The sequence below is a fragment of the Devosia aquimaris genome, from assembly GCF_020169335.1.
Lineage (GTDB): Bacteria > Pseudomonadota > Alphaproteobacteria > Rhizobiales > Devosiaceae > Devosia > Devosia aquimaris.
This window is the reverse complement of the sequence record NZ_JAIEZN010000001.1, coordinates 1845476-1901736: the sequence shown is the minus strand read 5'-3', so window position 1 is coordinate 1901736 and position 56261 is coordinate 1845476. Positions and strand designations below refer to the sequence as shown.

54 protein-coding genes and 1 other RNA gene (2 of these 55 running past the window's edge) are annotated in these 56261 nt (G+C 64.1%); 38 read left to right on the top strand and 17 right to left on the bottom strand.

All coding sequences use genetic code 11. The annotated features are described in order from the left end of the window. The 8 genes from ftsZ to K1177_RS09125 all read left to right on the top strand — a co-directional run. On the top strand, positions 1-216 hold the 3' end of the coding sequence (gene ftsZ, locus K1177_RS09160) for a cell division protein FtsZ (protein ID WP_224702996.1). The gene continues 1467 nt to the left of window position 1, outside the view; 216 of the gene's 1683 nt are visible here — the last part of the coding sequence; the start codon falls outside the window, past its left edge; it ends in the stop codon at positions 214-216. A gap of 109 nt (positions 217-325) precedes the next feature. Continuing rightward, positions 326-1282 carry a UDP-3-O-acyl-N-acetylglucosamine deacetylase gene (gene lpxC, locus K1177_RS09155; RefSeq protein ID WP_224702995.1) on the top strand — a complete coding sequence of 319 codons (957 nt, stop codon included), beginning with the start codon at positions 326-328 and terminating at the stop codon, positions 1280-1282. A gap of 94 nt (positions 1283-1376) precedes the next feature. Then, positions 1377-2213, top strand: a complete 837-nt coding sequence (locus K1177_RS09150) for an outer membrane protein assembly factor BamD (protein WP_224702994.1) — start codon at positions 1377-1379, stop codon at positions 2211-2213. A gap of 310 nt (positions 2214-2523) precedes the next feature. Beyond that, positions 2524-4194 carry a DNA repair protein RecN gene (gene recN, locus K1177_RS09145; RefSeq protein WP_224702992.1) on the top strand — a complete coding sequence of 557 codons (1671 nt, stop codon included), beginning with the start codon at positions 2524-2526 and terminating at the stop codon, positions 4192-4194. Between the two features lie 88 nt (positions 4195-4282). Continuing rightward, positions 4283-6493 (top strand): NAD-dependent DNA ligase LigA, encoded by a 2211-nt coding sequence (gene ligA / locus K1177_RS09140; protein WP_263574798.1) that lies wholly within the window; start codon positions 4283-4285, stop codon positions 6491-6493. Between the two features lie 53 nt (positions 6494-6546). Continuing rightward, positions 6547-7833: a hypothetical protein gene (locus K1177_RS09135; RefSeq protein WP_224702991.1), complete on the top strand. Its 1287-nt coding sequence runs from the start codon at positions 6547-6549 to the stop codon at positions 7831-7833. 55 nt (positions 7834-7888) lie between these two features. Next, positions 7889-8353, top strand: a complete 465-nt coding sequence (locus K1177_RS09130) for a DUF3828 domain-containing protein (protein WP_224702989.1) — start codon at positions 7889-7891, stop codon at positions 8351-8353. A 111-nt stretch (positions 8354-8464) separates the two neighbouring features. Then, entirely contained in the window at positions 8465-8959 is a 495-nt protein-coding gene (locus K1177_RS09125) for a hypothetical protein (protein ID WP_224702988.1), read from the top strand. 299 nt (positions 8960-9258) lie between these two features. Here K1177_RS09125 and K1177_RS09120 read toward each other — a convergent pair whose 3' ends face one another. Then, positions 9259-11082 (bottom strand): aminopeptidase P family protein, encoded by a 1824-nt coding sequence (locus tag K1177_RS09120; protein ID WP_224702987.1) that lies wholly within the window; start codon positions 11080-11082, stop codon positions 9259-9261. A gap of 113 nt (positions 11083-11195) precedes the next feature. On the opposite strand from K1177_RS09120, the gene K1177_RS18420 reads away from it, so the two are divergent. Both K1177_RS18420 and K1177_RS18415 read left to right on the top strand, forming a co-directional pair. After that, positions 11196-11330, top strand: a complete 135-nt coding sequence (locus K1177_RS18420; protein ID WP_263574797.1) for a hypothetical protein — start codon at positions 11196-11198, stop codon at positions 11328-11330. 122 nt (positions 11331-11452) lie between these two features. Further along, positions 11453-11584 (top strand): hypothetical protein, encoded by a 132-nt coding sequence (locus K1177_RS18415; RefSeq protein ID WP_263574796.1) that lies wholly within the window; start codon positions 11453-11455, stop codon positions 11582-11584. A 99-nt stretch (positions 11585-11683) separates the two neighbouring features. Here K1177_RS18415 and K1177_RS09115 read toward each other — a convergent pair whose 3' ends face one another. Next, positions 11684-12553, bottom strand: a complete 870-nt coding sequence (locus tag K1177_RS09115; RefSeq protein WP_224702986.1) for a 50S ribosomal protein L11 methyltransferase — start codon at positions 12551-12553, stop codon at positions 11684-11686. 180 nt (positions 12554-12733) lie between these two features. On the opposite strand from K1177_RS09115, the gene K1177_RS09110 reads away from it, so the two are divergent. Continuing rightward, positions 12734-13564: a class I SAM-dependent methyltransferase gene (locus tag K1177_RS09110; RefSeq protein WP_224702984.1), complete on the top strand. Its 831-nt coding sequence runs from the start codon at positions 12734-12736 to the stop codon at positions 13562-13564. A 12-nt stretch (positions 13565-13576) separates the two neighbouring features. Here K1177_RS09110 and K1177_RS09105 read toward each other — a convergent pair whose 3' ends face one another. After that, a complete protein-coding gene (locus tag K1177_RS09105; protein WP_224702983.1) occupies positions 13577-13894 on the bottom strand; it encodes a heavy metal-binding domain-containing protein in 318 nt (105 codons plus the stop codon). Positions 13895-14038: 144 nt separating this feature from the next. On the opposite strand from K1177_RS09105, the gene K1177_RS09100 reads away from it, so the two are divergent. Beyond that, on the top strand, positions 14039-14383 hold the full coding sequence (locus tag K1177_RS09100) for a MerR family transcriptional regulator (RefSeq protein ID WP_224702982.1): 345 nt from the start codon (positions 14039-14041) through the stop codon (positions 14381-14383). A 21-nt stretch (positions 14384-14404) separates the two neighbouring features. Then, complete coding sequence (locus K1177_RS09095; RefSeq protein WP_224702981.1) at positions 14405-14791, top strand: carboxymuconolactone decarboxylase family protein; 387 nt, start codon at positions 14405-14407, stop codon at positions 14789-14791. A gap of 51 nt (positions 14792-14842) precedes the next feature. Here K1177_RS09095 and K1177_RS09090 read toward each other — a convergent pair whose 3' ends face one another. After that, complete coding sequence (locus K1177_RS09090) at positions 14843-17188, bottom strand: ATP-dependent helicase (protein WP_224702980.1); 2346 nt, start codon at positions 17186-17188, stop codon at positions 14843-14845. 199 nt (positions 17189-17387) lie between these two features. On the opposite strand from K1177_RS09090, the gene K1177_RS09085 reads away from it, so the two are divergent. Further along, positions 17388-19562: an esterase-like activity of phytase family protein gene (locus K1177_RS09085; protein WP_224702979.1), complete on the top strand. Its 2175-nt coding sequence runs from the start codon at positions 17388-17390 to the stop codon at positions 19560-19562. A 197-nt stretch (positions 19563-19759) separates the two neighbouring features. Beyond that, positions 19760-23440, top strand: a complete 3681-nt coding sequence (locus K1177_RS09080; protein ID WP_224702978.1) for an AsmA family protein — start codon at positions 19760-19762, stop codon at positions 23438-23440. Here the strand turns inward: K1177_RS09080 and K1177_RS09075 are convergent. The 3 genes from K1177_RS09075 to ssrA all read right to left on the bottom strand — a co-directional run bounded on the left by K1177_RS09075 (position 23433) and on the right by ssrA (position 24652). After that, positions 23433-23666 (bottom strand): ribbon-helix-helix domain-containing protein, encoded by a 234-nt coding sequence (locus tag K1177_RS09075; protein WP_224702976.1) that lies wholly within the window; start codon positions 23664-23666, stop codon positions 23433-23435. The genes K1177_RS09080 and K1177_RS09075 overlap by 8 nt on opposite strands. Positions 23667-23675: 9 nt before the next feature. After that, positions 23676-24158, bottom strand: coding sequence for an SspB family protein (locus K1177_RS09070; RefSeq protein ID WP_224702975.1), 483 nt, complete (start codon positions 24156-24158; stop codon positions 23676-23678). Positions 24159-24294: 136 nt separating this feature from the next. Continuing rightward, positions 24295-24652, bottom strand: a transfer-messenger RNA (tmRNA) gene (gene ssrA / locus K1177_RS09065). Between the two features lie 141 nt (positions 24653-24793). Between ssrA and K1177_RS09060 the strand changes: the two genes are divergently transcribed. Both K1177_RS09060 and K1177_RS09055 read left to right on the top strand, forming a co-directional pair. Continuing rightward, positions 24794-25240: a thermonuclease family protein gene (locus tag K1177_RS09060; RefSeq protein WP_224702974.1), complete on the top strand. Its 447-nt coding sequence runs from the start codon at positions 24794-24796 to the stop codon at positions 25238-25240. Positions 25241-25399: 159 nt separating this feature from the next. Then, positions 25400-25546, top strand: coding sequence for a hypothetical protein (locus K1177_RS09055; RefSeq protein WP_224702973.1), 147 nt, complete (start codon positions 25400-25402; stop codon positions 25544-25546). On the opposite strand, the gene K1177_RS09050 is transcribed toward K1177_RS09055, so the two are convergent. Next, complete coding sequence (locus K1177_RS09050; protein ID WP_224702972.1) at positions 25543-25827, bottom strand: YdeI/OmpD-associated family protein; 285 nt, start codon at positions 25825-25827, stop codon at positions 25543-25545. The genes K1177_RS09055 and K1177_RS09050 overlap by 4 nt on opposite strands. Positions 25828-25989: 162 nt before the next feature. Here K1177_RS09050 and K1177_RS09045 point away from each other — a divergent pair, with 162 nt between their 5' ends. From K1177_RS09045 to K1177_RS09035, 3 genes are read left to right on the top strand one after another with little or no spacing between them, the layout of a single operon-like run. After that, on the top strand, positions 25990-26574 hold the full coding sequence (locus K1177_RS09045) for a DUF1003 domain-containing protein (RefSeq protein WP_224702971.1): 585 nt from the start codon (positions 25990-25992) through the stop codon (positions 26572-26574). 10 nt (positions 26575-26584) lie between these two features. Continuing rightward, complete coding sequence (locus K1177_RS09040; protein WP_224702970.1) at positions 26585-27379, top strand: thymidylate synthase; 795 nt, start codon at positions 26585-26587, stop codon at positions 27377-27379. After that, entirely contained in the window at positions 27376-27699 is a 324-nt protein-coding gene (locus tag K1177_RS09035) for a phosphoribosyl-ATP pyrophosphohydrolase (protein ID WP_396119825.1), read from the top strand. Before K1177_RS09040 ends, K1177_RS09035 begins: the two co-directional genes overlap by 4 nt. Before the next feature lie 5 nt (positions 27700-27704). On the opposite strand, the gene K1177_RS09030 is transcribed toward K1177_RS09035, so the two are convergent. The 3 genes from K1177_RS09030 to K1177_RS09020 all read right to left on the bottom strand — a co-directional run bounded on the left by K1177_RS09030 (position 27705) and on the right by K1177_RS09020 (position 31807). Beyond that, positions 27705-28610 carry an amino acid ABC transporter substrate-binding protein gene (locus K1177_RS09030; protein WP_224702969.1) on the bottom strand — a complete coding sequence of 302 codons (906 nt, stop codon included), beginning with the start codon at positions 28608-28610 and terminating at the stop codon, positions 27705-27707. Then, entirely contained in the window at positions 28607-29506 is a 900-nt protein-coding gene (locus tag K1177_RS09025) for an amino acid ABC transporter substrate-binding protein (protein WP_224702968.1), read from the bottom strand. Before K1177_RS09025 ends, K1177_RS09030 begins: the two co-directional genes overlap by 4 nt. 78 nt (positions 29507-29584) lie before the next feature. Beyond that, positions 29585-31807 carry a putative bifunctional diguanylate cyclase/phosphodiesterase gene (locus K1177_RS09020; RefSeq protein ID WP_224702967.1) on the bottom strand — a complete coding sequence of 741 codons (2223 nt, stop codon included), beginning with the start codon at positions 31805-31807 and terminating at the stop codon, positions 29585-29587. 340 nt (positions 31808-32147) lie between these two features. Between K1177_RS09020 and K1177_RS09015 the strand changes: the two genes are divergently transcribed. The 5 genes from K1177_RS09015 to hflC all read left to right on the top strand — a co-directional run bounded on the left by K1177_RS09015 (position 32148) and on the right by hflC (position 36455). Further along, entirely contained in the window at positions 32148-33161 is a 1014-nt protein-coding gene (locus K1177_RS09015; RefSeq protein ID WP_224702966.1) for a DUF4424 domain-containing protein, read from the top strand. Between the two features lie 14 nt (positions 33162-33175). After that, positions 33176-33658 (top strand): GNAT family N-acetyltransferase, encoded by a 483-nt coding sequence (locus K1177_RS09010; RefSeq protein ID WP_396119822.1) that lies wholly within the window; start codon positions 33176-33178, stop codon positions 33656-33658. After that, positions 33655-34179, top strand: coding sequence for a dihydrofolate reductase (locus tag K1177_RS09005; protein ID WP_224702964.1), 525 nt, complete (start codon positions 33655-33657; stop codon positions 34177-34179). Before K1177_RS09010 ends, K1177_RS09005 begins: the two co-directional genes overlap by 4 nt. A gap of 62 nt (positions 34180-34241) precedes the next feature. Then, positions 34242-35345 carry an FtsH protease activity modulator HflK gene (hflK, locus tag K1177_RS09000; protein ID WP_224702963.1) on the top strand — a complete coding sequence of 368 codons (1104 nt, stop codon included), beginning with the start codon at positions 34242-34244 and terminating at the stop codon, positions 35343-35345. A 3-nt stretch (positions 35346-35348) separates the two neighbouring features. Then, positions 35349-36455 carry a protease modulator HflC gene (gene hflC / locus K1177_RS08995; RefSeq protein WP_224702962.1) on the top strand — a complete coding sequence of 369 codons (1107 nt, stop codon included), beginning with the start codon at positions 35349-35351 and terminating at the stop codon, positions 36453-36455. 73 nt (positions 36456-36528) lie between these two features. Here hflC and serB read toward each other — a convergent pair whose 3' ends face one another. Continuing rightward, positions 36529-37401: a phosphoserine phosphatase SerB gene (gene serB / locus K1177_RS08990; protein WP_224702961.1), complete on the bottom strand. Its 873-nt coding sequence runs from the start codon at positions 37399-37401 to the stop codon at positions 36529-36531. A 24-nt stretch (positions 37402-37425) separates the two neighbouring features. Here serB and miaA point away from each other — a divergent pair, with 24 nt between their 5' ends. Then, positions 37426-38304, top strand: a complete 879-nt coding sequence (miaA, locus tag K1177_RS08985; protein ID WP_224702960.1) for a tRNA (adenosine(37)-N6)-dimethylallyltransferase MiaA — start codon at positions 37426-37428, stop codon at positions 38302-38304. Here the strand turns inward: miaA and K1177_RS08980 are convergent. After that, positions 38301-39716: an MATE family efflux transporter gene (locus tag K1177_RS08980; RefSeq protein WP_224702958.1), complete on the bottom strand. Its 1416-nt coding sequence runs from the start codon at positions 39714-39716 to the stop codon at positions 38301-38303. The genes miaA and K1177_RS08980 overlap by 4 nt on opposite strands. A gap of 128 nt (positions 39717-39844) precedes the next feature. On the opposite strand from K1177_RS08980, the gene K1177_RS08975 reads away from it, so the two are divergent. The 4 genes from K1177_RS08975 (at position 39845) to K1177_RS08960 (ending at position 41654) form a co-directional block, all read left to right on the top strand. After that, a complete protein-coding gene (locus tag K1177_RS08975) occupies positions 39845-40195 on the top strand; it encodes a DUF423 domain-containing protein (protein WP_224702956.1) in 351 nt (116 codons plus the stop codon). A 69-nt stretch (positions 40196-40264) separates the two neighbouring features. Then, positions 40265-40537, top strand: coding sequence for a glycine zipper domain-containing protein (locus tag K1177_RS08970; RefSeq protein ID WP_224702954.1), 273 nt, complete (start codon positions 40265-40267; stop codon positions 40535-40537). A gap of 288 nt (positions 40538-40825) precedes the next feature. Then, positions 40826-41041: a cold-shock protein gene (locus tag K1177_RS08965; RefSeq protein WP_035101027.1), complete on the top strand. Its 216-nt coding sequence runs from the start codon at positions 40826-40828 to the stop codon at positions 41039-41041. Between the two features lie 151 nt (positions 41042-41192). Beyond that, entirely contained in the window at positions 41193-41654 is a 462-nt protein-coding gene (locus K1177_RS08960) for an NUDIX hydrolase (protein WP_224702953.1), read from the top strand. On the opposite strand, the gene K1177_RS08955 is transcribed toward K1177_RS08960, so the two are convergent. Beyond that, a complete protein-coding gene (locus K1177_RS08955) occupies positions 41651-43150 on the bottom strand; it encodes an inorganic phosphate transporter (protein WP_224702952.1) in 1500 nt (499 codons plus the stop codon). The two genes, K1177_RS08960 and K1177_RS08955, sit on opposite strands and share 4 nt — an antisense overlap. A 406-nt stretch (positions 43151-43556) precedes the next feature. Here K1177_RS08955 and K1177_RS08950 point away from each other — a divergent pair, with 406 nt between their 5' ends. From K1177_RS08950 to K1177_RS08930, 5 genes are all read left to right on the top strand, one after another. Then, entirely contained in the window at positions 43557-45326 is a 1770-nt protein-coding gene (locus K1177_RS08950; RefSeq protein ID WP_224702951.1) for an acetolactate synthase 3 large subunit, read from the top strand. Between the two features lie 21 nt (positions 45327-45347). Beyond that, positions 45348-45902 (top strand): acetolactate synthase small subunit, encoded by a 555-nt coding sequence (gene ilvN / locus K1177_RS08945; protein WP_224702950.1) that lies wholly within the window; start codon positions 45348-45350, stop codon positions 45900-45902. Positions 45903-46111: 209 nt separating this feature from the next. Continuing rightward, positions 46112-46852, top strand: a complete 741-nt coding sequence (locus K1177_RS08940) for a pyridoxine 5'-phosphate synthase (RefSeq protein WP_224702948.1) — start codon at positions 46112-46114, stop codon at positions 46850-46852. Between the two features lie 261 nt (positions 46853-47113). Continuing rightward, positions 47114-47710 carry an NADPH-dependent FMN reductase gene (locus tag K1177_RS08935; RefSeq protein WP_224702947.1) on the top strand — a complete coding sequence of 199 codons (597 nt, stop codon included), beginning with the start codon at positions 47114-47116 and terminating at the stop codon, positions 47708-47710. Between the two features lie 150 nt (positions 47711-47860). After that, positions 47861-49792, top strand: coding sequence for a potassium transporter Kup (locus K1177_RS08930; protein WP_224702946.1), 1932 nt, complete (start codon positions 47861-47863; stop codon positions 49790-49792). A 13-nt stretch (positions 49793-49805) separates the two neighbouring features. Here K1177_RS08930 and K1177_RS08925 read toward each other — a convergent pair whose 3' ends face one another. The 3 genes from K1177_RS08925 to K1177_RS08915 all read right to left on the bottom strand — a co-directional run bounded on the left by K1177_RS08925 (position 49806) and on the right by K1177_RS08915 (position 54032). Continuing rightward, positions 49806-50243, bottom strand: a complete 438-nt coding sequence (locus K1177_RS08925; RefSeq protein WP_224702945.1) for a hypothetical protein — start codon at positions 50241-50243, stop codon at positions 49806-49808. A gap of 143 nt (positions 50244-50386) precedes the next feature. Next, a complete protein-coding gene (locus K1177_RS08920) occupies positions 50387-51520 on the bottom strand; it encodes an NADH:flavin oxidoreductase/NADH oxidase (protein ID WP_224702944.1) in 1134 nt (377 codons plus the stop codon). Between the two features lie 205 nt (positions 51521-51725). Further along, the gene (locus tag K1177_RS08915) at positions 51726-54032 is read right to left on the bottom strand and encodes a methyl-accepting chemotaxis protein (RefSeq protein ID WP_224702942.1); all 2307 of its coding nucleotides are present in this window, start codon (positions 54030-54032) and stop codon (positions 51726-51728) included. 319 nt (positions 54033-54351) lie between these two features. Between K1177_RS08915 and K1177_RS08910 the strand changes: the two genes are divergently transcribed. The 3 genes in view from K1177_RS08910 to K1177_RS08900 are tightly spaced (at most 50 nt apart) and all read left to right on the top strand, a layout consistent with a single transcriptional unit that may run on beyond the window. Continuing rightward, entirely contained in the window at positions 54352-55002 is a 651-nt protein-coding gene (locus tag K1177_RS08910) for a TetR/AcrR family transcriptional regulator (RefSeq protein ID WP_224702941.1), read from the top strand. A 22-nt stretch (positions 55003-55024) separates the two neighbouring features. After that, the gene (ilvC, locus tag K1177_RS08905) at positions 55025-56044 is read left to right on the top strand and encodes a ketol-acid reductoisomerase (RefSeq protein ID WP_224702940.1); all 1020 of its coding nucleotides are present in this window, start codon (positions 55025-55027) and stop codon (positions 56042-56044) included. Between the two features lie 50 nt (positions 56045-56094). Beyond that, positions 56095-56261, top strand: partial view of a hypothetical protein gene (locus K1177_RS08900; RefSeq protein ID WP_224702939.1) — the start only. 553 nt of this gene lie beyond the right edge of the window; the window shows 167 of its 720 coding nt (coding positions 1-167); it begins with the start codon at positions 56095-56097; the stop codon falls past the right edge of the window.

The window sequence follows — 56261 nt, the reverse complement described above, 5'->3', positions numbered from 1 at the left end:
CAGCAGCCGGCTCCGGCCAAGGACGAAACAGCCTATTCCTCGGCTGATGATGCCGCTGCCCGCAGCGCAATTGAGGCTGGTCCGGCAAGGACTTCGAGGGTTCCCAGCCCCAGCCAGGGCGCCCATGGCAATCTCGATGCCCAGGGTCGTGCGCCCGCCGCACCGCCCCAGAAGGAGAGCCTGGAGATCCCGGCATTCCTCCGCAAGCACGGCTGATCGCTGTTTACAGTTTTGCTAAAGATTGCTCGGTGCGGCTTCCGCGCCGAGCTTTTTTTGGCTACTAGAGTCGCTGGCCAGACGCTATCGATGCCGGAGTATCTCGAGTATGCACAAACTTTCTACGCGGCAGCGTACCCTGGCCAGCGCAATTGAATTCTCCGGCTATGGTGTTCACAGCGCCCAGCCGGCCAATCTCAAGATTTCTCCCGCGCCAGCCGACAGTGGTTTCATGATCTGCCGCGCCCTGGGCGACGGCAAGACGACGCCGCCGGTCAAGGTGCATTTCTCCCGCGTCAGCCGCACCACCCTGTGCACCACCGTGGACCTGGGCGACAGCGTCAGCGTCGCCACCATCGAGCATGTGACCTCGGCGCTCAGCGGCATGGGCGTGGACAATGCGCTGATCACCATCGATGGCAGCGAGTGCCCGATCCTGGATGGCAGCGCGCGTCCGTTCTGCGAGGCTATCCTGTCTGTGGGGCTGGAAATTCAGCCCGCGCAGCGCAAGTTCCTCAAGATCATGCGTGCGGTCACCGTGCGCAACAATGACGCCTTCGCTGCGCTCGAACCCTACAACGGCCGTTCGCTCGATCTCGAGATCGACTTTGACAGCAAGGTCATCGGGCGCCAGCGCATGATCTTCGACTGGACGCCGCGCCGCTATTTCGACGATGTGTCGCGCGCCCGCACGTTCGGCTTTGCCCGGGACGCCAAGATCTTGCGCCAGGCTGGCTATGCCCTGGGGTCGAGCCTGGACAATTCCATCACCGTGCATGAGAACCGCGTCCTCAACCCCGGTGGCCTGCGCTACGAAGACGAATTCGTGCGCCACAAGCTGCTGGACGCCATTGGCGACCTCTCGCTGGGCGGGCTGCCGATCTGGGGCCGCTTCCGCTCCTACAAGGGCGGCCACGCGCTCAACGCGCATGTGCTGTCCGGACTCTTTTCCAGCGAAGCCAATTATGAAATAGTCAACGCGGAAGATCTGCCGCTTGAGTATCAGGCCTTTGAGGAGCAGCCCGAGGGGCTGGCCGTCAATCCCTATCTGCGCTCGGTGCGCTGAGGCAAAGGGTAGCCGACAGGCGCCACAGTTTTGATCCAATTCGTGAATAGGCCGCTATGACCAGCGCCATGACCTATGAGAGACGGGGCAGTTCGTGACAATTGATAGTTTCGGTGGCGTAACCGGCCGCGCAGCCCGCTTTGTGACCATCGCCATGGTGGCCGTCGTGCTCGCCGGCTGTTCCCTGTTCGGGCCATCCAAGATCAAGGAAGAGCCGATCATCCCGGCGCAGACCCTGTATCAGAAGGCGCTGGACGATATCGATCGCCAGTATTTCCAGTCGGCCGTGAAGTCGCTGGAAAAGCTCGACCGCCAGCATCCCGACAGCGAACTGCTGCAGCAGTCCAAGGTGATGCAGGTTTTCGCCAACTATCGCTCCAACAAGCTCAACGAGGCCATTGCGGCTGCGGATCGCTATCTGGCGCTGTATCCCAATGGCAAGGACGTGCCCTATATCCTTTATCTCAAGGGCAATTCCTATTACGCGCAGATCAAGGACATCACCCGCGACCAGCAGCTGTCCAAGGATGCGATCGACACCTATACGCTGCTGATTTCGAACTATCCCAAGTCCGAATATGCCAAGGATGCGCGCGAAAAGCTGCTCGTGGCCTATGACCAGCTCGCCGGCAAGGAAATGTCGGTCGGCCGCTATTACCTGGGCAATGGCCAGTATGCCGCCGCCATCAACCGCTTCCGCGAAGTGGTGGAGACCTGGCAGACCTCGACCCATATCGAGGAAGCCCTCTACCGCCTGACCGAGGCCTATCTGTCGCTGGGCCTGACCAGCGAGGCCATGTCGGCTGCCGAAGTGCTGGGCCACAACTATCCCTCGAGCACCTGGTACAAGCAGGCCTTCGACCTGCTGGGCAAGCAGGGCCTGGCACCGACCGCAAACAGCGGCAGCTGGCTGGCCGGCATCCGTCGCTAAGCAGCACCAACAGATGACAACGACGCGTCGGTCCGCCGGCGCGTCGTTGCTTTTTGCGGTTCCGCATTGGCATCGGACACCCAGCACAGAGCGCGAGACTTCGCGCGGGGCGGCGCGGCGGGCACGGCCCCGGAACACCGTGCTGGCTGCAAGATTGTGTTGCCATTTTGTTCCGTTTCACTATGATCCGCCAAAGTCCTTTTGTGTGTGCAAAGGGCGATTGCGCCGTTCGCTGAAGCGGCGCCGGGATGCTAGATAGACGTGAGCGCCGGCTGCGGGCCGGTTCACACAAGTTCGGGAATGGTCGCGCATGCTGAACGCGCTCTCGGTTCGAAACATCGTTCTGATTGATCAGCTCGACCTGGCGCTGGATGAGGGCATGACCGTGCTCACTGGCGAGACGGGCGCTGGCAAATCCATCCTGCTCGATGCGCTGACGCTCGCCCTGGGCGGGCGCGGCGACGCCTCGCTGGTGCGCAGCGGGCAGGACAGCGGCCAGGTGGTGGCGGTGCTGCAGCTGGCGGCGGACCATCCGGCGCGCACGGCGCTGCGCGACAATGCTATCCCTGACGACGAAGACATCATCCTGCGCCGGGTGCAGTTCGCTGACGGACGCACCCGCGCCTTCATCAATGACCAGCCGGTGTCGGCGGCGCTGCTGCAGCGCGTGGGCAGCCAGATTATCGAAATCCACGGCCAGCATGACGATCGCGCCCTGGTGGATGTGGCGACGCACCGGGCGGCGCTGGATGCTTTTGGCGAGCTGGACGGCGCTGCAGAGGCGGTCCGCGCGGCACATGGCACGCTGAGCGACGCCCAGGATGCCGTTGCGGCGCAAAAGGCCCTGGTGGCCGAAGCGCTGGCGGCCGAGGACTATGCGCGGCATACGGTGGAGGAATTGTCCAAGCTCGGCCCGGCAACGGGCGAGGAAGAGCAATTGGCCGAACGCAGGCAGCAGCTGCAGCAGGTGGAGCGCTCGGCGTCGGATGTGCGCGAAATCGACGACATGCTCAATGGTCCGGCCGCGCCGGCGCCGGCCCTGGCGAGCCTGATGCGGCGGCTGATGCGCAAGATCGACGGCGGCGCGACCCTGTTCCAGCCCTTTGTCGACACGCTCGATGCCTCGCTGGCCAGTCTTGACCGGACCAGCGATGCGCTTGAGGACCTCAAGCGGGCCATGGCCTATGATCCGTCCGAACTGGAGGACGTGGAGGAGCGCCTGTTTGCGCTGCGCGCTGCAGCCCGCAAGCATCAGACGACCTGTGATGGCCTGGTGGATGTGCTGGCGCGCTATAGTGCCGACCTCGACACGCTGCAGAGCGGGGAGACGCGGCTGGTAGCGCTGGAGGCCGCGCAGGCCAAGGCCATGGAGGCCTATCGCAAGGCGGCCGACAAGCTGAGCGCCGGACGGGCGCGCGCGGCAGCGGCGCTGGGCAAGGCCGTTGGCGCCGAACTGCCCGACCTCAAGCTGGGTTCGGCCAAGTTCATTGTCGACCACCAGATCGACAACGCCCGTGTCGCGGCCTCGGGCTATGACCAGATTGCCTTTCACGTGCAGACCAATCCGGGCACCGCGGCCGGGCCGCTGCTCAAGGTCGCGTCGGGCGGCGAGTTGAGCCGGTTCCTTTTGGCGCTCAAGGTGGTGCTGGCCGATCGCGGCTCGGCACCCGTCTTGATCTTTGACGAAATCGACACCGGCGTCGGCGGGGCGGTTGCCGATGCCATTGGCCGGCGCCTGGCGCGGCTGGCCGGCAAGGTGCAGGTGCTGGCGGTGACGCATGCGCCGCAGGTGGCGGCGCGAGCGCAGCGCCATCTGCTGATCGAAAAGCAGATGGTCAAGGAGGGTGCCTTCATGCGCACCCATGTCAAACCGCTCGATACGGCGGCGCGCCAGGAAGAGGTAGCGCGCATGTTGGCCGGCGCCACGGTCACCGACGAGGCCCGCGCTGCAGCCAGCAAGCTGCTGAGCGAAGTAAGCTAAGGCTGCGGCCTGGACCCAAGGCACGGGGGCGGCCGCAAGGCTGGGGGACCCGCAAGCGTGCCCGACAAAGAGACAATCGAGTAGCGCGATGATCGACCTGACCCAGAAGCCCGTTGATGAGCTGACCGAGGCCGAGGCTGATGCCGAACTGGCGCGCCTGGCTGCGGCCATTGCGGCAGCCGATATTGCCTATCACCAGAATGACGCGCCCGAGATCACCGACGCCGAATATGACGGGATGCGCCGGCGCAACGACGCCATCGAGGCGGCGTTTCCGCACCTGGTGCGCGAGGATAGTCCGTCGATGTCGGTGGGGGCGCCGCCGGCCGAAGGCTTTGCCAAGGTGCGGCACGGCGAGCCGATGCTGAGCCTGGCCAAGGCCTATACCGATGACGACGTGCGCGATTTCATCGAACGCGGCCGCCGGTTCTTCGAGCGGGACAAGGACCTCGACATCGCCTTCACGGCCGAGCCCAAGATCGACGGGTTGTCGGCGTCGCTGCGCTACGAGAAGGGCGTGTTCGTGCAGGGCGCGACTCGTGGCGATGGAACGGTGGGCGAGGATATCACCGCCAATTTGCGGACCATCGCGGATATTCCGGAGCGCCTGGCCGGCTCGGGCTGGCCTGATGTCATCGAAATCCGCGGCGAAGTCTATATGAGCTATGCCGAGTTCCAGGCGCTCAAGGCGCGCTCGGCGGCGGCGGGCGGACAGGACTATGTCAATCCGCGCAATACGGCGGCCGGGTCGCTGCGGCAGAAGGACCCTGCGGTGACAGCCAGCCGCAAGCTCAATTTCTTTGCCTATGCCTGGGGCTATACCACCATCGACCCGGCGCCGACGCAGTTCGAGGCGGTGCAGAAATTTGCCGTGTGGGGCTTTCGCGTCAGCCCGCTGATGGTGCGGGCGCAGTCGGCCGATGAGCTGATCGCGCATTACCGGCTGATCGAGCAGCAACGCTCCTCACTGGGCTATGACATCGACGGCGTGGTCTACAAGGTGGACCAGCTCGAGCTGCAACGCCGCTGGGGCTTTGTCACCGGCGAGCCGCGCTGGGCCGTGGCGCACAAGTTCCCGGCAGAGCAGGCGACCACGGTGGTGCGCGCCATCGACATCCAGGTGGGGCGCACCGGCACGCTGGCACCCGTGGCGCGGCTGGAGCCGGTGACGGTGGGCGGCGTGGTGGTGGAGAACGTCACGCTGCACAATGAGGACTATATCAAGGGCATCGACAGCAAGGGCGAGCCTATCCGCGAGGGCATCGACATCCGCGTCGGCGACACGGTGGTGGTGCAGCGGGCAGGGGATGTGATCCCCCAGATCGTGCGCGTGGTGCTGGAGAAGCGCCCCACTGACGCCGTCCCGTACGAGTTTCCGCATGTCTGCCCGGTGTGCGGCTCGGCGGCGACACGCGAGGTCAATGAGAAGACCGGCAAGGAAGATTCGCGGCGGCGTTGCACCGGCGAGTTGATCTGTCCGGCCCAGGCCATCGAGCGGCTCAGGCATTTCGTGTCGCGTGGCGCCATGGATATCGAGGGGTTGGGGGCGGAGAACATCGATCTGTTCTTCAACGCCGGTCTCGTGCGCACGGCTGCCGATATCTTCACCCTGAAAGATCGGCGACCCGAGGTGCAGCAGGCGCTGGCGGAGCGGCGCGAGGCGCAGGCCCGGCAGCGCGAGGCAGCATCGGGCAAGGTGCGCAAGGCCGTGCGCGCGGTGGAGGATCGCAATTACGAGGGGCTCGACAAGCTGTTTGCGGCGATCGACGCCCGGCGTAATCCGGAGCTGGATCGCTTCATCTTCGCGCTGGGCATCCGCCATATCGGGGAGACCACGGCGGCCGTGCTGGCGCGCACCTTTGGCAGCATGGAAGAGCTGATCCGGGTCGGCAAGGCGACGGCGGCAGCCGAGGATCCGCTGAGCGTATTCCCCTCGGTGGATGGCATCGGCGGCACGGTGGTGGGCGCGCTGGTCGATTTCTTCGGCAATGAGCGCAATGACGATGTGGTGGAGGCGCTGCTGGCCCAGGTGACGCCGCAGCCCTATGTGGTCAATGTGTCGGCCGACAGCCAGGTCGCCGGCAAGACGGTGGTGTTCACCGGCTCGCTCGAAAAAATGACACGATCCGAGGCCAAGGCCATGGCGGAGCGGCTGGGTGCCAAGGTGGCAGGCTCGGTCTCGGCCAAGACCGACATCCTGGTGGCCGGGCCCGGCGCAGGCTCCAAGCTCAAGACGGCGCAGGAGCATGGCGTTGAGGTTTTGACCGAAGACGAATGGTTCGCGCGCATCGGCAAATAGACTAGGCTGGCCAGACGGCCCGCCATGGGGCCAAGACCCCGGAGGAGACGGGAATGAAGACGCTGGTCCTGGCTGCACTTGCCGCGCTTGCTGCCCCGCTTGCCGCGCAGGCCAGCGAGATTGGCGATGCCTTGGCGCGGCACCTCTATGAAGGTTCGGCCCTTGCGGGCCAGTCCGAACTCGCCGAACAGAAAGCTGCCGGGGAGCCGGAAGCCTGCTTTGCCTGGTCCATGCTGGGGCTGGTTGCCGCCTATGAGGGGCTGGCGCAGGATCTTTATCGCTATGGCGCCACCACGCCGGACGTGCCGACGGCCGCGCTGCTGCTCGGTATCGGTCGCATGGATGGCAATCCCCCGATGCCGGCCAATCCTAACCCAGAGACGCTGACCTATGAGGCCTTCCGGACGGTTCTAAGTGATTTCCGTGCCGATCTGGCGGTGGCCCAGGCGGGCTTTGAGTGTGGGGGCGCTGAGGCTGCAGACTATGTGGTGCCGCTCGACGTGCTCAAGGCGCGGGTCGACTTCAACGGCGATGGCAAGATCGCGGATGGCGAGACGCTTGGCGCGCTCTTTGATCCGCTGGTCAATGGGTCGGAAGGGTTCGAGGTCGATCCGGCGCTGGTCGAGAAGTCCAAGAGCAAGGGCGTTGCCACCGATACATCGATTGGCTTTGACGCGGCCGATTCCATCTGGCTGGCCGGCTATAGCCAGGTGATCGGGGTACAGCTCGATCTCGTGCTGGCCCATGATTTTTCGGAGTTCTTCAAGGCCTTCATGCATCGAAGCTTTCCGCTGTCGGGCCTGCCCATGCAAGAGTTTACCCAGGGCGGCACGCTGATCATGGATCCGGCGAGCGACGCTGGCATTGCCGACGTCATTGCGGCGATCCATACGCTGAACTTCCCGGTGGTGGACCGGGCGCTGCTGCAGTCCATCCCGGAGCAGTTGCATCGCATCACGGCGTTGTCGCGCCAGAACTGGGCGCTGATCCTGGCCGAGACCGATGACAATCGCGAGCTTGTGCCCAATCCGGAGCAGACGTCGCTTTTGCCCGACATGACGGTCACCGAGGAGACGGTTGCGGCCTGGCACGAGACGCTCGATGTGCTCGACCAGATCATCGACGGCGAACTGCTGATCCCGCATTGGCGTTTTTCCCAGGGCTTTGACCTCGCGGCCTATTTCGCCGAAGCCGAGCGCACCGACCTGGTGCTGCTGCTGACAGGGCAGGCGGCTGTTCCCTTTCTGCGGGATGGGCCGGTGGCCGACGCCGAGAGCTTTGCCGCGGCCAATTCGGTCTTTGGCGATCGCCTGCTCAACTACAGCTTCTGGTTCAACTGAGTTCAACCCGCCTGCCGCTTTCACCAGCCTGCGCTTTACCCCCTGGAGACGATTGATGCGCCTTGCTGCCCTCGCCACCGGCCTGTTCATGGCCTTCACTGCCGCAGTTGCGGCGCAACCCTATGCTGCGCCCGAGGACCTGATCGCGGCGATCTACGAGCCCTATTTCGGCGGGGCCTTCCCCGAGGACGAGTCCGCGCAGCGCTCCATGGCGCTGCAGGCGCTCTATGATCGCGACCAGGAAATCACCCCTGAAGGGGAGATCGGCGCCATCGACTTCGACCCCTATGTCGACGGGCAGGACTATGAGATCACCGACCTGGTCATTGGAACGCCCGACATTTCCGGCGACAGGGCGATCGTTGATGTCACCTTCAAGAATTTCGGTGAACCGCGCGCGCTGACCTATGACCTTGTTTTCGAGGATGGCGGCTGGAAGGTCGACGATCTGGCGTCCACGCTGGGGGACTACCCCTACCGGCTGACCGAGATCTTTGCGATGGCGGCAGGCGGCCAATAGGCAGACCAGCTTGCCGAACTGTAATGGATCAGCCGCAGTTCGGCCACCAGCCGACCATGTTTGCGCCGTGCGTTCTGGCTAGCCCTTGGGTTAGCAATCAGGAGGTCGCGGATGCGCGCAGTTCAAATTCTGGTGGCGGTGGGCGTTGTGCTCGCCGCCGCCCCGCTGGCTCAAGGCGCCGAGTTCAGCGACCCCAAGGCGCTGGTGACGGCCATCTATGCCGAATACCAGCCCGGCGTCATGGCCAGCGACCCTTCGGTCTATTATTCACAACGCCTCAAGGCCATTTTCGAGCAGGCCAGCGAGAACCGCGTGCTCAGCGATGATGACGCCCGGCCAGACGCTATCCAGCCGGTGCCGCGCTTCAATCCGTTCCTGCCCGATGTTTCCGCCCTGTTGTTCGATGTGAGCATCGGCGAGCCGGTGCTGATCGGCGACCGGGCGCTGGTCAATGTCAGCTACCACAATTTCGACCATCCGCGGCTGCTCAGCATTGCCGCCGTGCGCGAGGACGGCGGCTGGAAGGTCGATGACGTCGCCTCGCTGGGTGACGAGGATCACTGGCTGCTGAGCTGGGCGCTGATCTACGACCCGCTGCGCAACTGAGTGGGCCGACCCATGTCCCCATCAGGGGCAGGGGGATGACCGTCCGTCGCAGCACGGGCAAGGCGGAACCCTGATCATCCGGCCGCGTCATCACCCGGCTTGTCCGGGTGATCCACATGCTGGTGCTGGGTTGCCCGGACGCGCCGGGCAATGACGGAGGGCGTGGAGCAGCTGGGGAAAGTCCGCAGGTGCGCGCGGTGGAGGCAAGGGGATTGTGCCCGTTTGCCCCCACCCTCGTTCCCTCCCCTCAAGGGGGAGGGATGCAAAAGAGCCGCATATCCACTTATGAGAGAAGCAATCTATAGCGCTGCGGTCGCCTGCTTGAGCCAATCGCGGACCTTGCCCTTGACCGCCGGGCTGATCTCGTCCCAGACGCGGGCGTGATAGGCGTCCAGCCAGGCGCGTTCGGCGTCCGTGAGCATGGACTTGCGGATCAGCCGCTTGTCGATGGGCACCAGCGTCAGGGTCTCGAAGTCGAGATAGCCGGGAAAGCCGGCACTGGCGCGCACGGTGATAAGGTTTTCAATGCGAATGCCATAGGCGCCGGCCTTGTAGTAGCCGGGCTCGTTGGACAGCACATTGCCGATCTCTAGCGGCAGGGGATAGCGGGCCGAGAGGCCGATCGGGCCTTCGTGCACGCCCAGATAGGCGCCCACGCCATGGCCGGTGCCATGGTTATATGTGACGCCGTCCTGCCAGAGGAACTGGCGGGCCAGCACGTCGAGCTGGGCGCCGCTGGTGCCACCGGGAAAGCGCGCCATGGAAATGGCGATCATGCCCTTGAGCACGCGGGTGTAGCGGTCGCGCTCCTCGTCGCTGGGCTTGCCGGTGGACAGGGTGCGGGTGATGTCGGTGGTGCCCGAGAGATATTGCGCGCCACTGTCGACCAGCATGATCTCGCCCGGCGCCAGGCGCCGATCAGTCTTGCCGGTGACGCGATAGTGCACGATGGCGCCATTGGGGCCGGCGCCGGAGATGGTGTCAAAGCTCGCGTCGACGCAGCTCTCCTCTTCGCGACGGAAGGCCTCGAGCGCGGTGACGATGCCGATCTCGGTCAGTTCACCCCTGGGCGCAGTGTCGTCGAACCAGGCGAGGAACTTGGCCAGGGCGATGCCGTCCAGCCGATGGGCCTCGCGCATGCCGGCCAGTTCAGCGTCGTTCTTGCGCGACTTGGGCAGCAGCACCGGATCGCGCTTTTCGATCAGCTTGGCGCCGGCGTCGCCCAGCGTGGTCAAAACGGCCTGGGGAGCGGTGGCGGGGTCAACCAGCACGGACTTGCCCGCTGCACCCAGGGCGGCCATGGCCGGGGCAAAGGCGGCGCTTTCGGCAATCTCGGCGACACCTTCGAGACCGGCAGTGAGCTCAGGGGTGATCTTGGCCGGATCGAGATAGAGCGTCGGCTGGCCGGTGGCCGGCACTATGGCAAAGCCCAGCACGAAGGGCGTATTGGGCACGTCGCGGCCGCGGATATTGAGGAGCCAGCAGATCGACTCGGGCAGGGTCAGCACCGCAGCGTCGGCGCCGTCCTGGCCGAGGAGGGCCTGGATATCGGCGACCTTGTCCGCAGCCGCGCGACCCGCGCGATTGTGGCCCAGGATCTCGATGGTACTGACCGGCGCGCCGGGGCGATCGCTCCAGATGGCATCGACCAGATTGGCATGGGGCACGATCTTGGCATGGCCATTGAGCTTGGCCTGGAGGTCGCGCACTTCGCCGGGCGTGTGCAGCCAGGGATCATAGGCCAGGGTGCCGCCCTTGGGCACGTAGCGGGTGAGGTCGGGCGAATAGCCGCCCTGCTGCCATTCGTGCACCGTGACCAGCGATGTGTCGGTCTCGGCCGGAGCCTGGAGCGTATAGCGACTATCGACGAACAGGCCCGCATCCTTTGTGCCGATGACGGCGACGCCGGCCGAGCCGGTGAAGCCGGTGGCCCAGGCCAGGCGCGCGTCGCCGGGCGGCACCGACTCGCCGCGATGGGCGTCAGCGCGTGGAATCAGGAAAGCATCAACACCGGCCGAAGCCATGGCGCCGCGCAAGGCGGCGAGCCGGGGGGGCACCTGGCTGGAATCGGTCTTGGAATCAAAACTCTGAAACACGGCAGGCGGAAAAGTCTTGGTCGTCATGGAAGCTCTATCCTTGGTCCGGAGTGCGCTCCGGTCATGGCTGGGCTGTGTGCAGACACCTGCCCAATCGATTGTGTGGGCCTAACTTAGTGGCAGAGCAATGGAGAGCAAGCATGACAAACGGCAAGTCGGTTTTCAGGCGCGTGATTGATGCCATGATCAGCGGTCGCGAGATGCAGGCGCGGCGCTACATCGCCCGCTATGCGCGGGAACATGAGCCCATGAACCGCGAATTAACGAAGCGGTAAGGGGCCTTGCGAGTCTTGCAGGGCTGGTGTTCAGTTTTGGGACTAACCGAACCCTAAGCATTTGCCTAAATAGGCTTGTGACGCAGGCAATAGACCTCCGTCGGAAGTGCGTGGAGATGATGATGACTGAGAGCAAGAACGATTTTCGCAAGGCGCTGGGTTCGGTGATCGATGCCCGTGGCCGCGAATCGAGCCGCCAGGTCAGCTATCGCATGCAGCACCAGCTGATCGGCGCGTTCACCAAGCGCCCGTAAGGCCGCTGCAGTTTACTGCTGACGATCTGAGTGATCCCCGAAGCCTGCTTCGGGGATTTTGCTTTTCCGGGATGCGGTGTTGCGGCGCTGACTGTGGCGTCAGCGTTTTTCCAGCATCAGCGTGGTCCAGTCCTTGCGCTGCAGCTTCTGGGTCAGCACCATGCCCTGACGACCATAGGCGTTGATGACGCCACGGGCCTGGTGTTCGAGAATCCCGGAGAGAATGACTGTCGCGCCGGGAGCCGCCGCGCGGCCCATGGCGGGCGCCAGCGCCATCAGCGGACCGGCCAGGATATTGGCGACGATCAGGTCATAGGGCGCATTCTGCGCGATGATGGCGTGGTTGAGCCCGGTGGCCTGGAAGGCAATGATTTGCTGGCCGACGCCGTTCTGGGCGGCATTGTCGATGGTGGTGGTCACCGAAATGGGGTCGATGTCGCTGGCCAGCACGGTGCGCCGGGTACGCTTGGCCAGGGCAATGGCGAGCACGCCCGTGCCGGTGCCGACATCGAGCATGTTGCGCGGCTTGCGGCGCTTGAGCACGCGGTCGATGGCTTCCAGACACCCTGTGGTGGTCTGGTGGTGGCCGGTGCCGAAGGCCTGGGCGGCGTCGATCTTCATCGGCGTCAGGCCGCCCGGGATGGGGCCGGTCTCGTGGCTGCCATAGACGTAGAAGCCGCCGGCAATCACCGGGGCCAGGCCTTCGAGCGAGCGCGCTACCCAGTTGATCTCGGGGTCGATGGGGGCCACGGAGAAGCTTACCTCTCCGCCCAGGATCTCCCGCGCCAGCGTCTCAAAGGCGGCCACGTCCGGCGGGCTGTCGCAGGTGGCCTCGAAAAACCACTCACCGGTGTCTTCGTTCTCATGCGCCGAGGCGGTCAGTGCCAGGTCGTCGCGCTCCATCACGGCGTCGACCAGGGCATAGGCCTGTTCCTTGGAGAGCGGCGCAGTGAGCTGATCGACGGACATGACGGGATTCCCTAGGCTTTTCGCCTTGTTGCGCCATCGGCTCCCGATCGTCAATCCGAGACGTCCGCATTGTGCCTCTGCTGTGCTAGTTTTGCTCCATTGCCGCAGAAGTGCATTCATGGTCCGGCGATGCAGAGGGCACTGGGTCGCCAAGATATCTGAGATTTGAGGAGCTAGGCGATGAGCAACGCAACCGTTGGTTCTGGTGTCAATCCATCTGAACTGCTGGATCGGCAGTATCGTGACAGCAAGAAGCTTGAGGCCCGGGCCAATCTGCACCGTCGCTATGGTCGCAGCGACGGGCCCGACTGGTTTGTCTGGATCGCCCAACAGGCCAATCTGCCAGCAGGCGCCAGGGTGCTGGATATCGGCTGTGGCCCAGGCTGGCTATGGGAGGCGGGCAGGGCCGGCTTTCCGTCTGAGCTTGATCTGACGCTGGCAGACTTCTCTGCCGGTATGGTGGAGGCCGCGGTCAAGGCGGCCAATGCCGCGGGACATTATGCGCGGGTTGAGGGCGTTGTGGCCGATGTCAGCCAGTTGCCGTTTGCCGACGCCAGCTTTGACGCGGTGCTGGCCTGCCACATGCTCTATCACGTGCCCGATGCAACGGTTGCGCTCAAAGAGTTGCGGCGTGTGTTGCGTCCGGGTGGGATCGTTGCGGTGACGACCAATACAGAGGGCAATATGGCGCCGCTTTATGCGCTGGGTGCGGCGGCCTTTGGCGGCGCGCCAAGCGATCCGGCCGCCGATATCTTTGGCCTCAACCGCGCCAAGGACCTGATGGAAGCGCTGTTCGACGAGGTGGTCATGACGTCGGTGGCGGGTGACCTCAATGTCACCAGTGCCGAGGATCTGGTGCTGGCGCTGACTTCGTTCCCGCCGGGGCAGGATGCCGACGTTGCCGCCGTGGCTCATCTCTATGAGCTGACCAAGGCGGCCATGGTGGACGGTGGCGGCGCCATCCACATTCCCAAGGTGTCGGGCATGGTGCGTGGCATCGCGCCCCGCTGACGGCAGCGGCGCCTAGAGCTTGACCGCGGTGCCCGAGACCGAAACCATCAGCATGGAGCCGCCCTGGCCGACGACCTCATAGTCGATGTCGATGCCAATCACGGCGTCGGCGCCGCGGCGGCGGGCCTCGTCTTCGAGCTCGGCAAAGGCCTGCTGGCGGGCATCGCGCAGGGTGGATTCATAGGCACCGGCGCGGCCGCCGACGATGTCGCGGATATTGGCGAACATGTCCTTGAAGATATTGGCGCCGACGATGACCTCGCCGGTGACAATGCCCAGATAGTCGCGGATCGGGCGACCTTCGATTGAGGGTGTGGTGGTGATGATCATGGGGCCAACTCCGCTGGAACAGCCAAGAGATAGCGACGCTTGCGGCAAACTGTAAGGGGCGCGGCGCCAATGCTGCGGAATGTCGCTTGACTTAGAGTGCGCTCGAAGTTGTAGCCAAGGTAAATCGAGAGATCAGGGCATCCGATGAAGATCAGCGACCTTGCAGAACGCACCGGGCTGACGGCCCACACCATCCGCTATTACGAGCGCATTGGCCTGATGCCGGCTGCCCAGCGCGACCGGTCCGGCCATCGTGCCTATGACGAGCGGACACTGGTGTGGGTGGAGTTCCTGGGGCACCTCAAGACCACCGGCATGCCCATCCGCGACATGCTGGACTATGCGCGGCTGCGGGCGGCCGGCGCGGGAACCGAGGGGCAGCGCAAGGCCATGCTGGCCCGGCATCGCGACGCGGTTGCGCTGCGGGTGGTTGCCCTCACGGAATGCCTTGATGTTCTCGATGCCAAGATCGCCGGCTATGGCGACTAATGCGAGACGAGGACGATCACCATGATCAGCAACGACAGATATACGCGCGGAGAGAAAGCCCTGGCCGAGATTGACGGGGAGGCCGGGCAGGCGGTGATCGATTCACTGGCCGATATTGCGCCTGATCTTGCCCGCTATGTGATCGAGTTTGCCTTTGGCGATGTCTATTCGCGGCCGGGGCTCGACCTGCGGGCGCGCGAGATCGCCACGATTGCGGCGCTCACCGCAATGGGCACGGCGCGTCCGCAGCTCAAGGTACACATCAATGCCGGGATCAATGTCGGCCTCAGCCAGCAGGAGGTGGTCGAGACCATCATGCAGATGGCGGTCTATGCCGGCTTTCCAGCGGCGCTGAACGGGATCGCGGTCGCGCGTGAGGTTTTTGCTGAACGCGCACTGGCGGCTTAGGCGGCTGTCCATAGGCATGGGTATGAGCAGCGCCGGCCGGTCCGGCGCTGCTCACCCCTTGGTGACAAAACTGTCCAGCACCTTCTTGCGGCCGGCTTTCTCGAAGTCGATCGTCAGCTTGTTGCCTTCGATGGCGCCGACGCTGCCATAGCCGAACTTGAGGTGGAAGACGCGCTGGCCCAGGGCATAGGCAGATTTGTCATTGCCGATGTCGACCGACCGGGCGACGAGGTCGCCGTCGATGGTGAGCGGGCCGCCACCCTTGCGATTGGCCTGGTTGGCGCGGGCGCGCTGCCAGCCGGGCGTCTCATAGACGCTCTCGAAGGGATCGGCCTTGTTGAAGCGGCTGCTGGCGCCACCGCCGCCACCATAGCCATAGCCGCCATAGGAGGAGCCGGTGTCGGTGACCTCAACGGCGTCGGCAGGGAGTTCATCGAGGAAGCGGCTGGGAATGGCAGACTGCCAGAGGCCGTGGATGCGGCGGTTCTGGGCGGCGGAGATGCGCACGCGCTTGCGGCCGCGGGTGATGCCGACATAGGCGAGGCGCCGCTCTTCCTCGAGCCCGGCGCGGCCGCTTTCGTCCATGGAGCGCTGGCTGGGGAAGGTGCCTTCCTCCCAGCCGGGCAGGAAGACGGTGTCGAACTCGAGCCCTTTGGCGCCATGCAGCGTCATGATGGTGACGGCATCGGCGGCGTCGGCGCTGTCGCGATCCATCACCAGGGCGATGTGTTCGAGGAAGCCGCCGAGGGTGTCGAACTCCTCCATGGCGCGGCTGAGTTCCTTGAGGTTTTCCTTGCGGCCCTCGGATTCCACCGATTTGTCGGCGCTGAGCATATCGGTATAGCCGCTCTCTTCGAGAATGCGCTCGACGAGCTCGAAGGGCTTCATGGTCTGGGCGTGGAAGGACCAGTCCTCGAACTGGGACACGAGGCTGCGCAGTGTGGTGCGCTGCTTGGGTTTGAGCTCTTCGGTTTCCACCAGCATGCGGATGGCCGAGAGCAGGGGCACATTGGCGGCGCGGGCGGCGCTGTGCAGCAGCTGGACGGTGGAGTCACCGAGCCCGCGCTTGGGCACATTGATGATGCGGTCGAGCGCCAGATCGTCAGAGGGCTGGGCGACAAGGCGCAGATAGGCGAGGGCGTCGCGGATTTCCTTGCGCTCATAGAAGCGGGGACCGCCGATGACGCGATAGTTGAGCCCAAGGGTGATGAAGCGTTCTTCGAACTCGCGCATCTGGAAGCTGGCGCGCACCAGGATCGCCATGGAGTTGAGGGCATCGCCGTCGCGCTGGTACTGCTCGATCTGCTCGCCGATGGTGCGGGCTTCCTCCTCGGAATCCCAGACCTGGGTGACTGCGACCGGTTCGCCGCGTTCGGCGACGTCAGTCTGCAGCGTCTTGCCCAGGCGGCTTTCGTTGAAGGCAATGATATTGGAGGCGGCCTTGAGGATATTGCCGGTCGAGCGGTAGTTGCGCTCGAGCTTGATGACCTTGGCGCCGGGAAAGTCCTTTTCGAAGCGCAGGATGTTGTCGACTTCGGCGCCGCGCCAGCCATAGATGGACTGGTCGTCGTCGCCGACCACGCAGATATTGGCTTCGGCGGCCGGCTTGCCCTGGGCGAGCAGGCGCAGCCAGAGATATTGGGCGGTGTTGCTGTCCTGATATTCGTCCACCAGCATGTATTTGAACTTGCGGTGGTATTCGGCCAGCACATCCGGGTTTTCCTTGAACAGGCGGATGCATTCGAGCAGCAGATCGCCGAAATCGGCGGCGTTGAGCGTCTTGAGGCGGGCCTGATAGGCGGCATAGAGCTGGGCGCCGCGGCCATTGGCATAGCTGCCGCTGTCAGCGGGCGAGACATCCTTGGGCAAGAGGCCCTTGTTCTTCCAGCCATCCATCATGGCGGCGAAGAGCTTGGCCGGCCAACGCTTCTCGTCGATGTTGTCGGCCTCGAGCAATTGCTTGATCAGCCGGATCTGGTCGTCGGTGTCGAGGATGGTGAAGGAGCTGGTGAGGCCCACCAGCCCGGCATGCTGGCGCAGGATGCGCGCGCCGATGGAGTGGAACGTGCCCATCCAGGGCATGGCCTCAAGGCGCGGCACCAGCTTTTCGATGCGCTCCTTCATTTCGCGCGCAGCCTTGTTGGTGAAGGTCACCGACAGGATCTGGCTGGGCCAGGCGCGGTTGGTATTGATGATGTGGGCAATGCGCGTGGTGAGCACGCGGGTCTTGCCGGTGCCAGCGCCGGCCAGCACCAGCAGCGGTCCGTCAATGGTCTCGACGGCGTCACGCTGCTCGGCGTTCAGACCATCAAGATAGGCCGGCACCTGCTGGCGCTTGAACTGGCCAGTTATTGCGCCAGCGGTCGGGCGTTCGAGAGGGGAGGCTGGACCGGGCATAAAGGGCCTTTCCATCGCTGCGCGCCGGGTCCGGCGCTGCAACGCGGCAGTTGACGAATCTTGATTTGTTCTCCTGCGAATATAGGCACAGCCAGTCCGGATGTATAGAACGCGACAGTGTCACCGATCTGTCACCGGATTGTCACGCCGCCGTAGCGCGTGCTGCCTAAGGCACCCCTGACACAACAGGGGGATCGACATGTCCAGGACCAAACGTCTCGCCGCGCTCACCACGCTTCTGCTGGCCACAACGGCCGGCGTCAACGCTGCCGAAGTCTTCAACCGCGTCGCCAGCTTCCCGGTGGCGCTGAACAATGCCGAGGCCAAGGCCACCTCGTCCGAAATCATCACCGCCACCGACGACGGCATGATGCTGATCTATTCGGACAGCCCGGCTGGCGGCATCGGCTTTGTCGATATCACCGACGCCAAGGCGCCCAAGGCCGCCGGCTTCATGGACATGGGCGGTGAGCCGACCTCGGTGACCGTCATCGGCGCCAAGGCCTATGTGGCCGTCAACACCTCGGAAAGCTACGTCGCGCCCTCGGGCAAGCTTGTGGTGGTCGATATTGCCAGCAAGTCCGTCGATGGCGAGTTTGATCTGGGCGGACAGCCCGACTCCATCGCGCACAACAAGGACAACACGATCCTCGCCATCGCCATCGAGAACGAGCGCGATGAAGACCTCAATGATGGCGCGCTGCCGCAGCTGCCGGCTGGCTATGTGGTGCTCGTCACCCTTACAGACGGCGCTGTCACCGAAGACGGCATCAAGAAGGTCGAAGTCACCGGCCTCTCCGAGATCGCGCCGGAAGATCCCGAGCCCGAATTCGTCGCCTTCAACGACGCCGACGAAGTGGCCGTGACGCTGCAGGAAAACAACTGGGTTGCCATTATCGATGCCAAGACCGGCACCGTGACCGGTGGCTTCTCCGCCGGTGAGGCTGGCGTTTCTGGTGTCGACACCAAGAAGGACGGCCGCATCGACTTCAGCGCTGACAAGAAGCCCGTGCCGCGTGAACCCGATGCGGTCAAGTGGCTGGACAATGACCGGCTGATCACCGCCAATGAAGGCGACTGGAATGGCGGCTCGCGTGGCTTCACCATCTTTGGTCGCGACGGTGCGGTGCAGTTCGACTCGGGCAATATGCTCGACGTCAGCGCCGCCCAGATGGGCCACTATCCTGATTTCCGCAACAAGAAGGGCGTCGAGCCCGAGGGGCTTGAGGTCGCCGCGTTCGGCGCAGAGCGCTATTTCTTCGTGGCCGAGGAACGCTCCTCGCTGATCGGCATGTTCAAGGACACGGGCGCGGAACCCGAGCTCGTGCAGTACCTGCCCTCGGGCATTTCGCCCGAAGGCCTGATCGCCATCCCGGCGCGCAATCTCCTGGCCACGGCCAATGAGGTGGACCTGCGTGAAGATGGCGGCGTCGGCAGCCATGTCATGCTCTATGAGCTTGCCGAGGGTGAAGCGGCCTATCCGTCCATCATCTCGGACCTCGACGCTGACGGTCATCCCATTGGTTGGGCTGCACTTTCGGGTGCCGTGGCCGATGCCGAAAAGCCGGGCGTGTTCTATGCCGTCAGCGACAGCGTGCTGTCGGGTGCGCCGGCCATCTACACCATTGATGCCACGGCCACGCCGGCGCATATCACCAGCAAGGTCGTCGTCTCGCGCAATGGCGATGCCGCGCAGAAGCTCGATCTCGAAGGCATTACGCTGGACGGCAAGGGCGGCTTCTGGCTGGCCAATGAGGGCGACGCAGCCAAGCTGGTGCCGCATGCGCTGCTGCATGTGGATGCCGAGGGCGCCATCGTTGGCGAGGCTGGTCTTCCGGTCGACCTGCTGGCCGGTCAGACCCGCTTCGGCGCGGAAGGTGTTGCCGCTGTCGGTACCGGTGACGAGCAGGTACTGTGGGTTGCCATGCAGCGCGAGTGGAAGGACGATGCCAAGGGCATGGTCAAGCTGCTGGCCTATACGCCGGCCACCAAGACCTGGGGCGCCGTGCACTATCCGCTGGAAGCCGCGCCGGAAGGCGGCTGGGTTGGGCTCAGCGAAATCACCGTCCATGGCGACTACGCCTATATCGTGGAGCGCGACAACCAGATCGGCGACAAGGCAGGTCTGAAGGCCGTCTACCGCGTCAAGCTGAGCGAGATGGTTCCAGCTGCGCTCGACGGGGAACTGCCCGTTGTGACCAAGGAACTGGTGCGCGACCTGCTGCCCGACCTCAAGACCGGCAACGGCTATGTGCTGGACAAGGTCGAGAGCCTGGCGATCGACGCCGACGGCAATGGCTATGTCATCACCGACAATGACGGCACCGACGACAGCTCGGGCGAGACCATGTTCATCCCGCTCGGCGCGCTCTGATCGCTGTCACTGCGCACATTTCTGGCGGCCGGCTTCTGTTTGGAGGCCGGCCGTCGGCGTTTTTGCTGCCTGGGCGGGGCTGGAGCGTGGTTTCTGCGCGCTCGCAAATCCTTGCATGTATTCAAGCCGATGGCGGGCTTGCGCGCCGGGCGCTCTTGCCTACACTCTGCCGCAGGTAACGGGATGATCCAGGCACAGTGCTGAACCGCATCTACATTGTCGTCGGAAGCCTGGCGATCATCATGCTCGCCAGCGCCTTCATTGCGCCGCATCTGATCCAGTGGGGCGACTATCGCACCCGCATGGAGGCATTGGCGACGCAGGTGCTGGGCTCGCCGGTGACCATTCGCGGCGATATCGAGTTTTCCCTGCTGCCGCAGCCACGGCTGAGCTTCACCAATGTGCTGGTCGGTTCGCCCGAAGAGCCGGCGGCCACGGTGGACAGCGTGGAAGCCGAGTTCTCGCTGATGGACTTCCTGCGCGACAACTACGATTTGACCAAGCTGGTGCTGCGCGGACCGGTGGTGGATTTCACCGTGGACGAGAGTGGCCTGTTCGGCAGTGGCGTCAATCTGGCCCAGGCAGAGGGTGGGGTGGCGCTGCGCGAGGCCAATATCGTTGACGGCACGCTGCGTCTCCTGGATCGGCGTGTCGGCGAGAACTTCGAGGTGAGCGCCCTCGAAGGCAATCTGCGCCTGTCGAGCCTGGTTGGTCCGTTCCAGTTCCAGGGCACGGCCCGCTATGGCGACCAGACCTACAGTGCCCGCATCAATGCCTCGCTCGCCGATGCGGGCGGCAACTCGCGCGTGTCGGCCTTTGTGCAGCCCACCAGCGCGGCCTTTTCGATCAGCACCGAGGGACAGCTGACGGCGGGCATTGCGCCGAAATACGATGGCACGCTGACCTATAAACAGGCCCCGCCGGCGGCCGAGGCGGCGGACGAGATCCGCGGTGACCTGGTGCTGGAGAGCAAGATCACTGCCTCGACCGACCGCATTGTGCTCTCGGGCTATACGCTGCAGCCGGACCAGAACCGGGCCGGCACGCGGCTCACCGGCGCGGCCAGCATTCGGCTGGGCGCCGGACGCAGTTTTGATGCGGTGGTGTCGGGCGGGGTGTTTTCACTGCCGCCACGCGACGCCAAGGAAGACCAGAGCCAACAGCCCTATGAGGCGGTGCGCCTGTTGTCCGAGTTGCCGCCACCCTTGTTGCCGCCCTTGCCGGGGCGCGTCGGCATCGACCTGGCGGAAGTGGGGCTGCGCGGCTTTGCCCTGCGCGATGTGCGGGTGGATGCCAGCACGGATGGGACGTCCTGGGCGATAGAGACCTTTGTGGCCAAAATGCCGGGCGATACTGAGCTGACCGCCAGCGGCAAGCTGGTGGGCGATGGCCGCCATCCGGCGTTTGACGGGATCTTCCATCTCGGCAGCCAGCGTCTTGACGGCCTGGCGGCCTTGTGGCGCAAGCCGGCACCTGACAATCCCCTCTTCAACCAGGCTGGCGCGCTTGATGGCAGCGTGATGCTCAAAGGTGACGCGCTGCGCATTGGCGACGCCACGCTGACACTGGCGGGCGCCAAGCATGCGGTCGACCTGCGCCTGGGGTTCGGCGAGGAAAAACGGCTCGATGTGGGCGGGCATTTTGCTAATCTGGGGCCCGACGGGAGCGCCGTGCTGGCGGCTTTGCTGCCCAATATGACGACCGATACCGGTTTTGGCATCAGTTTCCCTGCCGGCAGTTTTGCCCTCAGCAGCACGGCGGCGCGGGTGTTTGGGCAGGACGGCACCGATCTGGTGGCCAATGGCCAGTGGAGCGGGGAGCAGGTCAGCTTCGCCCGTCTTTCAGCGGGCGACTGGGGCGGGCTGGGCTTTGATGCGACGCTCGAGGTGGGCGGCGACATGGCGGCGCCGACGCTGTCGGGCTCGGGCCGGTTGCGTGTCGCGCAGGGTGATGCCCCGGCGCTGGCCGCGCTCTACGATCTGGCCGGCACGCCTGAAGCCTGGCGTGGCTTTCTGGCGCGTTCCACACCGGCAGAGGTGCTGATCGACCTGGAACCGCGTGTCGATGGCGGCGCGCAGGTGTTGACGCTGGGGGGCACGGTGGGCTTGGGGCAGCTCAACCTGCGGGCCGAGATGGGCGATGGCCTGAGTGCCCTGACCAGCGGGCAATTGCGCCTGACGGCGAGCCTCGACGCGGAGGACACAGCGGGCCTGCTGCGGCAGCTCGGCTTTGGCGATGCAGCCCTGATGTCTGGCGATGGCCTATTGGCCAGTGTTTCGCTGAGCGGATCGCCCAGCAATAGCCTGGACACTCGGATCAACCTCAGTGCCGGCGACGAGAGCGCCGCGTTCTCGGGCAATCTGGTGAGCGTGGGTGATGGCGAGATCCAGGGCACTGGTACGCTGGAGGTTGATCTGGCCGATGCCGGCGGCCTTGCGCAACTGGTCGGGGCAGATGGGGTCAGCCTTCCACGGGCCAAGGGCAGCGCGGCGCTGCATTTCGAAGGCAATCGTCTGGCGCGGGTGACCGAGATCACGGGCGTGTCCGGCGACACGGGATTTTCCGGCCAGCTGGGTTTGTCGCGGACACGGGATGCCACGGCGATCAGCGGGGATTTGTCGGTGGATCGTGTCTCGGCCGAGGGGCTGGCCGCGGCGATCCTGGGCCGGGCCGCCCTGGTCGGCGGCGGTGCCGCCTGGCCGGATGGACCGCTCAACGGCACTGCCGGCACGCGCGAGACGCGCGGTACGATCAGTGTGACGGCCGGCGCGGTGACGGCTGGCGGCCAGACCCGGCTGGGCAAGACCAGCTTTGACCTCACCTGGGATGAGACACGGCTGCGGCTGGCCCGTCTGGAGGCCAGCGCCGATGGCGGCGGCACGCTGTCGCTCGACGTGACGGCCTGCTGCGCCGGGCCGATCCCCGAACAGACGCTCACCGGTCGGGTGACGGTCAAGGGCCTGCCGCTGGCCACGATCGCGCCAGCCGCCATTGCCGATGCGATTGGCGGAACGCTCGAGGGCGGCGCCAGTTTCGAGGGGGCCGGCGCCAGCCTGGCCGATGTCATGACCGTTCTGGCCGGCGAGGGAAGTTTCTCGCTCGTCAACTTCAGTGCCAACCAGCTGTCAGCAGGCGTCTTCCCCACCGTCGCGGGCATCGAAGATGTGCTCAACACCGACGCCGACACGCTGCGAACGCTGATCGGCGTGGCGCTGGGGCAGGGGCCCTTCACCGCGCCAACCGCTGCGGGGGCGTTCACGATTGCCGGTGGGGTGGTGCGCGTGAACAATCTTGTTGTCGATGGTCCGGGCGCGCGCCTGTCCGGGGACGTCAGCGTCAACCTGCCCACGCTGGGCCTGGCGGGCGGCTTTGCCCTGACGCCACTGGGCTATTCGGACGACAATGGCATGGTTGGTCCCGACATTTCACGCATTTCCACCAGCCTGGGCGGAACGCTCCTGGCCCCGGAGGTGACGCTCGACCTCGATGAAATCGTGGCCGGGCTGCAGGTGCGCGCCAATGAGATGGAGCTTGACCGGCTGCAGGCCCTGCAGGCGGAAGATGCGGCGCGGCAGAAAGCGGCAGCCGAAGCCCGCAACAAGCTGATCGAGGAGCAACGCCGCAAGGCCGCGGAAGAAGCTGCACGGCAGGCGGCGGAACAGGCGGCACGCGACGCCGAAGCGGCCGCACAGGCCGAGGCGCAGCGCCAGGCCGAACAGGCAGCACAGCAGCAGAGCCAGCCGCAGGCGGACCCGCAACCCATCGAGACAGTGCCGAGCCAACCGAGTGGTCAGACATTGGACCTGTCGCTGCCGCCGCCGGTCAATCAGCCGCTGAATTTTCGGGTAAACGAGCCGCTGTTTGAGCCGATCAACTGAGGCGCGGCTCGGCCACTTCGGCCAGCTGGCGCTGATACCAGGCCAGGACCGCCAGACGGGCGGCCGATGACAGGTTGGTCGTTTGCCGCTCGGCATCAATATTGCAGATGAGCGCCGTCATGGTGAGGCCGGAGCGGGCCGCCATGTGCTCAAGGGCGGCCCAGAATTCAGGCTCCAGCGCGATCGAGGTGCGGTGGCCGGCGATGGACAGGGAACGCTTGTCCATCCTGGCCGGTCAGGGCTTCTTGCGGAAGGCGTCGAGGCTGACGACTTTCTTGCCGGGCTCGGTGCCATCGGGCAGGTCAGCAGTGCCTTCGACCGCCGCATCGTCCTCTGCCTCCTGCGCCTCGGCGCCGGGGGCGATCTGGGGATCGAACTGCAGGCCGAACTGAACGGAGGGGTCGAAGAAGCCCTTGACGGCTGAGAAGGGGATCACCAGCGTCTCGGGCACGCCGTCAAAGGACAGGCCGATCTCAAAACCGGTTTCGTTGACCTTGAGGTCCCAATACTGGTTCTGGATGACGATCGTCATTTCCTTGTCATACTGGCCGAGCAATTTCTCGCTCAGGCGCACGCCGGGGGCGCGTGTGACAAAGGAAATGAAGAAGTGGTGTTCGCCCGGCAGGCCGGTCTTGGCGACCTCGGCGAGCACCTTGCGAACGACGCCGCGCAGCGCTTCCTGGGCAAGGATATCGTAGCGCATGTGGTCTTCGGCCATGGTCACCCTTTCGGCGCAGATAGATAGAATCCGGTTGGGCCCATATCAGCCTCAGCTTCCCGGATTATTCAAGACCAAAGGCTGAGACTGCGAACAATTGAGTGCTTGGTCGCAAGATCACAGAACATGTGGGGAAGGTGCAGGCTTCTGTTGCCAGGTGCCTGCGGACCCCGCCTGTCACCCGGCTAGGGGTGGAGGACTTAATTTCCCAATGCTAGCACTGCTTACGCAGCGAGAGCGACTGGAGCCTTATGGTTGTCATTTGCAACTATAAGTTTCGGACCGATAACGGTGGTACCTCACCGAGCAAAAGCACACCCTTTACACCCTCGTCGATCCTGTTTCGCCCCCATTGGCTGCCCGCAGCGGCGGGAAGATGGTGGAGGCGCCGGGTACTGCCCCCGGGTCCGAATGGTTTATTACGATGACAGTTTATCGCCATAGCTCTTGCGAGCAGGTTCTATATAGGCGCGCTCCGGGCGGGATGCAAACATCCCGCGCAGATTTGATCCCGTGTTAACCCGACTCCGCCACTGTCGCCCCAAAAACCGGGAACGAGACGATGGCGATGTGGCGGCTTACGCGGCGCAGGGGCCGCAATGGCATGCCAGTTTTTTGCACTGGCGTTGGGCGGGATGCTGATTGCCAGCATCATGGCACTGGTGCTGCGCGATGGGTCGCTGAGTGCCGTGCTGCTGGCGCCCCCGGCGGCTGCAGCGACCTCCACAAGCGTGACGGAGAGGGATTTTCCCGTCTGTGCGGGCGGCAGGCGCGTGACCTGCGTTGTCGATGGCGACACCTTCTGGCTGGACGGCGTCAAGATCCGCATCGCGGATATCGATACCCCCGAGGTCAGCAAGCCAGGCTGTGCAGGCGAGGCCGCGCTCGGCGCGCGGGCAACCCTGCGTCTGGCCGAATTGCTGGTCGATGGTCCCTTTGACCTCTCGACAACCGACCGCGATGAGGACCGCTACGGCCGCAAGCTGCGCATTGTCTCGCGGCACGGCCAGTCACTGGGCGATATTCTGGTGGGTGAAGGCCTGGCGCACGTCTGGGGTGGTCCGCAGCGGAGCTGGTGCTGACAGGGGAATGATTTTGTCGTGACGGGCGCATATGCCGTCGTCTGGCGCAGTGCAGCGATGTCCAAGCTACAGGTGCTGCTCTGGCAAAAAATCTATTAGCCTGATGATCTTAGCCTCTGCGGTGGAAGGTTGAAGATGTCATGGTTGAGAGTTCCTCTGATGGGCGGGCAGATCAAGATCAAGCCTAAGTATCAGATGCGTTGGGCCGAGCGCGCCGGGCTGGTGCCAAAGATCAGCTTCGGGTTTTTCATTGTTTCCTGGTGGAGCCGGGATGCGCTGGAACGCGATCGGCGCAATCAGAACTAGCGCGAGGGATCGTTGTTGCTGACTGCATTCCGGGCGCGCTGTCGGGGCGACCAACGCATGCCCATATAGACATCGCCGGCCTCGAGTTCATCCAGCATCTGTGCCAGATGACGCAGTCTGGTTTGCTCGCCTTTGACCTTGCCAATCCAGAGCAGATAGTCGTTGCGTTGATAGGGCGGTCGCGCGTCATAGGCCGCGCGCAGGCCGCGTTCCTCGAGCGCCGCGCTGACAAATTCCGGCATGGGTTCGCGCTTGCGCAGGGGGCGCAGGACCGGGCTCATGGCTTTGACTCCTCGTTTGAGCGGGCACCTTGGGCGAGGCTGGTGACAGACAATGGCATGATCGGTGACGGTATTCTATTACCTGTGTGGCCGGAGCGATCGCGTGATGGCGAAGGGGGCCGGATCGGGTGTAGCGTTCGGACAGCAATTCGAGACCACGCCATGACCGACAAATCCACCGAACAGATGATCCGTGCCGCCGAGCGCTTCCTGGGCAAGGGCGAGAAGAACCTGACCCATCGCGAACGCCGCGCCTTGCAGAACGTGATGAGCCGACATGCCGTCTCGACCGACCCCAGCCAGGTCTTTGATGACCGCTCCACCTTTGGCGAGCGCCTCGCCGACAGGGTCGCGGCGTTTGGCGGGTCGTGGCGCTTTCTCATCGGCTTCGGCGTGTTCCTGGGCGCCTGGGTGCTGATCAATCTGGCGCTATGGCGCGCAGCGCCCGATCCCTATCCGTTCATTTTCCTCAACCTGATGCTGTCCATGCTGGCAGCGGTGCAGGCGCCGGTGATCATGATGAGCCAGAACCGGCAGGCGGCCAAGGACCGGCTGGTGACCAGCCAGGATTATGAATGCAACCTCAAGGCGGAGATCGAGATCATGGCGCTGCACGACAAGGTGGATCAGCTGCGCAATGATGAGCTCAAGCAGCTGATCGCCAAACAGCAGGAGCAGATCGACCTACTGACGCGGCTGGTGGAAAGCCATCTGGCACCAGCGCCAGCGGGCGCCGAATCGCGCTAGTTGTTGGGGCATGCAGCCCTATCTCAAACTTCTCGCCACCATCCTCGAGCATGGCACCGACAAGGCCGACCGCACCGGTACCGGGACGCGGAGCCTGTTCGGCTACCAGATGCGCTTTGACCTGTCGCAGGGCTTTCCCCTGGTGACGACCAAGAAGCTGCACCGCAAGTCCATCGTCAATGAGCTGCTTTGGTTCATCCGCGGCGAGACCAATGTGCGCTGGCTGCAGGAGCGGGGCGTCAAGATCTGGGACGAATGGGCCGATGAGAATGGCGATCTCGGGCCGGTCTATGGCAGCCAGTGGCGCAGCTGGCCGGCGCCGGATGGCCGCAAGATCGACCAGCTCGCCCAAGTGATCGAATCCATCCGCACCAAGCCCGATTCCCGGCGCCATATCGTCTCCGCATGGAACCCGGCGGAGGTTGACGAGATGGCCCTGCCGCCCTGTCACTGCCTGTTCCAGTTCTATGTGGCCAATGGCAAGCTCAGTTGCCAGCTCTACCAGCGCTCGGCCGACAGCTTCCTGGGCGTGCCCTTCAACATCGCCTCCTATGCCCTGCTGACCCATATGGTCGCGCAGGTGACTGGGCTGGGGGTGGGGGATTTCGTGCACACTTTCGGTGATGTGCACCTTTACGCCAATCACTTCGGGCAGGCGCAGGAGCAGCTCACGCGCGAGCCGCGGCCGCTGCCCCAGCTGGTGATGAACCCGGACGTCAAGCGGATCGAAGACTTCGTCTATGAGGACTTCGTGTTCGAGGGCTATGACCCCCATCCGCATATCAAGGCACCGGTGGCGGTGTGAGCGCCGATCTGGCCACGCTGTCGGACAAGGTCGCTGCCGTTTCGGATATCTATGCGCAGCGCAATAGCATTGACCGGACGGACGACTGGTTTCTGCTCAAGCTGCAGGAAGAGCTCGGCGAGCTGACGGCGGAATATCTCAAGCTCTCCGGCCGTGCGCGGCGCAAGGGCGCCGATGACCTGGCGGTCCGCAGCGCGCTGGCGGATGAGGCTGCCGATGTGTTGGCCATGCTGATGCTCTTCGCGCGAGAGCATGACATCGACCTGGCGAGCGCGTTGGAACGCAAGTGGTTCCAGTATCTCCCGTCTGTCGAAGCCTAGCACCGTCAGTCGGTTACAGCGGCAGGCGCGGCAAAGGCCATGGCCAGAGCCTCCGACATGGGCAGATGCAGATTGATGCCCTTGGGCGGGATGGGGCTGGTGAACCACTTGCCGTAAATCTGGTTGATCTCGCCGCTGCTGAAGATTGACGCCAGCGCCGCATTGACGGCGTCGACAAAGGGCTGGTCGTCGTGGCGCATCATCAGTCCGTAGGGCTCGGGTGGGCCGAAGGCGTCCTCGGACATGATGTAGAGGTCCGGGTCCTTGGCGTTCGCGACACGCGTCGAGAGAATGATGGAATCCATGGCGAAGGCGGCGACACGCCCACTGGCCATCAGGTCAAACGCCACCTGGTGGTCGGGCGTAGGCACCACGGCAATGTTGAGGCCCTTTTCCCGGCTGACCGCGTTGAGCTGACCGATGACCGTTGTGCCGAGCGTGGAGGCGACCGAGTGGCCGACAAGCTCGGCAATGCGGCGCGGGCCACCGTCCCGGAGGGCGATAAACTGCACGGACGTCATGAAATGCGGATAACTGAAGGCCACGCTCTTGCGGCGCTCCGCCGTATTGGTGCTGGCGACGCATTCGATGTCGATATCGCCATTGTTGAGCATGGCCACCCGATTGCTCGGCGTGCGCAGCACATAGTCAATGGTCAGGTCCGGCAGGGCCAGCTGTTCGCCGAGCAGTTCGGCGACCCTGTTACAGATGTCGATCGAGTAGCCCAGAACCTGTCCGTCTGCGCCCAGATAGGAGAAGGGCGGCACTTCGGCGCTGTAGCCAATGCGGATATGGCCGGTGTCACGCATCCGCTCGAGCGTGGAGACGGGGGCCTGGGCGAGGGCGAGGGGGAGCGTGTGGGCCAGCATCAGGCCGGCCAGCACGGCGCGGACCGTGGCGCGTATGATCATTCGAGATACTCCACCGGATGGCTGAACGCCTCGGCCAGCTGTGGCGAGAGCGGCAGGTTGAGGTTGATTCCGTTGGGCGGGATCGGCGAGGTGAACCATTTCGCGTACAACTGCTCGATCTGCCCGCTGGTGTAGATCTCGGCGAGCGTGTCGTTGACCAGGGTCTTGAACGGCGCATCGCCGTGACGCAGCAGCAGACCATAGGGCTCGGGAGCGCTCAGGGTCACCGTGGAGAGCACATAGTCGTCCGGGTCTGGCGAGGCCGCAATCTTGGCGGCGAGCAAGATGTCATCCATCACGAAGGCGGCTGCGCGACCGTGGGCCACCAGGTCGAAGGCCTCGTCATTGGTCTTGGTGGGGATGACGGCAATGTTGAGCCGCCGCTCGCGGTTGACGGCGTTGATCTGGTCGATGTTGACGGTCCCCGATGCCGATGCAACCGAACGGCCGGCCAGGTCCTCAAGCGTTTCGATATTGTCGGCGCGGCGGGAGACGAAGCGCGACGCGGTCATGAAGTGCGGATAGGAAAAGCCAACCATCTCGCGCCGTTCGGCGTTGTTGGTCGTGGCGGCGCACTCGAGGTCGATCATGCCGGACTTGACCAGAATGAAGCGCGTGGCCGGAGTGGCCGGAACATAGCGCACCGTAATGTCCGGGCGCCCGAGTGACTCGCGCACCTTGTCGACGACCCGTTGGCACAGGTCGATCGAGAAGCCGATGATGCTGCCGTCCGTATCGGTATAGGCAAAGGGCGGCTCGGATTCGCGATAGCCGATGGCGATCTCACCGGACTGCCTGATCTTGTCCAGCGTGGGGGAGAGGCTGTGGGCCTCCGCCACTGCGGGCCCGGCAAGGCATCCGAACAGGAGGGCGAGGGCGGGAAGGGCGTTCTTCATGTGATGTCTTCCAAAATGGCGCCACGCAGGCGCGGCCCGGCCCCCCGGGGTTGATATGACTGGCTCGTCTGGACCTGCTCACGCCGCATCGCTGGCTCGCCTTGCGGCTGTGCGGTTGGACTGCGCAATGGGGTCAGCGAGATCGATGGCGTCCAGCAGCTGTGGCCGGGCGAAGTAGTAGCCCTGCACATTGGTGCAGCCGGCAGCCTGTAGAATGGCCAGTTGCTCAGCTGTCTCGACGCCTTCGGCGGTGACACGCATATTGAGCCCATGCGCCAGGCCGGTGATGGCGGCGACGATGGCGCGGCAATTGTGCTGGGTGGCCAGGTTGGCCACGAAGCTGCGGTCGATCTTGATCTTGGCAAAGGGCAGGCCGACCAGGTTGCTCAGCGAGGCATAACCGGTGCCGAAATCGTCCAGCACGATGCCGATGCCGCTGGCCTGCAGGGCCGTGAGAGTTGCGACCGATTCCGCGCCGGACAGGGCCACGGTTTCAGTGACTTCCAGCTCCAGCCGGGATGGGGGCAGGTTGGCGTCGGCGAGGGCGTTGGCGACGGCCTGGTCGAAGCCCGGCTTCTGAATCTGGGCCGGCGACAGGTTCACCGCCAGCGTATAGGGCTCCGGCCAGGTGGCCGCATCCCGGCAGGCCTGGCGAATGATCCAGTCGCCGAGCGCAACGATCATGCCGGTTTCCTCGGCCAATGGGATGAACTGGTCCGGGGGGACCATGCCGCGCAGCGGATGGCGCCAGCGCACCAGGGTCTCAAAGCCCGAGGTCTTCATCGTCGCCAGGTCGACGATCGGCTGGTAGTGGAGCACGAACTCCTCGCGCTGCAGGGCCAGCCGAAGGTCGAGTTCAAGCGCATGCTGATCCTGCACGGCCATGTCCATGCCGTCATGGAAGAAGCTGAACAGGCCGCGGCCGGAGGCCTTGGCGCGATAGAGCGCCAGATCGGCGTTCTTGAGCAATTGGGTGGCCTGCGTGCCATGCCGCGGCGCCGAGGCGATACCGATGCTGGTTCCCACGACCAGATCCAGCCCGTCGAGGCGAATGCCCGACGAGATGGCCTCAAGCAGGCGGGTGGCGAGCTTGCGCCCTTCCAGTTCGGCATCCTGGCGGACGCGCTGGATGATGGCGAATTCGTCGCCGCCCAGGCGCGCGGCCACATCGCCCGGCCCCAGCACGGCGACAAGGCGCCCGGCGGTGGTGATCAGCAGGTTGTCGCCACTGGCATGGCCGAGCGTATCATTGACCGATTTGAAGCGGTCCAGATCGAGCATCAGCACATTGAAGTCGTGGCCGTCGGCGAGACCGGCGACGGCCTCTTCGAGCGTTTTCATCAACAGGGCGCGATTGGGCAGGCCGGTTAGCGGGTCGTGATGGGCAACGTGCGCCAGTTCCACGGCCATGTCGCGGATATCGCGCAAATGGCCACGTTCCACCACGGCACCCCGCAGCTTTTCGATCGCGACGGCCAGGTCGCCGATCTCGTCGGTCCGATGCTGGAAGGGCGTGCGCTGGTCGGTTTGCTCGCTGGCGATGCGCAGCGTTGCGCGGATCAGCGCCGGGACGGGCTTGAACAGGCGGCTGGCAGCCAGGGTGCCGACCACAGTGGTCAGAATCAGCATGCAGACCAGGGCAACCAGCGAGTTGAACATCAGCTGGTCTTGCTGGCGCATCAGGGCCGATTGCCGTCCGACGCTGGTCACGACAGCGCCGAGCACGTCGCCATCCGGCGTCACGATCGGCAACAGGCCGGCATAGTAGTTCTCCCCGGCCACTGTGGTGAAGCCGGTGGCGAGGCGACCTGCCTTGCCCGCGCCGGCAAACAGAGGCGCATCCTGAGCCACCTCTGCGGGGCCGCCATCCGCGGCGCTGGTGCCGGCGATCAGCGCAAAGGTCTGCGTGGCCTGATCGAAACTGAAGATCCAGACGTCGTTCTTGGTCTGGGATGAAACCATGGTCAATACGTCGGCCGGGCTGAAGCCGGTGTAGAGGACGGACTCGTCATCGCCGATGGCACGTTCAGTGACGATGCGATTGACCTGGCCGGTGTTGTCGGCGTCCACGGCAATATAGGTATAGATGCTGCGCAGCGTCGCACTGGCGATCTGGATATTGGTGCGGGCGCGCTCGCGCCATTGTTCCTGGGCGGAGGAGGCGAAGATCTGCCAGCCGATGGCGGCGCCCAGGCAATAGGCGAAGATCACGCCGACCAGAAAGATGGTCGTGGTCTTGCCCAGCAGGGAATGCCGCCACGCGCGAAACACGCCAGCGGGCCCAGTGCCCTTGCGTGCCATTCTCTCGTCGCCGGAAGGCGCCGTCGAATGAACCGCTATGGAAGCGTGCGAAGTCTCTGTCATGGCTTCCCAGTTTGACCAAATTCAGTGCAGGGCAGACATTTGCCCGCAAAGTATCCGCCCAAAAACTTAACACCAAGTCATCTGTATTGAGTGCTATTGCGCGTAATGAATGACTGCTTATCAGTCACTTGCGATGCCCGGCCGTGGAGAATTCCGGGTGCACTCTGGTGCAGCGTCTGGCGCCAGAGTAGCGTGGCCGGCGCCGGTGCGCGACGCGGTTGACGGGCTGCGGCGGCCGATGACCAATGGCCCGGACGAGGACCTGTGGAGGGTGAGAATGAAGTTTCTGGCAGGACTGGCTCTTGGCCTGGCATGCATTGCGCCGGCGACCGCCAATGACACCTCGGCGGTGTTGACGACCGGCGGCCTCGATTTCGTGACCAATCTCGAGATTGCCATGCAGAGCGAGGAGCTCTTCATCTCCCAGGACGAGATCAAGGTGGTCTACGAATTCCGCAACGACAGCGGCAGCGACCAGTCCATCCTGGTGGCTTTCCCCATGCCGGACATTGTGCCGAACTTCTATTCGCCCATCGCCTTCCCGTCCGGGCCGGATGACAATCTGTTTGAGTTCGAGACCACTTTCGACGGCAAGCCGGTCAATGCGACGCTGCATGAATATGCCATTGCCCATGGGGTGGACCGCTCCGATGTGCTCAAGGAAATGGGCCTGCCGATCGTGCCGATCAGTGGCGTAACCCAGGCTGCCGTCGAGGCGCTGGACGCCGAGAGCCAGGCGCGGCTGCTGCATTTGGGAATGATCACGCCCGACGAATATGACGACGGGCAGGGCATGAAGAAGCACTATTTCCCGGGCTGGACCTATCGGGCGACCTATACCTGGGAAGCGACGTTCCCGGCGGGCGAGACGGTGACCGTCGTCCATCGCTACAAGCCCAGCGTGGGCGGTACCGTGGGTGTGTCGTTCCTTGGCGAGCCCTATGACAATTATGACCCTGCGCGGGAATACGCGACGAAATACTGTACGGACGACAGTTTCCTCAAGGCGATACGCAGCAAGCTCAAGAACCCCGACGAGCCCTGGTCGGCGCCCTATACCGAGAGCTGGATCTCCTACATCCTGACCACGGGCGGCAATTGGGCCGGCAATGGCATCGAGAAATTCCGCCTTGTGGTCGACAAGGGCGACCCCAAGAATTTCGTGTCCTTCTGCGGTGACAATGTCACCAAGACGGGTCCGACCACCTTTGAGATGACGGCGGAGAATTTCTGGCCCGACAAGGAGCTGGACATCCTCATTCTTAACTATAGTCCCGAGATGGACCAATAGGAGGGATGCCGACCGTGACAGGCTTGACTATCCGCCCCGCTGTGGCCGGCGATGCCGCGCAGATCGTCGCGTTCATCGCCGCCCTGGCGGAATATGAAAAGCTCAGCCACGAGGCCAAGGCAACCGAGGCGGACATTACGCGCGATCTCTTTGGCGCTGATCCCAAGGTGTTCTGCGAGATTGCCGAATGGGACGGCGAACCGGTGGGTTTTGCGCTCTGGTTCTATACCTATTCGACCTTCCAAGGCCGGCATGGCATCTGGCTGGAAGACCTTTATGTCGACCCCGGCCAGCGTGGGCGGCGGATCGGCAAGGCCCTGCTGGTGCATCTGGCGCGGCGCTGCGTCGCCGAGGGGCTGGGGCGTTTCGAATGGTGGGTGCTGGACTGGAACGAGCCATCGATCGACTTCTACAAGTCACAGGGCGGCGTGATGCAGGACGAATGGACCAAGGTGCGCGTTGACGGCGATGCCCTGCTGAAACTGGGGGCCGCATGAGCCCGCGCATAGCCATGATCGTCGGCGTGGCGGCCAATGGGGTGATCGGCAGCGACCAGACCATTCCCTGGCGCATTCCCTCGGACATGCAGTTCTTCCGTCGGACCACGATGGGCAAGCCGGTGGTCATGGGACGCAAGCAATACGAGACCGTGGGCCGGCCGCTGCCCGGCCGCACCAATATCGTCATCACGCGCCAGCCCGGCTATCAGCCCGAGGGGGTGATCGTGGTGCCGAGCATCGACGAGGCGCTCCAGCGGGCCAGGGCCGTGGCCGAAGCCGATGGTGTGGACGAGGTCATGATCATTGGCGGCGGCGAGATCTATGCGCAACTGATGGGGCGCGCCGACAGGCTCTATGTCTCCCATATCGAGCTGGCGCCAGCGGGCGATGTGCGCTTTCCTTCGATCGATCCGGCGGTCTGGGAAGTCATCGAGACGCCTGAGGTGACGCCGAGCGAAAAGGACGACGCGCCCTACCGCGTCAATGTGTACGCCCGCCGAACGCCTGCCGCGCATTGATCGTGTGTCCGGCTTACCTATATATGTCGGTACTGATGTTATAATTATCCGAAAGGGACGCGATGCCGTGGGAGAATAACGGAGGCGGAGGTGGCCGCAACAATGGCGGCCCCTGGGGGCAAGCACCCGGTGGCGGCGGTGGACCGCGACGGCCCGGCGGCAACACGCCCAATCTCGAAGATATTCTCAATCGCGGCCGCGACCAGTTCCGGGGCGGTTTGCCCGGTGGGCGCTGGGCGCTGATTGGCGGCGCATTGGCGCTGCTGGCGTTCTGGGGCATGAACAGCATCTACACCATCGACCCGCAGGAAGTGGGCGTGGAGCTGCGCTTTGGTACGCCCAAGCCGGAACTGTCTTTGCCGGGCCTGCACTTCCACCTGTGGCCGGTCGAAACGGTTGAGCGCGTGGTGACCACCGTCAACCAGACCCAGATCGGCGTGGCCGATGCCAGCGGCTCCGCGCGCAGCAATGCGTCCGGCGACGGGCTGATGCTGTCGGGCGACCAGAATATCGTCAATGTCCAGTTTTCGGTATTCTGGGCGATCAACGATCCCGTCCAGTATCTGTTCAACGTCCGCGACCAGGAATCCATGGTCCGCTTCGCAGCCGAAAGCGCGATGCGCGAGGTGGTTGGCCGCCGTCCGGCGCAGGACATCTACAGTGATGACCGTAGCGGCGTGTCGGCCGAGGTGCTCTCGATCACCCAGGCGATCCTCCAGAGCTATGGCCTGGGCGTCAATGTCAGCCAGGTGCTGATCGAAAACGCCGGCCCGCCGGCCGAAGTGATCGACGCGTTCAATGAAGTCCAGCGTGCGCGCCAGGACGAGACGCGCCTGCAGGAAGAAGCCCGCTCCTATGCCAATACGCTGCTGGGCGATGCCCGCGGTCGTGCGGCAGCCCTGCGTGAAGATGCCGCCGCCTACACCAACCGCGTGGTGCAGGAAGCAACCGGTGAGGCCGAGCGCTTCAACGCCGTCTATGCCGAATACGTCAATTCCCCCGAGGTGACGCGCAAGCGCCTGTTCCTGGAAACCATGGAAGAGGTGCTCGGCGGGTCCGAAAAGGTGCTGATCGAGAACGACCAGAACGGGCAGGGGGTTATCCCCTATCTGCCGCTGCCTGAGTTGCGGTCCGGCGCGCAAACCACTCAGACGACGGGGAACTAAGTCATGCAAAACCGTCTGATCATCATCGGCGTCCTCATCCTGGGCGCACTCTATGTGGTGTTCTCCTCGCTCTACATCGTGGACGAGCGCGAACAGGCCATTGTCATGCGCTTCGGCCAGATTACCGACGTGCACAAGGAACCGGGCATCTACTTCAAGGTGCCGACCGATATCGTGGACAGCGTGCAGATCATCGAGGATCGCCTGCTGCGCTATGACATTGCCAATATGCGCGTCCAGGTTTCGGGCAACGCCTTCTACCAGGTGGATGCGTTCCTGACCTATCGCATCTCCGACCCGCGCCTGTTCCGTGAACGTGCCACCGGCCAGTTGTCGGTTGCCGAAGATCGTATCGGCGCCAGCCTCGACTCCGCGCTGCGAGAGGTCTACGGCCTGCGCGAATTCAACGCTGCCCTGTCCGAGCAGCGTGCGCAGATGATGCAGGAAGTGCGCGACCTGATCCGTCCGGATCTGGCCGAGCTCGGCATTGACGTGGTGGACGTGCGCATCCTGCGCACCGATCTCGACGCCGATGTGTCGGCAACCACCTTCGAGCGCATGCGCGCCGAACGTCTGGCCGAGGCGGCGCTGCTGCGTGCCCGTGGCCAGGAACAGGCCCAGTCCCTGCGTGCTATTGCTGACCGCCAGTCGGTGGAAATCGTGGCCGCGGCAACCCGCGATGCGGAAATCATCCGCGGTACCGGTGACGCCGAGCGGAACCGTCTGTTCGCGGCGGCCTATGGACAGAACCCGGAATTCTTCGAGTTCTACCGCTCCATGCAGGCCTATCGGAAGGCGCTGCCGGGCACTGGCACCACCATGGTGCTGTCGCCGGAAAGCGAATTCTTCCGCTACTTCGGCTCCAACGGCACGCTGCCTGAGGCCACGCCAAACCCGGCTGCGCCGATCCAGCCGACAGCAACGCCGATGACGGCGCCGGCCGAGGCCGGTCCGGCTCTCGACGGGCTGGGCATCGAGGACACGGCTGCGCCGACCATGACGCTGCAGGATGGTTCGCAGCTGACGCCGACAGTGGGCACCGATGTGCCCGAGCCGGCCGAGGCCGAGCCGGTCCCGGCGCCTGAACCGGCGACGACGCCTGCCCAGTAAGCACGTCGACGCCAGACAGAAAAAAGCCGGCGCAGGGAACTGCGCCGGCTTTCTCATTTTAGGCGCTGGGCGCCTAGCGAACGATGTCTTCGTCGGTATAGCCCTGCAGATAGAGCAGGGCGGTCAAATCACCATGGTCGATGCGGATGCCGGCCTCGGCCGCGACCGCAGGCTTGGCATGCAGGGCCACGCCAAAGCCGGCAACACGGATCATGTCGAGATCATTGGCGCCGTCGCCGACGGCCATGGTGCGGCTCATGGGCAGGTTGCGCTCGGCGGCCAGGGCCTCAAGGCGCTGCCGCTTGGTGCTCTTGTCGACGATGGGCTTGGTGACGGTGCCGGTGAGCCGGTCGCCATCAAACTCGAGGACATTGGCGATCGCTTCGTCAAAGCCGATGCGCTTGGCAAAGAAGTCGGCAAAGAAGGTGAAGCCGCCCGACACCAGCGCGGTATAGGCGCCATAGGCCTTCATGGTCTGGATCAGCGCGCGGCCACCGGGGGCCAGGGTAATCTGTTCGCGGCGGACTTCCTCGATCACCTTGCGCTCAAGGCCCTTGAGCAGGGCGACGCGGGTGTCGAGGGCGGCTTCGAAATCCAGCTCGCCGCGCATGGCCCGGTCGGTGATCTCGGCAACCTGTTCCTTGATGCCCAGAGCGGCGGCCAGTTCGTCGATGCACTCCTGGTTGATCATGGTGGAATCCATGTCGGCCACGAGAACGGGTTTGCGGCGTCCTTCCGTCGGGACGAGCGCGGCGTCGACGCGGCGGGTACCGATCACCTGGCGCGCCAGATTGAGCGCATCGGTTGACTTCGGCTCGATGATCTCGCAGGCAATGCCGTGATTGAGCCAGTTGAGCTCACCACCGGTTTCCTCTACCACCGCCGCCGCCAGGGCAGGGTCGAGTTCGGAATCGGCGGGATCGGCGATAAGGCAGAGAACCGGCATGTGGTCTACTCGGGGAGGAAAAGGGTGAAAGGCCGCAGGCGCGCCGTCCTGATAGCGGGTCCGACTGCCAGCGGCAAGTCGGCGTTGGCGCTTGAGATGGCGCGGGCGCAGGACGCGGTGATCATCAACGCCGATTCCATGCAGGTCTATGACACGCTTTGCGTGATTACGGCACGGCCAGCGCCGCACGAAATGCTCCAGGCTGACCATCGGCTCTATGGCACGGTGCCGGCCGCAACGCGCTTCTCCACCGGCCAATGGCTGGATGAAGTGACCGCGATCATAGCCGACACGGGCGATGCGCCGCTGCTGTTCGTGGGCGGCACCGGGCTCTATTTCGATGCGCTGCTCAATGGCTTTGCCGATATTCCCGAGGTGCCCGAGGCGCTGACAATGGCGGTGCAGGCCGAGATTGCCGGGCTCGATGCGGCCGGGCGGCTGGCGCTGCTGCAGCAGGAAGATCCGCAGGCGGCGGAACGTCTCAAGGTGGCCGATCCGCAGCGGCTGATCCGCGCCATTGCCGTCAAGCGGGCGACGGGCCGGACATTGTCCAGCTTCCAGGATGACAAGCAGGCGGGCGTGCTCAACGATTTCGACGTCGAGCGCATGGTGCTCGATCCGGACCGCATGGTGCTGCGCCAGCGCATTGCGCAGCGCTTTGCAGCCATGATGCGCAGCGGCGCGGTGGAGGAAGTCGCGGCGCTGATGGCGCTTGAGCTCGATCCCGGCCTGCCGGTGATGAAAGCCATCGGCGTGCGCGAGATTGCCGACTGGCAGGCCGGCCGCCTGGCGGAATCGGAGGCGGTGACGCTGGCCACCATTGCCACCCAGCAATATGCCAAGCGGCAGCGGACCTGGTTCCGCAACCGCTTCGGCGATTGGCCGCGCCGCGTGCTGGTCTAGGTCCGGGCGCGCAACAGGCCCAGCCGCTCGCGCATGGCAAAGCGCGTCACCAGCACCACGGCCACGGCGGCGAGGCCCGCTGCCAGCCCGATCCAGATGCCCAGGCCCCGCCAGCCGACCACAAAGCCCAGCAGATAGCCGACCGGCAGGCCGACGACCCAATAGCCGATGATGGCGACCAGCATCGGGATCTTGGTATCGCTGAGGCCCCGCAGGGCGTGCGCAGCCACCACCTGGGCGCCATCGGCGATCTGGAACACGCCGGCAACAACCAGATAGGTCGCGGCCAGGACAATGGCGTTGGTATTGTCCGGCGAGCGTGGGTCGAGGAACAGCGAGACGATCCATGGACCCAGGGTGAGGAACAGCACGCAGGTCAGGGCCATGAAGCCGGTGCCCAGCGCCAGCCCGGTCCAGCCGGCCTTGCGGATGCCCTCGGGATCGCCACGGCCATAGGCGACGCCAACGCGCACCGTGGCTGCAATGCCGAGGCCCAGCGGCACCATGAAGGCCATGGAGGCCGTCTGCAGGGCCACGGCGTGGGCCGCCACCTCGTCGGTGCCGAGCAGGCCCATGAGCAAGGCTGCGGCAGTGAACAGACTCACTTCGGCCAGCACGGTCAGCCCGATGGGGGTGCCGATGCGGAAAATTTCGCGGAAGCGCGCCCAATCCGGCTTCCAGAAGCGGATCAGGATGTGGAAGCGCTTGAAGCGGCGGTGGCGCAGCACATAGGTCAGCATGGCCGCAAACATCAGGGCGTTGGTCAACACCGTGGCAACGGCCGAGCCTGCCAATTCGAGGCGTGGAAAGCCGAAATGGCCGAAGATCAAGACGTAGTTGACCGCGGCATTGAAGACGACGCCTCCCACCGTGATGACCAAAATGATGCGGGTGGAGTCAAAAGCCGACAGCAGCGAGCGCAATGCGGCAATGCCCAGGGCCGGGAAAAACATCCAGACGGCAATATGCACATAGCTCTCGGCCAGCGCCGTGGTGTCCGGGTTCTGGCCGAGCGCGGCAAAGATGGGTTTGACCTGCCAGAGGATGGGCACCAGCACCGCTGCAATGGCGATGGCAGCCCACAGGCCCTGACGGACCACGCGCCGCACCGCCTTGATGTCACGGGCACCGCGCGCCTGCGCCACCAGCGGCGATACCGCGCCGACAATGCCGAAGCCCAGCACCAGGAAGGGCATCAGGAAGGTGGAGGCCAGCGTGCCGCCAGCCAGAAACTGCGGCCCGAGCCAGCCCGTCATGATGACGTCAGTGGTGGTCAGGGCGTTCTGGGCCAGTTGGGCAATCACCAGCGGCCAGGCCAGGGCCAGTGTCGCGCGCAGTTCCTCGGCCCAGCTCAGGGCGACAAGGGGGCGTCGGGTCGCGCCTGCCGGCGCAACCTGTTCTTGCTCGATCATGATAAAATGTCCTACTCGCAACGAGATGCTCTAGCCGAATCTGCCCCGGGGTGGAAGGGCGGGCTGCCCAGTTGGACAAGGGACGGAAAGCGATGGCCGATACAGGCATGAACATTGGCCGGCGCGTAATGCTGGCCATGGCGGGGTTGACTGGCGCGATCGGCGTCATGGCTGCGGCCGCCGCGTCTCACACCGGGGAATCGCGCAATCTCGCGGCCATTGCGAGCGTGTGTCTGTCACACGGGCCGGCGTTGCTGGCCCTGGCGCTCTATGCCGGGTCGACGTGGCTGACGCGGGCCGGATTGCTGCTGGCGGCGGGGACGGGCCTGTTTGCGGCTGACCTGGCCACGCGCGAATGGCTGGGACACAGCCTGTTTCCACTGGCGGCGCCCATTGGGGGCGGGGCGATGATTATCGCCTGGGTTTTGCTGGCTTTTACAGCAATTGTGGCTGGCCGCCACAAAACCGGCTCTTTCTAGCGTGATGTGATTTGTTAATAAACAAGCAGTGGGGCAAGGTGCCCGGACTGTATTAACGGGAGTACCACCATGCACAAGATTTTGATCCTCGCCGCCACCGTTCTTTCCCTTGCTGCCTGCACCACCACCCAGCAGGGCGCTGCTGTCGGCGCTGGCGCCGGTGCCATTGTTGGCGCGGCCACCACGGGCACCGTGCTCGGTACTGCTGTGGGCGCCGGTGTTGGCGGTGTTGTCGGCGCTGCTGCCGGCAGCATGGTTGGCCGCGTTGATGGCAGCAACAATATCTGCGTGTACCAGCGCGCCGATGGCAGCCGCTACCGCGACACCTGCCCGCGTGGCTAAGACGGGCTCCGGCACGATGTTGTGTCGATGCCACACTAATTGAAGATGCGCCCGGCCTGGACAAGTCCCCAGGCCGGGCGTTTGCTTTGGGCCGTGAAACGTCTTGAATTTCTAGAAGATAGCCGCCATATTTTAGGCCTACGACACTGTCTCGTGCTATCTGAACGACCGGTCTGACCGGGAACTTGGCTATCTCCTGATTTGTGAATCGTTAGGCCGGACTTTTATCTGGTCCGTTTTCAACCGTTAGCCGCTGCAGCGGCGACCACTTCGTGAGGACTGAGTTCCATGGCTACCATCACCGGTACCGTCAAATTCTTCAACACCACCAAGGGCTTCGGCTTCATCTCGCCCGAGAACGGCGAGAAGGATGCTTTCGTCCACATCTCGGCTGTTCAGCGTTCGGGCCTGCAGGGCCTGTATGAAGGCGACAAGGTGACCTACGAGCTCGAGACCGGCCGTGACGGCAAGGTGTCGGCGACCAATCTGACCCTGCTCAGCTAAGATCCTCGATCTTCTGTTCAGCGCGTTCGAAGGGCCCCACGGGGCCCTTTTTTGTTGGCCCGGGCGTTGCGAGGGGGCATGGGATCACATCGACAGGCCGCAGCGAACAGTGCATGGTTTTGCCAATGAACACAGGGAGTCGCTTCGGCTGATGATGCGCGAATTTCTCAAGAACTGGAGCCCGGTGGTGGAGTCTGCCCCCGGCCTGCGCCAGGCGGGCGCCTTGCCCTATTCGATCGTCGATGGCCGCATGACCTTCCTGCTCATCACGTCGCGTCGAACCGGGCGCTGGATTTTCCCCAAGGGCGCCATCGAGCCTGGCATGACGGCGGCCGAAAGCGCCGCAATGGAGGCCATGGAAGAGGCCGGGGTCGCCGGGCAGATCGAGGACACGCCAATCGGCAGCTACCGCACCGGCAATGGCGTGAACGGCTCGGCACTGGTGGATGTGGACATCTATCCCCTGCGGGTGGAGTCCCAGCTCGAGGAATGGAAGGAAATGGGCCAGCGGCTGCGTCACTGGGCCGTCCTGCCCGAGGCGCGAAGGCTGTTGGCCGATCCATCACTGGGCCGACTGGTGGTGGCGTTGCACAATCGCGGCGTGCTGGCCTAGCGGACCAGCACGCGCAGAATAGCGAAAAGCATGGCGGACAGGGCGGCCGAGGCCGGCACGGTGATGACCCATGCCGCGACAATGCCCAGCACATGCTGGCGGCGCACCAGCAGGCGCCGCTCGCGCTTGCGCTCCATGGCCAGAGCGGCTTCGGGGGTAGCATTGAGCATGGCCGGATCGACGAACTTGGCGTGGACAGGCACGGCCGTCTGCTTGAGATCGCGCTGCGAGTGATATTCGCGCAGGAAGCCAACACCGAAGATGGCGCCCACAGCGATATGGGTCGATGACACCGGCAAGCCCAGGGCGGAGGCGGCGAGCACGGTGATTGCCGCTGACAGCGCCACGCAATAGGCGCGGATTTCGTTGAGCTTGGTGATCTGTTCGCCCACGGTGCGGATCAGCCGCGGGCCAAACAGGGCCAGGCCCAGCGAAATGCCGATGGCGCCGATCATCAGGACCCAAAGGGGCAGGGCGATGCCGGCCGCTTCCATGTGCCCGGTCTGCACCGTCAGCACGATGGCCGCGAAGGGGCCGATGGCATTGGCCACGTCATTGGCGCCGTGCGCAAAGGACAGGAGCGCCGCCGCCACGATCAGCGGCAGGCGGAACAGCTTGGCGATGTGCTTCTTGCGGTTTTCGATGTGCAGGGACTGATGGCGAACCATCGGCATGGCGATGATCCAGCCGACGATGGACATGCTGATCCCCAGCGTGACAACCACGGGCAGGCCAGGCTTCCAGACCCGGCTGAGGCCCTTGGTGGCCAGGTACATCGCGAAAACGCCGGTCATCAGCGCCACCAGCACGGGCACCCAGCGGCGTGCGGCGGAGATCTTGTCGACCCGCGTGGTGATGGTGTGCCGGATGATGTTGAGCAGGATGGCGGCGAATATGCCGCCCAAAACGGGGGAGATGGCCCAGCTGGCGGCGATCGTGCCCACCACAGGCCAGGCGACCGAGCCCAGGCCCGCGGCGGCGATGCCCGAACCGACCACGCCGCCAACCACGGCATGGGTGGTCGAGACCGGGGCGCCGATGATCGTGGCGAGGTTTGTCCAGAGCGCAGAGGCCAGGAGCGCCGCCATCATGACCAGGACAAAGGTTGATCCGTCCAGTTGTTCGCCGATGAGCAGGTCGCGCGCCACGGTGTTGACCACGTCGCCGCCGGCCAGCAGGGCGCCGCTTGCTTCGAATATCGCTGCAATGACCAGCGCTCCGCCCATGGTCAGGGCCTTCGAGCCGACTGCGGGGCCCATGTTGTTGGCCACGTCATTGGCGCCGACGTTGAGGGCCATGTAGCCGGCAATGGCTGCCGCGATGATGACCAGATAGCTCATCGGGCCGTCGGTGATGATAAACGCGGCCCAGACGGCGACTGCCAGCAGAAACACCAGCGCAATGCCGGGCGCGGCCAGCCTGCGCGAAAGATCGTGCGTCGCCGTTTCGAGACCGGAGACGCGCTGCAGATCCTTGTCGAGGACGCTCTTGTTCATCGTGGCATCACACCGTCACAAAACTGTCACCCGCGCCCTTAGCATTGTCTGGCGCCGAGGCCACGTGTTTTTGCGCCCTGGCAGACGTCCTCCACGAAAAACCGGTATGGGAACGCCACACAACCGGCCTCGATCGGGGCGCAAGATGGAAATGCGGTTGCGGACCGGCAGGCCTTGACAGCTTTGCGCCATTGCTCCTATCAATGCGCCCAGAATTTTTTGTTGGAGAGGTCCCGTGCGGGCACTCATTCTCGTAGTAAGCAGGCGCATCGGCAACGTGGGATAACATCCCGCGCGATAGCTGGTGCGCCGAAAACAGGTCCCGAACGGGGCCTTTTTTATTGCCCGGTTTCCACCGCGACGAGACTGGGTCAAGTCAATGGACTGCAAGGAAGGAACGATAACAATGGCCGAGAAGATGACCGGCGCCGAGATGGTGATCCAGGCGCTGAGCGATCATGGGGTCGAGCATATTTTCGGCTACCCCGGTGGCGCGGCTCTCCCCATCTATGACGCGATGTTTCAGCAGGATCAGGTCCAGCATATCCTGGTGCGGCATGAGCAGGGCGCGACCCATATGGCCGAGGGCTATGCCCGCTCGACCGGCAAGCCGGGCATCGTCCTGGTGACGTCGGGGCCGGGCGCGACCAATGCGGTGACCGGGTTGACCGATGCGCTGATGGACTCCATCCCGATGATCTGCATCACCGCCCAGGTTCCCACCACGCTGATCGGCACCGACGCCTTCCAGGAATGCGACACCGTCGGCATCACCCGCAGCTGCACCAAGTACAATTATCTGGTCAAGCGCATCGAAGACCTGCCGCGCATCATGCACGAGGCCTTCCTGATCGCCACCACGGGCCGCCCCGGCCCGGTGGTGATCGACATTCCCAAGGATGTGCAGTTCGCGCTGGGCGACTACTACAAGCCCGACATGGAAACGCTGCGCCACCAGAGCTACCGTCCGCAGATGGATGGTGACAGCGCCGCCATCGAGGCTGCCGTTGACCTGATGCTCAAGGCCGAACGGCCGATCTTCTATACCGGTGGCGGCGTGATCAATGCCGGTCCCGAGGCGTCCGATCTGCTGCGCGAACTGGCCGAGCTGACGGGCTTCCCGGTCACCTCGACCCTGATGGGCCTGGGGGCCTTCCCGGCGTCCAATCCGCAGTGGATGGGCATGCTGGGCATGCACGGCACCTACGAAGCCAATCTGGCGATGCACGATTGCGACGTCATGATCAACATCGGCGCGCGCTTTGACGACCGTATCACCGGCCGCATCGACGCCTTCTCGCCGCACAGCCGCAAGATCCATGTCGATATCGACCCCAGCTCGATCAACAAGGTCGTGCGCGTCGACGTGCCGATCATCGGCGATTGCGCGCGCGTGCTCTCGGAAATGGTGCGCGTGTGGCGCAGCAAGACCAACCAGCCGCGCACCGAGGCCATCGCGCCGTGGTGGAAGCAGATCGAGAAGTGGCGCGCGGTCAATTCGCTCGGCTACAAGAACTCGGACACCACCATCAAGCCGCAATATGCCATCGAGCGTCTCTATGAGGCGACCCGCAAGCAGGCCAAGGATGTCTACATCACCACCGAAGTTGGCCAGCACCAGATGTGGGCGGCCCAGCACTTCCACTTCGACAAGCCAAACCGCTGGATGACCTCGGGCGGGCTGGGCACCATGGGCTATGGCCTGCCGGCCGCCGTCGGCGTGCAGGTGGCCCATCCCGATGCGCTGGTGATCGACATTGCCGGCGAGGCCAGCGTGCAGATGACCATGCAGGAGCTGTCCACGGCCGTGCAGTACCGCCTGCCGATCAAGGTGTTCATCCTCAACAACGAGCGCATGGGCATGGTGCGGCAGTGGCAGGATCTGCTGCATGGCAGCCGCTATGCACATTCCTATTCGGAATCGCTGCCTGACTTCGTCAAGCTGGCCGAAGCCTATGGCGGCAAGGGCATTCGCTGCGAAAGCCCGGCAGAGCTCGATGCCGCGATTGCCGAAATGCTCGACTACGACGGCCCGGTGCTGTTCGACGTCATCGTGGAAAAGGACGAGAACTGCCTGCCGATGATCCCGTCGGGCAAGCCGCACAATGAAATCATCCTGCCCGATACGGCCAATATCGGGGACATCATCGACGAGAAGGGACGGCAGCTCGTCTAGGGCGCTGCAGGGAGAACAGACATGAACGCACATCTGCAGCCTACGGGTTCGGCCTATTTCCTGACCAAGGAAACCCAGGAGATCGAGCGCCATACCCTCTCGGTGCTGGTCGACAATGAGCCGGGCATTCTCGCCCGGGTCGTCGGCCTGTTCTCGGCGCGCGGCTACAATATCGAGAGCCTGACTGTCAGCGAGACCGAACACGGCCGGCGACTTAGTCGCATCACCGTTGTCGTGATTGCCACCCCACGGGTGCTGGTGCAGATCAAGCTGCAGCTCGAGCGCCTGGTGCCGGTGCACAAGGTGCATGACCTGACGGCCGAGGGCGCCTCGCTTGAGCGCGAACTGGCGCTGATCAAGGTGGCCGGCTCGGGCGACCATCGCGCCGAGACGCTGCGCCTGGCCGATGCCTTCCGCGCCCAGATCGTGGATGCGTCGGTTGAGAGCTTTGTGTTCGAGGTGACCGGCAAGCCGGCCAAGATCGACAGCTTCATCGCGCTGATGCAGCCCCTTGGGCTTGTTGAAGTGGTGCGCACGGGCCTGGCGGCCATTTCGCGCGGCCCGCAGGGCATGTAGTCTATCTTGCGAACGGCGGTACCCTATTGGCGCCGCCGTTCGTCCTTTGCAGCGCATTCGATTCAAAGACGCCCGGCGATTGCACGAAAGCCTCCATGTCTATGGCCTAGCGTGCAATCATCGATTGCGATGGCCACCATCAAAAATGCTGGTTGGGTCCGGAGGAGCTGGTGGTGTAGTGATCTCCCGTTTGCAAAGGCGGTGTGCTCATGACCCTGTTGTCCGTCAATCTCAATGCGGTCGCGCAACTGCGCAATCGTCGTGACCTGCCCTGGCCCAGCGTGGTTGGCATCGCCCGTGTCGTTCTTGACGCAGGCGCGAGCGGCATCACCGTGCATCCCAGACCTGATGAACGCCACATTCGCCGCACCGACGTCTTCGATCTCGCAGCGCTCCTGGCCAGCGAATATCCCCATGCCGAGTTCAATATCGAGGGCTATCCGTCCGACGAGTTCATGGCGCTGATTGCCGAAGTCCGGCCGCATCAGGCTACGCTGGTGCCCGACAGTCCTGAGCAGCCGACGTCGGACCATGGCTGGGATTTCCGTGGGCAGACCATCCTGCTGGCGCGGGCCGTGCAGGCCCTCAAGGCCAGCGGCGCCCGTGTCTCGCTGTTTTGTGATCCCGATGCGGGCGCGGCCGGCGTCACCGCGGCCAAGGCTACGGCCGCCGATCGCATCGAACTTTATACCGGTCCCTATGGCGGCTGCTATGCCGATCCAGACCGGGCTGAATATGAGCTGGCTGCCCTGGCGGAGACGACCCGCGCTGCCCATGCCGTCGGGCTGGGGGTCAATGCCGGGCACGATCTGACACTGGCCAATCTGCCGGCCTTCCAGGCGGCGGTGCCCGGTGTCGAAGAAGTGTCCATCGGCCACGGATTGACGGCAGATGCCTTGCTGATGGGGTTCGGCCCGGCCGTGAAAGCCTATATCGCCGCCTTGCAGTAAATGCCGCGGCCCCATCGCCGGTTCGTCGCAGCCTGATTGGTGCGCCGCGATGAACAGTGCGTTAGCTGGTTGTGGCTAGCCGGTCCAATGCCCAGGCCTTTCCACCCTTCTGACGCAAAAATCCCATATTTCTCCTATGGTTACATAGCTGTGACCTAGGCAGGCAACTGTTGCCGCACCACAGTTTCGTGCCCCCTTGCGACAAGTCTTCTGGGTCACTTATATCGCCTCAGTTACGATTTGTTACCAAGGAGGGCTTCAATGTCCAAACTCAAGATTGGCGTCATCATCTCGTCCACCCGTCCGACCCGCTTCGGCGACAAGCCGGCACAGTGGATCCTGGAAAAGGCCAACGCCAATCCCAATATCGAAGCCGAGATCGTTGATCTGCGCGACTTCAACCTGCCGTTCTTTGACGAAATGGCGTCCAATGCCTGGATGCCCTCGCAGAACCCGCAGGCCGTTGCCTGGCAGAAGAAGATCGGTGAGTTCGACGGCTTCATCTTCGTGATCGCGGAATACAATCGCTCGATCACCGGCGCCCTCAAGAACGCCCTCGATCAGGCCTATGTCGAGTGGAACAAGAAGGCCTTCGGCATCGTCGGCTACGGCACTGTTGGCGCTGCACGCGCTGCCGAGCACCTGCGCGGCATCGGCGTTGAGCTGCAGATGGTCTCGACCCGCTCGGCCGTCCACATCGGTGGTGCCGACTTCTTCGCCGTCCATCCCCTTGGCCAGCAGAACAAGCCGATCTCGGAGATCGAAGGCTCGATCGGCGCCGGCGCCAACGACATGCTCGAGCAGCTGGTCTGGTGGGGCAATGCCGCCAAGGCAGCCCGCGCTGCCGACGCCAAATAAGCTTACGAAGACCTCCAAGTCTCGTTTACCAGCAGGGGTCGTCCGCAAGGGCGACCCCTGTTGGTTTGGTCATTGTGGACGCTAGCGGTTGTGTGAGACGGTCTGGGGGTGTATAGCCGCCCCCGCCTTTACCAAGAGAGCACCGGGTTCATGACGCAGACGAATTCGGCCGACGATAAAGTCGGCGTCGATGCGAGCCACGAAAACAGCCACGCCCATTCCAACAAAGACCTGCCGCTGCTGGCGCTGGGCGCTATTGGCGTGGTGTATGGCGATATCGGTACCAGCCCGATCTATGCGTTCCGCCAGGCGATGCATGTGCGCCCCGGCGCGGCCGAGAGTACAACCGAGATTCTGGGCCTGCTCTCGCTCATCGTCTGGGCGCTGACCCTGACCGTGGCGATCAAATATGTGTTCTTCGTCACCCGGGCCGACAACAACGGGGAAGGCGGCACGCTGTCGCTGATGGCGCTGGCGCGCAAGACTTTCACCAATCCGCCTGTATGGATCATGGTGCTCGGCGTCATGGGCGCCGCCATGTTCTATGGCGATGCCATCATCACGCCGGCCGTGTCGGTGTTGTCGGCCGTCGAGGGCCTGCGCCTGGTGGCGCCCGGCATGGAGCGCTGGGTGGTGCCCATTACCCTGGTCATCATCCTGGGCGTCTTCTTCGTGCAGCGATTCGGCACCGCCAAGGTGTCGATCGTGTTCGGCCCGGTGACGGCGGTGTGGTTCCTGACCCTGGGCTTTTCCGGCCTCGTGCACATCGTGGGCAATCCCACCGTGCTGCTGGCGATCAATCCGCTGCTGGGCCTGGAGTTCCTGTTCACCCACATCGGCATCGCCTTTGTGGTCATCGGCGCCATTTTTCTGGCTGTTACCGGTGCCGAGGCCCTCTACGTCGATCTGGGCCACTTTGGCCGCAAGCCGATCGTGCTGGCGTGGTTCGGCCTGGTGTTTCCGTGCCTGCTGCTCAACTACTTCGGCCAGGGTGCGTTTGTGCTGGATGTGGGCGTGCACAATGTGGAGAGCCCGTTCTTTGAGATGCAGCCCGAATGGGCGCTGTTGCCCTTCGTGATCCTGGCGACGCTGGCCACCATCATCGCCAGCCAGGCCGTGATCTCGGGCACCTACAGCCTCACCCAGCAGGCCATCGCCCTCAACATGCTGCCGCGCATGATGGTGCTGCACACCTCCGAGACCCAGAGCGGCCAAGTCTACATGCCGCAGATCAACACCATGCTGATGATCGGCGTGCTGATGCTGGTGCTGGCCTTTGGCAGCTCCGATGCGCTGTCGAACGCCTATGGCATTGCCGTGTCGGGCGTGATGCTGGTGACCCTGTCGCTGCTGGTCGTGGTGATGTGGCGCAACTGGAAGTGGCACCCCGCCGCTGTGATCGCCTTTGGCGTGGTCTTTGCCGCCATCGACGGCAGTTTCTTTACGGCCAATGCCTCCAAGCTCTTCCAGGGCGGTTGGGTGCCGGCCGTTGTCGCGGCCGTGGTATCGCTCATCATGTGGAGCTGGATGTCCGGCCGTCGCCGCCTCGCCGAAAAGACCCGGCGTGACGAAGTGCCGCTGCAGTTCCTGGTCGATAATCTGTCCAAGAAGAAACCAACCCTCGTGCCGGGCACAGCCGTGTTCCTGACCAGCGACATCGAGGGCGCGCCGACTGCACTGCTGCACAGCCTCAAGCACTACAAGGTGCTGCATGAGCAGAACGTGATCCTGACCGTGCGCACGTCAGCCTCGCCGCGTGTGGCCGACGACGAGAAGGTCACCATCGATTCCTACAACGAGTTGTTCAGCCGCGTTGTGGTGACCTTTGGCTATATGGAAACGCCCAATATTCCCAAGGCTCTGGCCCTCGGTCGCAAGCTGGGCTGGAAGTTCGACATCATGTCGACCTCGTTCTTCCTGTCGCGCCGATCCCTCAAGCCAGGTCCCAAGCCCGGCAATCCGCTGCGGTTCTGGCAGGACCGGCTGTTCACGCGCCTGGCCAAGAACGCCAGCGACGCGACAGAATATTTCCACATTCCGACCGGTCGGGTGGTCGAGATTGGCACGCAGGTGGTGCTGTAGTCCCCGGCGGGGGCTACTTGACCATGTCTGGGCAGAGGTAGGGAACGCTGGCGGTGGTGTAGCGCAATTCCTGCACTTCACTGCCCAGCTTGAGGTTGAGCACCAGTTCGGTGGCGCTGAGGCTGGCGATGTCGGCATTGATCGTCATGCCATCCTCGTCCCAGCTGATCGCTGAATCAGACACCTGCTGCCACTTGGAGAGGCGATAGGTCTCCCAGCAGCTGTCGCTGACCAGTGTGCCGTCGGCGAGGAAGATCTGCATCGGGCCGGGCTGACCGGCGTCCGCATTGGCCTGCACCCAGACCTTGTTCAGCAGTGGATTGGCATTGTCGCTGTCGTCATCATTGATGTCGTCTGCGTCCTGGCTGTCCTGCGCGATGGTCGGCACAACCGTGGCTGCACCAACCCCCCAGCAGGTCAACAAAGCGATGATAGCAGCCTTGGTATCCATGCAACACACTCCCTCGTGCATCATCCAGCTGGTGACTGAATCGTCTTCAGACAAGTCTCGGTGGGCAAAGCGGCAAGATTGCGTTGCCCGAAGATCACATTTCGGCAGGGCTGGGGCCGGCGCGAACGCCGGCCCGCTGACTGTCAGGCCTTGGCAAACTGCCGCAGGCCGAGCGAGCGGTCGCGGCTGCTGACCCGGTCGGTCTGCACCGGCCAGAGGTCATAGCTGGTCGCGCCAAGTTCGTGGTTGGCGTGGACGGCCCAGTTCGGGTCGTCCAGGGCGCCTCGCGCCAGGGCGACGAAATCGGCATCGCCCTTGGCAACAATATCTTCGGCGCCCTGCGGATCGCCCAGCAGGCCAACCGCCATGGTCGGGATGTCGGCACCATCGCGCACCGCACGCGACAGGGGCACCTGGTAATTCTCGATCGCTTCGATGCGGGCGCCGTCGAAGCCACCGCTCGAGCAGTCGATCGCGTCGACGCCACGCGCCTTGAGTTCGCGCGCCAGCGCCACGCTGTCTTCGACCTGCCAGCCTTCAGGGTGCCAGTCGGTCACCGACAAGCGGGCGAGAAGGGGCTTGTCCATCGGCCAGACGGCACGCACCGCCTCGGCCACTTCGAGAACGATGCGCATGCGGTTCTCGCGGCTGCCGCCATATTCGTCCGTGCGTTTGTTGGCCAGCGGCGAGAGGAACTGGTTGAGCAGGTAGCCGTGCGCCGCATGGATCTCGACGGTGTCGAAGCCGGCCTGGTTGGCGCGGACGGCGGCAGCGGCAAAGGCATCGACGACTGCCTTGATCTCGGCCTTGTCGAGCGCGTGGGGCACCTGGTAGTCGGGATTGTTGGGATCATGGGAGACGGCGCTGGGGGCGACAGGCGTCCAGTGCTCATAGGCCACGGCGGCGCGCTCGGCCTCGGTCATGTTGGGGATGTCGTTCCAGCTCACCGGCGTCGAGGCCTTGCGGCCGGCATGGGCCAGCTGGATACCGGCAGCGGCGCCCTGGCTGTGCAGGAAGTCGACGATGCGGGCGAGGGGCGCGATCTGCTCGTCCTGCCACAGGCCGAGATCGGCATAGGAAATGCGGCCCTCGGCCGTCACGCCGGTTGCCTCGAGAATGACCAGGCCAAAGCCGCCGATGGCGAAGCGCCCGAGATGGACCAGGTGCCAGTCATTGGCCACGCCGTGCCGGGCAGAGTACTGGCACATGGGGGCGACAACCGTGCGGTTGCGCAGCGTGAGGCCACGCAGCGTGGCAGGCGAGAACAATACGGACATAAAGACGCTCGATTGGTTGCGGCGGAAGAATTGATGAATGCCAAGATGGCGACTGTCGCTTCCATCGGCAAGTGCCGATGAAAAGAAAATGTGCCGGACCGTGCGGGGCAAAGAGAAGGCCAGAGCCGGCTGAAAAGACGATGGCGGCCCGTTGGGGCCGCCATGCAGGGTGGGTCTGGCTGGCTGTGCCGCCAGTCGATCCAGTCTAGGTGCCAAACCGACGCGCGGGCGCCGATTCCGAGCGTGTCGCTGCCGTGGCGCTCGTGCGATTTGCGTGCTTGCCGGACGGCGGCTCCACAACGAAGACGGCAACGATCTGGTCGAGGTCATTGGCCTGGGATTCGGTCTGCTCGATGGCGGCGTTGGTTTCTTCAACGAGCGCCGCATTGTGCTGGGTCATCTCGTCCATCTGGCGGATGGCGGTCGAGACCTCTCGAATTGCGCCGGACTGTTCCTGGCTGGCCCGCGCGATGTCGTTGACGATGCGCGTATTCTCCTGAACCTCGGTGAGAATGGAGACCAACCGGTCCGCGGCATCAGAGACCAGGCGAGAGCCGTCGCTCACTTCATTGGCCGATTGCTCGATGAGCACTTTGACCTCGGCAGAAGCGTTGGCGGCGCTTTGAGCCAGGCGACGCACTTCGACGGCCACAACGGCAAAGCCCTTGCCGGCATCGCCGGCGCGGGCCGCTTCCACCGACGCGTTGAGCGCCAGCAGATTGGTCTGGAAGGCGATGTCGTCGATCATACCGATGATGTTGGAGATCTTGGCTGACGAGTTGGTGATGCGCTCCATTGCCAGGTTGGCGTCAGACATGACCTTGCCGCCCTGTTCGGCGCTGCTGGCCACTGTCTCGGCCTTGCCTCGGGCCACGTCCGCGCGTTCCGCATTTGCGATCACGGTGCTGGCCAGTTGCTCCATTGCCGCTGACGTCTCCTCGATGGCGGCAGCCTGGCGCGTGGTGCGTTCGGCCAGATCATTGGCGCCTGACAGGATTTCACCCGTTGCCTGCTTGAGCGAGCCCGATGTGGCGCGCAGCTTCGAGACCACGTCGGCAAAGCGTTCGAGCGAGTTGTTGTAGGCCATACGAAGATCCTCGTAGGTGCCCGGGAAGCGCTCGGTGATGCGGTAGCTCAGATTGCCGTCGGCCAGCTGCGCCAGCCCGCGGCCGAGCGATTCAACCACGACGCGCTGTTCTTCGGCGGTCTGCAGACGCTCGGATTCGGTGCGATTTCGCTCCTGTTCGCCGAGCAGGCGCTGCTGTTCAGCTTCTGCGTGCTGGCGGGCCGTGGTGACTTCCAGCACGCGGCCATGGGCGAGTTTGTGGCGGAAGGCCTCGAGCGCGACGGCGACGGCGCCGATTTCGTCCGATCGTCCCTGGCCGGCTATGGCTTCATCCAGTTGGCCGTCGGACAGGCGTCCAACCTCGCGCAGCAGGGAGCCCATGGGCTGCTGGACAAACATGCGGATGGCCAGGAACAGCGCGATCATGACGGCGGCGAGAATGACCAGCCCGCCAGCGACGAGCACCAGGGTCTGTTCGTCGACCACCGTGGAGATCACCGATACGGGCACATCTTCGACAATAGCCCAGTTGGCGTTGAGGCCGGGCAGGGCAAATGGATGGATCAGGCGATAGACCATCTGGCCATCGGCGCCGGTCACATCCTTGAGAATGGCGGTCTTGCCCTCGGAGAGCGCGGCCGAAACGGCCTGGGATTGTGCCGACGGCGCAGCCGTTCCCACGGTGTCGTCATAGTCCTTGAGCAGCATGTCTTCCTGCGGCGCGGCGAGCCATTTGCCGCCAGCGGACATGAGATAGACACTGCCGGTATCGAAAGGACGCTGTTCCTTGACCAGATTTGAAAGGCTGTCGAGGCCGACGTCGACACCCACGACGCCACGCAGCTGGCCGCTCACCAGGATTGGCTGAATGATGCTCATCATCAGCATGCCGCCGACAGTGTCTTCGGCATAGGGCTCGGTCACGCCGCTCTTGAGGGTGCGAGCAACGTCGGCATAAAAGGCCTCATCGTAGCTGACCACATCGGGGACAATCAGGGACAGGCCCGAATCCGATCGCGTCCAATAGGGGGTGAACTGGCCGGTCGCATTGGTGCCAAGCGTTTCGTCGGCCGTGGCGGTGCTGGGCACCCCATCGAGCCCCTCGGGCGCTTCGAGGGCCCAGGCGCCAAACACGGAGTCGAACTTTTCGATCTGCGGCTTGAGAATCTGGACGATGCCGGCGCGATCAATGGTCCCGCTGGCAAGGCCGGTCTCGATGGTTCCGGCCAGGGCACGGGTCGATCCCGACAGAAGACCAATCTCGGTATTGAGCGCCATGGCGTTCGCGGCAGCGTCGGTGCGGGCCTGGTCCAGAATCAGAGACTCGGCCTTGTCGCGGACCTGGAGTGTCACCACCAGGAAGGTGGATGCCAGCAGTGTGCTGATCGCCAGGGCGCTGACAGCCAGTAGTTTGACGGCAATAGGCCGTTTAAGTGTTGCTGCCATTGAATTCTCAACTTTCCACTGCACGGGGGACGCAGTTCCGGCAACACGTCAGATCTGGACGCCGGGCTGTTTTGACCATTGATTAGTACTACTCTAGAATTAATGAAGGTTTGTTTTCCGGCCGTTTGCCACGCTGATCGGCGTCTTTAGGCTGCTCGATCATCTCCCCGGCTGGCTGCCGCGTGCCCTTGTCTTGCTACGCAGCGGCCTGTCCCTGCCGCCTCGGCCGCGAAAAATCGCTTGCATCGAACCGTACCGTACGGTACGGCAGAGAACGAATTCCGCCGAAACCGTTCGGTATAGCAGGCAAGGACGCGCCGTGGCCCTGACCATCAAGGTCAACGAAGAGACGTTTACGCCCCGGCAGCAGGCAGTGCTGACGGCGGCGCTGGACCTGCTCGTCGAAAATGGCGACGGCCTGACCATGACGGCCGTGGCGCGGCGCGCCTCGTGCAGCAAGGAAACGCTCTACAAATGGTTCGGTGATCGCGACGGGCTGCTGACCGCCACGGTGCAATGGCAGGCGGCCAAAGTGCGCATGCCGCAGGTTGATCGCAGCGGGCTCAATGCCAAGACGCTGCGCGCCAGCATCGAGCAATTCGCCCGCGACCTGCTCACCGTCATCACCGGGGAAGTCTCCATCACGCTCAACCGCACGGCCGTGACCCACGCCGCCCAGGAAAAGGACAGCCTGGGCATGATCGTGCTGGAAAACGGTCCGCTGGCCATTCGCCGCCGGCTCAAGCCGATTCTGGAAGCCGGACGCGATGCGCGCCTGTTGCGCTTCACCAGCAGCGAAGACGCGTATCGCACCTTCTTCGGCCTGGTGGTGCGCGATGTGCAGATCCGCCTGTTGCTGGGCGACAAGGCGCTGACGCAGGCCAATGTCACCGACAATATCGAAGCGGACGTCAAGGCCGCGACCGATCAGTTCTTTGCCCTTTACGGGGCGAAAGCCACACAAGCATAACCGCATTTCAAGGGAGCAACCCATGCGCGTCTATTACGATCGTGATGCCGATCTCAACATCATCAAGTCCAAGAAGGTCGCCATCGTCGGCTACGGCAGCCAGGGCCATGCCCATGTGCTGAACCTGCGCGACTCTGGCGTCACCGACGTCGTGGTGGCCCTGCGTCCGGGTTCCCCGTCGGCCAAGAAGGCCGAGGGTGAAGGCCTCAAGGTGATGAGCGTCGCCGATGCCTCCAAGTGGGCCGACGTCATCATGATGCTGACCCCTGACGAGCTGCAGGCCGACATCTACAAGCAGCACATCGAGCCCAATATCCGTGATGGCGCTGCCCTGGCGTTCGCGCATGGCCTGAACGTGCACTTCAACCTGATCGAGCCCAAGTCGACCGTCGACGTGATCATGATCGCCCCCAAGGGCCCGGGCCACACCGTGCGCGGCGAATACCAGAAGGGTGGCGGTGTGCCGTGCCTGATCGCCGTGCACCAGGACGCATCGGGCAATGCCCATGACATCGCGCTGGCCTATGCCTCGGGCGTTGGCGGTGGCCGTTCGGGCGTCATCGAGACCAATTTCCGCGAAGAATGCGAAACCGACCTGTTCGGCGAGCAGGCCGTGCTCTGCGGCGGTCTGGTCGAGCTGATCCGTGCTGGCTTCGAGACGCTGGTGGAAGCCGGCTATGCGCCCGAAATGGCCTATTTCGAGTGCCTGCACGAAGTGAAGCTCATCGTCGACCTGATCTACCAGGGCGGCATTGCCAACATGAACTACTCGATCTCCAACACCGCTGAGTGGGGCGAGTATGTCACCGGTCCGCGCATCATCACCTCGGAAACCAAGGCCGAGATGAAGCGCGTGCTGCACGACATCCAGTCAGGCAAGTTCACCAGCGAGTGGATGCAGGAAATCAAGTCGGGCGGCGCCCGCTTCAAGGCAACCCGTCGCCTGGCCGACGAGCATGCCATCGAGGAAGTCGGCGGCAAGCTGCGCGACATGATGCCCTGGATCAAGGCCGGCGCCCTGGTCAACAAAGAAAAGAACTAGGACTGACAGACAAGGCGGCCGGGGGAGACCCCGGCCGTTTTCATTTCTCCATGCAGATCACCCCCATCACCGCTGTCCATATCCGCCTGGTGCCAGGGGCATGGCCACTGCCGCCGGCCATGCGCGCCGACGTGCCGGCTTTTTGGGCCGAGGCCGTGGCAGCCAACCCGCATCTCTGGGACGGGCGTGTGCTGGGGCTGTCGCCCGTTGGCTCCGG

Excerpts from the sequence above, each read along its gene's own strand:
- serB (WP_224702961.1), bottom strand. The coding sequence starts at position 37,401 with ATGCCGGTTCTCTGCCTTATCGCCGATCCCGCCGATTCCGAACTCGAC.
- recN (WP_224702992.1), top strand. The coding sequence starts at position 2,524 with ATGCTGAACGCGCTCTCGGTTCGAAACATCGTTCTGATTGATCAGCTC.
- K1177_RS09060 (WP_224702974.1), top strand. The coding sequence starts at position 24,794 with ATGCTGATTGCCAGCATCATGGCACTGGTGCTGCGCGATGGGTCGCTG.
- K1177_RS09125 (WP_224702988.1), top strand. The coding sequence starts at position 8,465 with ATGCGCGCAGTTCAAATTCTGGTGGCGGTGGGCGTTGTGCTCGCCGCC.
- K1177_RS08920 (WP_224702944.1), bottom strand. The coding sequence starts at position 51,520 with ATGTCCGTATTGTTCTCGCCTGCCACGCTGCGTGGCCTCACGCTGCGC.
- K1177_RS18420 (WP_263574797.1), top strand. The coding sequence starts at position 11,196 with ATGACAAACGGCAAGTCGGTTTTCAGGCGCGTGATTGATGCCATGATC.
- K1177_RS09045 (WP_224702971.1), top strand. The coding sequence starts at position 25,990 with ATGACCGACAAATCCACCGAACAGATGATCCGTGCCGCCGAGCGCTTC.
- K1177_RS09120 (WP_224702987.1), bottom strand. The coding sequence starts at position 11,082 with ATGACGACCAAGACTTTTCCGCCTGCCGTGTTTCAGAGTTTTGATTCC.
- K1177_RS09130 (WP_224702989.1), top strand. The coding sequence starts at position 7,889 with ATGCGCCTTGCTGCCCTCGCCACCGGCCTGTTCATGGCCTTCACTGCC.
- K1177_RS09005 (WP_224702964.1), top strand. The coding sequence starts at position 33,655 with ATGAGCCCGCGCATAGCCATGATCGTCGGCGTGGCGGCCAATGGGGTG.
- ligA (WP_263574798.1), top strand. The coding sequence starts at position 4,283 with ATGATCGACCTGACCCAGAAGCCCGTTGATGAGCTGACCGAGGCCGAG.
- K1177_RS09070 (WP_224702975.1), bottom strand. The coding sequence starts at position 24,158 with ATGGCCGAAGACCACATGCGCTACGATATCCTTGCCCAGGAAGCGCTG.
- K1177_RS09075 (WP_224702976.1), bottom strand. The coding sequence starts at position 23,666 with ATGGACAAGCGTTCCCTGTCCATCGCCGGCCACCGCACCTCGATCGCG.
- K1177_RS09040 (WP_224702970.1), top strand. The coding sequence starts at position 26,585 with ATGCAGCCCTATCTCAAACTTCTCGCCACCATCCTCGAGCATGGCACC.
- K1177_RS09095 (WP_224702981.1), top strand. The coding sequence starts at position 14,405 with ATGATCAGCAACGACAGATATACGCGCGGAGAGAAAGCCCTGGCCGAG.
- hflC (WP_224702962.1), top strand. The coding sequence starts at position 35,349 with ATGCAAAACCGTCTGATCATCATCGGCGTCCTCATCCTGGGCGCACTC.
- K1177_RS08970 (WP_224702954.1), top strand. The coding sequence starts at position 40,265 with ATGCACAAGATTTTGATCCTCGCCGCCACCGTTCTTTCCCTTGCTGCC.
- K1177_RS08980 (WP_224702958.1), bottom strand. The coding sequence starts at position 39,716 with ATGATCGAGCAAGAACAGGTTGCGCCGGCAGGCGCGACCCGACGCCCC.
- K1177_RS08960 (WP_224702953.1), top strand. The coding sequence starts at position 41,193 with ATGATGCGCGAATTTCTCAAGAACTGGAGCCCGGTGGTGGAGTCTGCC.
- K1177_RS09100 (WP_224702982.1), top strand. The coding sequence starts at position 14,039 with ATGAAGATCAGCGACCTTGCAGAACGCACCGGGCTGACGGCCCACACC.
- K1177_RS08925 (WP_224702945.1), bottom strand. The coding sequence starts at position 50,243 with ATGGATACCAAGGCTGCTATCATCGCTTTGTTGACCTGCTGGGGGGTT.
- K1177_RS09090 (WP_224702980.1), bottom strand. The coding sequence starts at position 17,188 with ATGCCCGGTCCAGCCTCCCCTCTCGAACGCCCGACCGCTGGCGCAATA.
- K1177_RS09050 (WP_224702972.1), bottom strand. The coding sequence starts at position 25,827 with ATGAGCCCGGTCCTGCGCCCCCTGCGCAAGCGCGAACCCATGCCGGAA.
- K1177_RS09055 (WP_224702973.1), top strand. The coding sequence starts at position 25,400 with ATGGGCGGGCAGATCAAGATCAAGCCTAAGTATCAGATGCGTTGGGCC.
- K1177_RS08930 (WP_224702946.1), top strand. The coding sequence starts at position 47,861 with ATGACGCAGACGAATTCGGCCGACGATAAAGTCGGCGTCGATGCGAGC.
- lpxC (WP_224702995.1), top strand. The coding sequence starts at position 326 with ATGCACAAACTTTCTACGCGGCAGCGTACCCTGGCCAGCGCAATTGAA.
- K1177_RS08940 (WP_224702948.1), top strand. The coding sequence starts at position 46,112 with ATGACCCTGTTGTCCGTCAATCTCAATGCGGTCGCGCAACTGCGCAAT.
- K1177_RS08965 (WP_035101027.1), top strand. The coding sequence starts at position 40,826 with ATGGCTACCATCACCGGTACCGTCAAATTCTTCAACACCACCAAGGGC.
- K1177_RS08975 (WP_224702956.1), top strand. The coding sequence starts at position 39,845 with ATGCTGGCCATGGCGGGGTTGACTGGCGCGATCGGCGTCATGGCTGCG.
- K1177_RS08915 (WP_224702942.1), bottom strand. The coding sequence starts at position 54,032 with ATGGCAGCAACACTTAAACGGCCTATTGCCGTCAAACTACTGGCTGTC.
- K1177_RS09020 (WP_224702967.1), bottom strand. The coding sequence starts at position 31,807 with ATGGCACGCAAGGGCACTGGGCCCGCTGGCGTGTTTCGCGCGTGGCGG.
- K1177_RS09085 (WP_224702979.1), top strand. The coding sequence starts at position 17,388 with ATGTCCAGGACCAAACGTCTCGCCGCGCTCACCACGCTTCTGCTGGCC.
- K1177_RS09025 (WP_224702968.1), bottom strand. The coding sequence starts at position 29,506 with ATGAAGAACGCCCTTCCCGCCCTCGCCCTCCTGTTCGGATGCCTTGCC.
- K1177_RS09015 (WP_224702966.1), top strand. The coding sequence starts at position 32,148 with ATGAAGTTTCTGGCAGGACTGGCTCTTGGCCTGGCATGCATTGCGCCG.
- K1177_RS18415 (WP_263574796.1), top strand. The coding sequence starts at position 11,453 with ATGACTGAGAGCAAGAACGATTTTCGCAAGGCGCTGGGTTCGGTGATC.
- K1177_RS09030 (WP_224702969.1), bottom strand. The coding sequence starts at position 28,610 with ATGATCATACGCGCCACGGTCCGCGCCGTGCTGGCCGGCCTGATGCTG.
- K1177_RS08935 (WP_224702947.1), top strand. The coding sequence starts at position 47,114 with ATGTCCAAACTCAAGATTGGCGTCATCATCTCGTCCACCCGTCCGACC.
- K1177_RS09110 (WP_224702984.1), top strand. The coding sequence starts at position 12,734 with ATGAGCAACGCAACCGTTGGTTCTGGTGTCAATCCATCTGAACTGCTG.
- K1177_RS08955 (WP_224702952.1), bottom strand. The coding sequence starts at position 43,150 with ATGAACAAGAGCGTCCTCGACAAGGATCTGCAGCGCGTCTCCGGTCTC.
- ilvN (WP_224702950.1), top strand. The coding sequence starts at position 45,348 with ATGAACGCACATCTGCAGCCTACGGGTTCGGCCTATTTCCTGACCAAG.
- K1177_RS09105 (WP_224702983.1), bottom strand. The coding sequence starts at position 13,894 with ATGATCATCACCACCACACCCTCAATCGAAGGTCGCCCGATCCGCGAC.
- hflK (WP_224702963.1), top strand. The coding sequence starts at position 34,242 with ATGCCGTGGGAGAATAACGGAGGCGGAGGTGGCCGCAACAATGGCGGC.
- K1177_RS08950 (WP_224702951.1), top strand. The coding sequence starts at position 43,557 with ATGGCCGAGAAGATGACCGGCGCCGAGATGGTGATCCAGGCGCTGAGC.
- K1177_RS09135 (WP_224702991.1), top strand. The coding sequence starts at position 6,547 with ATGAAGACGCTGGTCCTGGCTGCACTTGCCGCGCTTGCTGCCCCGCTT.
- ilvC (WP_224702940.1), top strand. The coding sequence starts at position 55,025 with ATGCGCGTCTATTACGATCGTGATGCCGATCTCAACATCATCAAGTCC.
- K1177_RS09115 (WP_224702986.1), bottom strand. The coding sequence starts at position 12,553 with ATGTCCGTCGATCAGCTCACTGCGCCGCTCTCCAAGGAACAGGCCTAT.